General features: G+C 69.2%; 55 protein-coding genes and 1 other RNA gene (2 of these 56 cut by a window edge). 31 read left to right on the top strand and 25 right to left on the bottom strand.

Going from position 1 to position 55,515, the window contains the following annotated elements:
- Positions 1–804: the start of an AI-2E family transporter gene (locus J2126_RS16900; RefSeq protein WP_209488047.1), read on the bottom strand. Its footprint begins 1,050 nt before the window's first position; only the first 804 of its 1,854 coding nucleotides appear in the window; its start codon is at positions 802–804; its stop codon lies beyond the left edge, outside the window.
- Positions 805–989: 185 nt separating this feature from the next.
- Here J2126_RS16900 and J2126_RS16895 point away from each other — a divergent pair, with 185 nt between their 5' ends.
- The 7 genes from J2126_RS16895 (at position 990) to J2126_RS16865 (ending at position 8,362) form a co-directional block, all read left to right on the top strand.
- Positions 990–1,292 (top strand): hypothetical protein, encoded by a 303-nt coding sequence (locus J2126_RS16895; RefSeq protein WP_209488046.1) that lies wholly within the window; start codon positions 990–992, stop codon positions 1,290–1,292.
- A 99-nt stretch (positions 1,293–1,391) separates the two neighbouring features.
- A complete protein-coding gene (locus J2126_RS16890) occupies positions 1,392–2,822 on the top strand; it encodes an MFS transporter (protein ID WP_209488045.1) in 1,431 nt (476 codons plus the stop codon).
- On the top strand, positions 2,819–3,205 hold the full coding sequence (locus tag J2126_RS16885) for a cupin domain-containing protein (RefSeq protein WP_209488044.1): 387 nt from the start codon (positions 2,819–2,821) through the stop codon (positions 3,203–3,205). The genes J2126_RS16890 and J2126_RS16885 overlap by 4 nt, the downstream gene beginning before the upstream one ends.
- Before the next feature lie 71 nt (positions 3,206–3,276).
- Positions 3,277–3,510 (top strand): hypothetical protein, encoded by a 234-nt coding sequence (locus tag J2126_RS16880; RefSeq protein ID WP_209488043.1) that lies wholly within the window; start codon positions 3,277–3,279, stop codon positions 3,508–3,510.
- A gap of 66 nt (positions 3,511–3,576) precedes the next feature.
- Positions 3,577–6,060, top strand: coding sequence for an ATP-dependent helicase (locus J2126_RS16875; RefSeq protein ID WP_432445343.1), 2,484 nt, complete (start codon positions 3,577–3,579; stop codon positions 6,058–6,060).
- A 105-nt stretch (positions 6,061–6,165) separates the two neighbouring features.
- Positions 6,166–7,440, top strand: coding sequence for a GGDEF domain-containing protein (locus J2126_RS16870; protein WP_209488042.1), 1,275 nt, complete (start codon positions 6,166–6,168; stop codon positions 7,438–7,440).
- A 10-nt stretch (positions 7,441–7,450) separates the two neighbouring features.
- The gene (locus J2126_RS16865; protein ID WP_209488041.1) at positions 7,451–8,362 is read left to right on the top strand and encodes a 50S ribosomal protein L11 methyltransferase; all 912 of its coding nucleotides are present in this window, start codon (positions 7,451–7,453) and stop codon (positions 8,360–8,362) included.
- Positions 8,363–8,383: 21 nt separating this feature from the next.
- Here the strand turns inward: J2126_RS16865 and J2126_RS16860 are convergent, their stop codons facing one another.
- Both J2126_RS16860 and J2126_RS16855 read right to left on the bottom strand, forming a co-directional pair.
- Entirely contained in the window at positions 8,384–8,578 is a 195-nt protein-coding gene (locus J2126_RS16860; RefSeq protein WP_209488040.1) for a hypothetical protein, read from the bottom strand.
- Positions 8,579–8,775: 197 nt separating this feature from the next.
- Positions 8,776–9,285: a thioesterase family protein gene (locus J2126_RS16855; protein WP_209488039.1), complete on the bottom strand. Its 510-nt coding sequence runs from the start codon at positions 9,283–9,285 to the stop codon at positions 8,776–8,778.
- A gap of 206 nt (positions 9,286–9,491) precedes the next feature.
- Here J2126_RS16855 and J2126_RS16850 point away from each other — a divergent pair, with 206 nt between their 5' ends.
- Together J2126_RS16850 and J2126_RS25825 are read left to right on the top strand one after the other, a co-directional pair.
- Positions 9,492–10,904, top strand: a complete 1,413-nt coding sequence (locus tag J2126_RS16850) for an FAD-binding oxidoreductase (RefSeq protein ID WP_209488038.1) — start codon at positions 9,492–9,494, stop codon at positions 10,902–10,904.
- Between the two features lie 63 nt (positions 10,905–10,967).
- Positions 10,968–14,957 carry an AsmA family protein gene (locus tag J2126_RS25825; protein WP_209488037.1) on the top strand — a complete coding sequence of 1,330 codons (3,990 nt, stop codon included), beginning with the start codon at positions 10,968–10,970 and terminating at the stop codon, positions 14,955–14,957.
- 12 nt (positions 14,958–14,969) lie between these two features.
- On the opposite strand, the gene J2126_RS16840 is transcribed toward J2126_RS25825, so the two are convergent.
- The 6 genes from J2126_RS16840 to J2126_RS16815 form a co-directional block, all read right to left on the bottom strand.
- A complete protein-coding gene (locus J2126_RS16840; protein WP_209488036.1) occupies positions 14,970–15,491 on the bottom strand; it encodes a dihydrofolate reductase in 522 nt (173 codons plus the stop codon).
- Entirely contained in the window at positions 15,488–16,753 is a 1,266-nt protein-coding gene (locus J2126_RS25820; RefSeq protein ID WP_209488035.1) for a flavin monoamine oxidase family protein, read from the bottom strand. The genes J2126_RS16840 and J2126_RS25820 overlap by 4 nt, the downstream gene beginning before the upstream one ends.
- A 17-nt stretch (positions 16,754–16,770) precedes the next feature.
- Positions 16,771–17,343 carry an SspB family protein gene (locus J2126_RS16830; protein ID WP_209488034.1) on the bottom strand — a complete coding sequence of 191 codons (573 nt, stop codon included), beginning with the start codon at positions 17,341–17,343 and terminating at the stop codon, positions 16,771–16,773.
- Positions 17,344–17,482: 139 nt separating this feature from the next.
- Positions 17,483–17,847: a transfer-messenger RNA gene (ssrA, locus tag J2126_RS16825) on the bottom strand.
- Between the two features lie 55 nt (positions 17,848–17,902).
- Positions 17,903–18,514, bottom strand: coding sequence for a DNA-3-methyladenine glycosylase I (locus J2126_RS16820; RefSeq protein ID WP_209488033.1), 612 nt, complete (start codon positions 18,512–18,514; stop codon positions 17,903–17,905).
- A gap of 13 nt (positions 18,515–18,527) precedes the next feature.
- A complete protein-coding gene (locus J2126_RS16815; RefSeq protein WP_209488032.1) occupies positions 18,528–19,403 on the bottom strand; it encodes a YgfZ/GcvT domain-containing protein in 876 nt (291 codons plus the stop codon).
- Between the two features lie 77 nt (positions 19,404–19,480).
- Between J2126_RS16815 and J2126_RS16810 the strand changes: the two genes are divergently transcribed.
- Positions 19,481–20,821 carry a dihydroorotase gene (locus tag J2126_RS16810; RefSeq protein WP_209488031.1) on the top strand — a complete coding sequence of 447 codons (1,341 nt, stop codon included), beginning with the start codon at positions 19,481–19,483 and terminating at the stop codon, positions 20,819–20,821.
- A 167-nt stretch (positions 20,822–20,988) separates the two neighbouring features.
- Here the strand turns inward: J2126_RS16810 and J2126_RS16805 are convergent, their stop codons facing one another.
- Both J2126_RS16805 and xseA read right to left on the bottom strand, forming a co-directional pair.
- On the bottom strand, positions 20,989–21,213 hold the full coding sequence (locus tag J2126_RS16805) for a DUF2093 domain-containing protein (RefSeq protein ID WP_209488030.1): 225 nt from the start codon (positions 21,211–21,213) through the stop codon (positions 20,989–20,991).
- A 75-nt stretch (positions 21,214–21,288) separates the two neighbouring features.
- Positions 21,289–22,734, bottom strand: a complete 1,446-nt coding sequence (gene xseA, locus J2126_RS16800) for an exodeoxyribonuclease VII large subunit (protein WP_209488029.1) — start codon at positions 22,732–22,734, stop codon at positions 21,289–21,291.
- A 167-nt stretch (positions 22,735–22,901) separates the two neighbouring features.
- Between xseA and purD the strand changes: the two genes are divergently transcribed.
- Complete coding sequence (gene purD, locus J2126_RS16795) at positions 22,902–24,167, top strand: phosphoribosylamine--glycine ligase (RefSeq protein ID WP_209488028.1); 1,266 nt, start codon at positions 22,902–22,904, stop codon at positions 24,165–24,167.
- On the top strand, positions 24,167–24,595 hold the full coding sequence (locus J2126_RS16790) for an acyl-CoA thioesterase (protein WP_209488027.1): 429 nt from the start codon (positions 24,167–24,169) through the stop codon (positions 24,593–24,595). Before purD ends, J2126_RS16790 begins: the two co-directional genes overlap by 1 nt.
- A 252-nt stretch (positions 24,596–24,847) precedes the next feature.
- Here J2126_RS16790 and J2126_RS16785 read toward each other — a convergent pair whose 3' ends face one another.
- Positions 24,848–25,945, bottom strand: a complete 1,098-nt coding sequence (locus tag J2126_RS16785; RefSeq protein ID WP_209488026.1) for an Ldh family oxidoreductase — start codon at positions 25,943–25,945, stop codon at positions 24,848–24,850.
- Between the two features lie 306 nt (positions 25,946–26,251).
- Between J2126_RS16785 and J2126_RS16780 the strand changes: the two genes are divergently transcribed.
- The 3 genes from J2126_RS16780 (at position 26,252) to J2126_RS16770 (ending at position 28,617) form a co-directional block, all read left to right on the top strand.
- Complete coding sequence (locus J2126_RS16780; RefSeq protein ID WP_348634325.1) at positions 26,252–27,223, top strand: GntR family transcriptional regulator; 972 nt, start codon at positions 26,252–26,254, stop codon at positions 27,221–27,223.
- Positions 27,224–27,550: 327 nt separating this feature from the next.
- A complete protein-coding gene (locus tag J2126_RS16775) occupies positions 27,551–28,105 on the top strand; it encodes a hypothetical protein (protein WP_209488024.1) in 555 nt (184 codons plus the stop codon).
- Between the two features lie 71 nt (positions 28,106–28,176).
- Positions 28,177–28,617, top strand: a complete 441-nt coding sequence (locus J2126_RS16770; protein WP_209488023.1) for a DUF3775 domain-containing protein — start codon at positions 28,177–28,179, stop codon at positions 28,615–28,617.
- A gap of 26 nt (positions 28,618–28,643) precedes the next feature.
- Here the strand turns inward: J2126_RS16770 and J2126_RS16765 are convergent, their stop codons facing one another.
- The gene (locus tag J2126_RS16765; protein WP_209488022.1) at positions 28,644–29,066 is read right to left on the bottom strand and encodes a SufE family protein; all 423 of its coding nucleotides are present in this window, start codon (positions 29,064–29,066) and stop codon (positions 28,644–28,646) included.
- A gap of 167 nt (positions 29,067–29,233) precedes the next feature.
- Positions 29,234–29,722 (bottom strand): DUF5330 domain-containing protein, encoded by a 489-nt coding sequence (locus J2126_RS16760; RefSeq protein WP_209488021.1) that lies wholly within the window; start codon positions 29,720–29,722, stop codon positions 29,234–29,236.
- A 260-nt stretch (positions 29,723–29,982) separates the two neighbouring features.
- Between J2126_RS16760 and J2126_RS25815 the strand changes: the two genes are divergently transcribed.
- The 4 genes from J2126_RS25815 (at position 29,983) to J2126_RS16740 (ending at position 32,814) form a co-directional block, all read left to right on the top strand.
- The gene (locus tag J2126_RS25815) at positions 29,983–31,461 is read left to right on the top strand and encodes a sensor histidine kinase (protein WP_209488020.1); all 1,479 of its coding nucleotides are present in this window, start codon (positions 29,983–29,985) and stop codon (positions 31,459–31,461) included.
- A complete protein-coding gene (locus J2126_RS16750; protein ID WP_209488019.1) occupies positions 31,458–32,147 on the top strand; it encodes a peptidoglycan-binding domain-containing protein in 690 nt (229 codons plus the stop codon). Before J2126_RS25815 ends, J2126_RS16750 begins: the two co-directional genes overlap by 4 nt.
- Positions 32,148–32,161: 14 nt before the next feature.
- Positions 32,162–32,503, top strand: a complete 342-nt coding sequence (locus J2126_RS16745) for a DUF1491 family protein (RefSeq protein WP_209488018.1) — start codon at positions 32,162–32,164, stop codon at positions 32,501–32,503.
- Between the two features lie 113 nt (positions 32,504–32,616).
- Positions 32,617–32,814 (top strand): hypothetical protein, encoded by a 198-nt coding sequence (locus J2126_RS16740; RefSeq protein ID WP_209488017.1) that lies wholly within the window; start codon positions 32,617–32,619, stop codon positions 32,812–32,814.
- A gap of 17 nt (positions 32,815–32,831) precedes the next feature.
- Here the strand turns inward: J2126_RS16740 and J2126_RS25810 are convergent, their stop codons facing one another.
- The 3 genes from J2126_RS25810 to J2126_RS16725 form a co-directional block, all read right to left on the bottom strand.
- On the bottom strand, positions 32,832–33,524 hold the full coding sequence (locus tag J2126_RS25810) for a DUF1254 domain-containing protein (protein WP_348634324.1): 693 nt from the start codon (positions 33,522–33,524) through the stop codon (positions 32,832–32,834).
- Positions 33,521–34,093, bottom strand: coding sequence for a DUF1214 domain-containing protein (locus J2126_RS16730; protein ID WP_209488016.1), 573 nt, complete (start codon positions 34,091–34,093; stop codon positions 33,521–33,523). Before J2126_RS16730 ends, J2126_RS25810 begins: the two co-directional genes overlap by 4 nt.
- 82 nt (positions 34,094–34,175) lie before the next feature.
- Positions 34,176–34,970, bottom strand: coding sequence for an enoyl-CoA hydratase/isomerase family protein (locus J2126_RS16725; protein ID WP_209488015.1), 795 nt, complete (start codon positions 34,968–34,970; stop codon positions 34,176–34,178).
- Between the two features lie 259 nt (positions 34,971–35,229).
- Here J2126_RS16725 and J2126_RS16720 point away from each other — a divergent pair, with 259 nt between their 5' ends.
- The 9 genes from J2126_RS16720 to J2126_RS16680 all read left to right on the top strand — a co-directional run bounded on the left by J2126_RS16720 (position 35,230) and on the right by J2126_RS16680 (position 42,842).
- Entirely contained in the window at positions 35,230–35,556 is a 327-nt protein-coding gene (locus tag J2126_RS16720) for a DUF2849 domain-containing protein (protein WP_209488014.1), read from the top strand.
- A 53-nt stretch (positions 35,557–35,609) separates the two neighbouring features.
- Positions 35,610–37,262, top strand: coding sequence for a nitrite/sulfite reductase (locus J2126_RS16715; protein WP_209488013.1), 1,653 nt, complete (start codon positions 35,610–35,612; stop codon positions 37,260–37,262).
- Entirely contained in the window at positions 37,249–37,761 is a 513-nt protein-coding gene (locus J2126_RS16710) for a DUF934 domain-containing protein (protein WP_209488012.1), read from the top strand. The genes J2126_RS16715 and J2126_RS16710 overlap by 14 nt, the downstream gene beginning before the upstream one ends.
- Before the next feature lie 6 nt (positions 37,762–37,767).
- Positions 37,768–38,478: a phosphoadenylyl-sulfate reductase gene (locus J2126_RS16705; RefSeq protein WP_209488011.1), complete on the top strand. Its 711-nt coding sequence runs from the start codon at positions 37,768–37,770 to the stop codon at positions 38,476–38,478.
- A 114-nt stretch (positions 38,479–38,592) separates the two neighbouring features.
- A complete protein-coding gene (locus J2126_RS16700) occupies positions 38,593–39,609 on the top strand; it encodes a sulfate ABC transporter substrate-binding protein (RefSeq protein WP_209488010.1) in 1,017 nt (338 codons plus the stop codon).
- Between the two features lie 111 nt (positions 39,610–39,720).
- Positions 39,721–40,575, top strand: coding sequence for a sulfate ABC transporter permease subunit CysT (gene cysT / locus J2126_RS16695; RefSeq protein WP_209488009.1), 855 nt, complete (start codon positions 39,721–39,723; stop codon positions 40,573–40,575).
- Positions 40,572–41,492, top strand: coding sequence for a sulfate ABC transporter permease subunit CysW (gene cysW, locus J2126_RS16690; protein WP_209488008.1), 921 nt, complete (start codon positions 40,572–40,574; stop codon positions 41,490–41,492). The genes cysT and cysW overlap by 4 nt, the downstream gene beginning before the upstream one ends.
- A complete protein-coding gene (locus J2126_RS16685; protein WP_209488007.1) occupies positions 41,489–42,532 on the top strand; it encodes a sulfate/molybdate ABC transporter ATP-binding protein in 1,044 nt (347 codons plus the stop codon). The genes cysW and J2126_RS16685 overlap by 4 nt, the downstream gene beginning before the upstream one ends.
- 124 nt (positions 42,533–42,656) lie before the next feature.
- Positions 42,657–42,842: a hypothetical protein gene (locus J2126_RS16680; protein ID WP_209488006.1), complete on the top strand. Its 186-nt coding sequence runs from the start codon at positions 42,657–42,659 to the stop codon at positions 42,840–42,842.
- 25 nt (positions 42,843–42,867) lie between these two features.
- Here the strand turns inward: J2126_RS16680 and J2126_RS16675 are convergent, their stop codons facing one another.
- Positions 42,868–43,899, bottom strand: coding sequence for a DMT family transporter (locus J2126_RS16675; protein WP_209488005.1), 1,032 nt, complete (start codon positions 43,897–43,899; stop codon positions 42,868–42,870).
- Positions 43,900–44,182: 283 nt separating this feature from the next.
- The gene (gene moaA, locus J2126_RS16670; RefSeq protein ID WP_209490245.1) at positions 44,183–45,229 is read right to left on the bottom strand and encodes a GTP 3',8-cyclase MoaA; all 1,047 of its coding nucleotides are present in this window, start codon (positions 45,227–45,229) and stop codon (positions 44,183–44,185) included.
- A 261-nt stretch (positions 45,230–45,490) separates the two neighbouring features.
- Here moaA and J2126_RS16665 point away from each other — a divergent pair, with 261 nt between their 5' ends.
- Entirely contained in the window at positions 45,491–45,868 is a 378-nt protein-coding gene (locus J2126_RS16665; protein WP_209488004.1) for a gamma-butyrobetaine hydroxylase-like domain-containing protein, read from the top strand.
- Between the two features lie 80 nt (positions 45,869–45,948).
- On the opposite strand, the gene J2126_RS16660 is transcribed toward J2126_RS16665, so the two are convergent.
- From J2126_RS16660 to J2126_RS16650, 3 genes are all read right to left on the bottom strand, one after another.
- The gene (locus tag J2126_RS16660; protein WP_209488003.1) at positions 45,949–47,121 is read right to left on the bottom strand and encodes an acetyl-CoA acetyltransferase; all 1,173 of its coding nucleotides are present in this window, start codon (positions 47,119–47,121) and stop codon (positions 45,949–45,951) included.
- An 87-nt stretch (positions 47,122–47,208) separates the two neighbouring features.
- On the bottom strand, positions 47,209–48,906 hold the full coding sequence (locus tag J2126_RS16655; RefSeq protein WP_209488002.1) for a formate--tetrahydrofolate ligase: 1,698 nt from the start codon (positions 48,904–48,906) through the stop codon (positions 47,209–47,211).
- Between the two features lie 132 nt (positions 48,907–49,038).
- Positions 49,039–50,778 carry a tetratricopeptide repeat protein gene (locus J2126_RS16650; RefSeq protein WP_209488001.1) on the bottom strand — a complete coding sequence of 580 codons (1,740 nt, stop codon included), beginning with the start codon at positions 50,776–50,778 and terminating at the stop codon, positions 49,039–49,041.
- A 176-nt stretch (positions 50,779–50,954) separates the two neighbouring features.
- Here J2126_RS16650 and J2126_RS16645 point away from each other — a divergent pair, with 176 nt between their 5' ends.
- Both J2126_RS16645 and J2126_RS16640 read left to right on the top strand, forming a co-directional pair.
- The gene (locus tag J2126_RS16645; RefSeq protein WP_209488000.1) at positions 50,955–51,824 is read left to right on the top strand and encodes a 4-(cytidine 5'-diphospho)-2-C-methyl-D-erythritol kinase; all 870 of its coding nucleotides are present in this window, start codon (positions 50,955–50,957) and stop codon (positions 51,822–51,824) included.
- A 22-nt stretch (positions 51,825–51,846) separates the two neighbouring features.
- Positions 51,847–52,182, top strand: coding sequence for a YnfA family protein (locus J2126_RS16640; RefSeq protein WP_209487999.1), 336 nt, complete (start codon positions 51,847–51,849; stop codon positions 52,180–52,182).
- A 3-nt stretch (positions 52,183–52,185) separates the two neighbouring features.
- Here J2126_RS16640 and J2126_RS16635 read toward each other — a convergent pair whose 3' ends face one another.
- The 3 genes from J2126_RS16635 to J2126_RS16625 all read right to left on the bottom strand — a co-directional run.
- Positions 52,186–54,948 carry a DUF2339 domain-containing protein gene (locus J2126_RS16635; RefSeq protein ID WP_209487998.1) on the bottom strand — a complete coding sequence of 921 codons (2,763 nt, stop codon included), beginning with the start codon at positions 54,946–54,948 and terminating at the stop codon, positions 52,186–52,188.
- Between the two features lie 138 nt (positions 54,949–55,086).
- Positions 55,087–55,374 (bottom strand): YciI family protein, encoded by a 288-nt coding sequence (locus J2126_RS16630; protein WP_209487997.1) that lies wholly within the window; start codon positions 55,372–55,374, stop codon positions 55,087–55,089.
- A gap of 17 nt (positions 55,375–55,391) precedes the next feature.
- On the bottom strand, positions 55,392–55,515 hold the final stretch of the coding sequence (locus tag J2126_RS16625) for a TetR/AcrR family transcriptional regulator (protein WP_209487996.1). It continues 461 nt past the right edge of the window; the window shows 124 of its 585 coding nt (coding positions 462–585); its start codon lies off the right edge, out of view; its stop codon occupies positions 55,392–55,394.

Below are 55,515 nucleotides of genomic sequence, written 5' to 3'. Positions count from 1 at the left end.
CAGCAGCGCGCTCGGCACCCCGATGAGCCACAATCCGACGCCGATGACGGCGCCGAAGGAGGCATTCAGAGCCACCTGCGCGAGAAAGAAGCGCGACAGCCGGCTCGCGGCGTCGTCGAGGGCGGCCGTGGTGCGCTGCATGTCGTGCGCGCCGGCCAGCCGCACCACGCGGTTTCTCAGGTCTTCCCGCTGGAACAGGATGAACAGCACGAAGATGAAGATGATGCCCAGCGTGGCCAAAGGATGCAGCAGCGGCGCCATGACCGTTGAGAGGGTCCCGAGCGTGCCCGGTGGCGGCTGCTTGATCTCGACCGGAATCGGGCGACCGTCGGTCGCGGCAAGGAGCCCCTCCTCGCCCTGCCCGGGCCGCGGCGCCTCCAGCTCACGCGCGAGATCCTGCAGCATGTCCATGGTGCGCTCGAAGGTGCCGGAGCCTCCCGTCGCATCCTTGATGGATCGGATCTTCTCGCTGAGATTGATGCGGTACTTCGGCAGTTCGGCGACAAGGTCAGTCACCTGAAGCGCCAGCACGCCGCCGAGCGCGATCAGACCCACGAAGGTGACGACGACGACGCTGGTGACCGCGGCGGAGCGCGGCACCTTGATCCCGCGCAGCACGCGGATCACCGGCGCCATCACGAACGACAGCAGGATCGCCACCGCGATGGGCACGAAAACCTCGCGCCCGACATAAAGCACGGTCACGATGGCGATGGCGGCAAAGAAAGCCAGCACCCGGTCCCGACCGGGAAGATCAGTGCCGCCGACCGGATCGGAGAACGACGGGTCACGGGACTGCAGCATCGCCGGCTCTCCACGGGCGCCTCGGCGCCGATATCAGGTGCTCGCGGCCGCAGGTGCCACCCATGCACAACGCTGCAACGTGGCAGTTGATCCATGGGAAAGCGGCCGGAGGAACAAAAGGTGCGGGGAACGCCGGGCTCGACCTTGGCGTTGGTTCGGCGCATTGCCGCAAGGAGCGAAGCGCCATGTACATCTACCGGGTGGTCTGGCGGGCGGGAGGCGAGGACGATCTGCTGCACGTGCGCGACAAGCGGCCGCCGAAGGCCATCGCCCGCGATCTCGTCAAGGACGGGTATCTCGTCACCGAGGTGGTGACGGTGCGCGCGGCCTCATCGGCCTTCAAGGACGACGAGGGCAACGCGGTGCAGGAGGATTTCTTCTCCGCCGCGCCCGTGGGCTCTGCCGTGCTGGTCGCCTCCGCCGTCGCCGCACTGGTGGAGCATGTGGTGCCGGCCGGTGCCGAGCCCATGCCGGAATTTACCGCCTGAGGCGACCTCAGACCGGAAGTTCAGCCCGGGACGGTTTCCATCGTGGGCGGCGGCTGCCATGGTGCGCCGTCGTTTGCCAGCCATTGCGGATCGCGCCCCTTGTCCTCCTCCCGGCCCGCCTCCCGCCTCCCACGCCGGGCCGTGGCGGGGTGGATCCTGTTTGATCCGGCCTGCCAGCCCTATTTCACCCTCATCACCACCTTCATCTTCGCGCCCTACTTCGCCTCCGCCGTGGCGCCGACACCGGCCGAGGGGCAGAGCCTGTGGGGCTTCGCCACCGGGGCGGCGGGGCTTGTCATCGCCATCTGCTCGCCCATCCTCGGCGCGGTGGCCGATGCCTCCGGACGGCGCAAGCCATGGATCGCGGCGTTCGGGCTGATGCTGATGACCGGCGCGGCGCTGTTGTGGTTCGCGGTGCCGGGGGATACCGCGCGCATCCCGCTGGTGCTGGCCGCCTTCGCCATCGGCACCATCGGGGTGGAGTTCGCCACCGTCTTCAACAACGCCATCATGCCGGACCTCGTGCCGCCGGAGCGGCTGGGCCGTCTCTCCGGCATCGGCTGGGCGGCGGGCTATTTCGGCGGGCTGGTGTCGCTGGCGCTGATGCTCTGCTTCTTCTCCACCGCGCCGGAGACGGGCCTCACCCTCATCGGCCTGCCGCCGGCGCTCGGGCTCGACGCGGCGACCCGCGAGGGGGACCGCTTCTCCGGCCCCCTGACCGCCCTGTGGTTCGCGGTGCTGGTGCTGCCCATGTTCCTGTTCGTGCCCGACCGCGCGAAAGGTCTGGCGTTCCGCGCGGCGGTCGCCAAGGGCTTCGGGGAAATCCGCGGGCTGGTGCCGAAGCTCAAGGCGCGCCCGCCCCTCGCCCGCTTCCTCCTCGCCAACATGATCTACGCGGACGGGCTCGTCGCCCTGTTCGCCTTCGGCGGCATCTATGCCGCCGGCACCTTCGGCTGGGGCTCCATCGAGATCGGCATCTTCGGCATTCTGCTGACCATCACCGGAACGGCCGGAGCGCTGGCGGGCGGCTGGCTGGACGATGCTTTCGGCCCGCGCGTGGTCATCCTCGGCGCGCTCCTCGCGCTGCTTTTCGCGTGCGTCGGCCTGCTCTCGGTGGACCGGGGATCGATCCTGTTCGGCCTCGTGCCCACTGCGCCGGGGACGGGGCTCTACGGCACGCTGCCGGAGAAGGTCTATGTGGGCTTCGGCCTCCTCATCGGCGCGGTGGCCGGCCCGCTGCAGGCCGCCTCGCGCACGCTGCTGGTGCGCCTCGCGCCGCCGGAGAATATCGGCGAATGCTTCGGCCTGTTCGCCCTCTCCGGCAAGATCACCTCGTTCGCGGCGCCGACCACGGTCGCCATCGTCACCGCCCTCACCCAGAGCCAGCGCGCGGGCGTGGCGGTGCTGGTCGTCTTCTTCGGAATGGGCGCCGTTCTTGTCGCAGGCGTGCGCGCGCCCTTGCGGGCGGACGGCGGACAGGCGAAGGATGGCGCCGAAGCGTCAGCCGGGCGCGCAGGGAGGGACCCATGACCATCCGCTCCATCCGCTTCGATGCCAATCCGCCGCTCGATCTCAATGCGGCGACGACCGTGCATGAATGGTATCAGGACCGCACCGGCGCTTTTTCCGCCGGCTTCTGGGCCTCCGCGCCGTCGGAGCTTCAGGTGAGCTATGACGAGGACGAGTTCTGCGTCCTCATCGAAGGCACGGTCGAACTCACCGACGCTTCCGGGCACACGGAGACATTCGTCGCCGGCGAGTCCTTCGTCATCCCGTCCGGCTTCAAGGGGATCTGGAAGAGCGTGACGGCAGTGCGGAAGTTCTATGTCGTGCATCTGCCTCCGGCGCACGACGAGGCCGCGAAGGCCTCGCCCGCCCTTCCCGATGCAGCGGCCGACCTCGCCGGAACCTGACATGCACCGGGAACCGCCGGCCCGCACGCAGGTTGCCCTCTTCGAGACCATGTTTCGGAAGGAGGTTCGCCATGTCGATCCGACTGCAACTCGCCGCCATGTGCTTCATGATGATCCAGGCGGTCACGTTCTTCGCCGGCCTGCTGGCGCTGCTGCTGTCGCCGCTGGCGCGCGAGGCCATGAGCCTCATGCCCTTCGTGGTGATCGGATCGGCGGTGGTATCTGCGCCCCTGTCCTGGTGGCTGGCGCCCCGGCTGAGGGCGCGGACCTGGCGGCGGGAGGGCACCGTCGAACTGCTCAGGTGACGGACGGGCCTTGGCCGCAGCACGGCCAAGCTCGCAATCCGGCGCGTGCGATGCCATTTTGTTCCCTTGAGCGAATCACGCGCACCGAGACCTTTTGCATTGAGACCGCCTGAATCCCCGCGTCGGCCCGGGCCAGATCCCGCCGGAGCGCCAGAGCTTCCCGGCCTGAAACCCGGCGGCATCGCCGCGCGGGCGCGCGCCGCCATCGCGCCCGCCGGGCCGCAGGCGTCCTACCTCGCCGGCCTTAATCCCGAGCAACGCGAGGCGGTGGAAACGCTCGATGGTCCGCTTCTGGTGCTGGCGGGGGCCGGCACCGGCAAGACCCGCGTGCTCACCGCCCGCGTCGCCCATATCCTCGCCTCCGGCCGCGCCTTCCCCTCGCAGATCCTCGTGGTGACCTTCACCAACAAGGCCGCGCGGGAGATGAAGGACCGCATCCACGGCATGGTCGGCGACCAGATCGAGGGGATGCCCTGGCTCGGCACCTTCCATTCCATCGGCGTGCGCATTCTTCGCCGCCACCACGAGCTGGTGGGACTGAAGTCGGGCTTCACCATCCTCGACACGGACGACCAGATCCGCCTGCTGAAGCAGCTCCTCGCCGCCGAGAACATTGACGAGAAGCGCTGGCCGGCGCGGCTGCTCGCGGCCACCATCGACGGCTGGAAGAACCGTGGCCTGTCGCCGAAGGATGTGCCGCCGGGCGAGGGCGCCGTCTTCGCCAATGGCAAGGGCGGCATGCTCTATGCCGCCTATCAGGCACGGCTCAAGGCGCTGAACGCGGTAGACTTCGGCGACCTGCTGCTGGAAGGCATCCGGCTGTTCCGCGAGAACTCGGACGTGCTCGCCGAATACCACCGCCGGTTCAAGTATCTGCTGGTGGATGAGTATCAGGACACCAACGTCGCGCAATATCTCTGGCTGCGCCTCCTCGCGCAGGGCTCGAAGAATGTCTGCTGCGTCGGCGACGACGACCAGTCCATCTATGGCTGGCGCGGCGCCGAGGTGGACAACATCCTCAGGTTCGAGAGCGATTTTCCCGGCGCCAAGGTCATCAGGCTGGAGCGCAACTACCGCTCCACCGGCCACATCCTCGCCTCCGCCGCCCATCTCATCGCGCATAACGAAGGGCGGCTCGGCAAGACGCTGTTCTCCGAAGGCGACGAGGGCGAGCGCGTCAGCGTGACGGGCGCGTGGGATTCCGGCGAGGAGGCCCGCGCCGTCGGCGAGGAGATCGAGACGCTGCAGCGCGCCGGGCATCGCCTGTCCGAGATCGCCATCCTGGTCCGCGCCTCCTTCCAGATGCGCGAGTTCGAAGACCGTTTCGTCACGCTGGGCATGCCGTATCGCGTCATCGGCGGCCCGCGATTCTACGAGCGGGCGGAAATCCGCGATGCGCTGGCCTATCTGCGCTGTGTGAACTCCACCGCCGACGATCTCGCCTTCGAGCGCATCGTCAACGTGCCCAAGCGCGGCATCGGCGATGCCACGGTGAAGCAGATCCACGATGTCGCCCGCGCCGCCGGCGTCCCGCTTCAGGAGGCGGCGCGCGTGCTGACCGAGAGCGAGGAGCTGAAGCCAAAGGTGCGCGGCACCCTGCGCGGGCTCATCCAGGCGTTCGAGCGCTGGCGCGAGCAGGCCCGCACCCTGTCCCACACCGAGATCGCCGAGATCGTGCTGGACGAGAGCGGCTATACGGAGATGTGGCAGAAGGACCGCTCCGCCGAGGCGGCCGGCCGGCTGGAAAACCTCAAGGAGCTGGTACGCTCCATGGAGCCGTTCGAGAACCTGCCCGGCTTCCTCGAGCACATCTCCCTCGTGATGGACGTGGACAACGGCGCCGGCGAGGATGCGGTGCAGGTGATGACGCTGCATTCCGCCAAGGGGCTGGAATTCGACACCGTCTTCCTGCCCGGCTGGGAGGAAGGCCTGTTCCCCCACCAGCGCGCGCTGGACGACCAAGGCAAGGCGGGGCTGGAGGAAGAGCGACGGCTCGCCTATGTGGGCATCACGCGCGCCCGCGCCTCCGCCCGCATCTGGTTTGCCTCCAACCGGCGCATCCATGGCATGTGGAACTCCACCGTCCCCTCCCGCTTTCTCGACGAGCTGCCCGACGCCCATGTGCGGGTCGAGGAAAGCCGGGGTGGCATGGGCTGGGGCGGCTCCTCCTATGGCGGCGGCGGCAGCTACGGCCAGAGCCGGTTTGACCGGGCGGAGCCCTTCGCCGCCTCCTCCTACTCCACCCCCGGCTGGCAGCGGGCGCAGACCCAGCGCGGGCGGTCCGACACAGGCGGCGGGCGTGGCGGCTTCTCCGAGCGCGGCGGACGCTATGATGCCGGCGCGTCGGCGCGGCGCGGGCCGATGGTGATCGAGGGCACGCTGGTGGCGTCCTCGTCCGCCCCCTCGTCCGCCTTCAAGCGCGGCGAGCGGGTGTTCCACATCAAGTTCGGCTATGGCGAGGTCACGGGCATCGACGGCAACAAGCTGACCGTGCAGTTCGACAAGGCCGGCGAGAAGAGGGTGGTGGACACCTTCGTCGAGAAGGCCTGACGCAAAATTCGCGGGCGACGATGAAGGGCGCCTCATGCCGGCCGGGCATCCTTCATCTCCGCCCCGATCTTTTCCTAGCGTCGCCCGCGCTGCAGACCCAGAGCGATGATCGCACTCAACATCCTCCTCCTCGGCGCCGAAATGCTGGTGTATTTCGGCGCCATGCTCGCGCTGTTCCGCCTGCGCGGGACGCTGGGCATCGGCGTGTTCTTCTGCGCGTTGGGATCTCTCCATTTCATGGAGACGTATCTCGCTGCCGCTTACTACGTGCAGCTGCCCTTCTCGGTCTCCCTGTCCCCCGGTTCTGTGGTATTATTCTCGGGAAAGCTGGCGCTTCTGCTGCTCGTGTACATTCGCGAGGATGCGCTGGTGGCGCGCCAGCCCATCTATGGGCTGTTCCTCGGCAATCTGGTGCTGCTGGCGCTCGTCTTCCTGCTGCGCCAGCACCACGTCGTACCGGCCCCCGGCGCGCCGGCGGACATCGCCTTCATGGACCAGCTCGGCGCGCTGGCGGTTTTGAGCACACTGCTGCTCTTCATCGACTCCATCGCCATGATCCTCCTCTATGAGCGCCTCTCGTCGCGGGTGAAGCGCTATCCGGTAGCGGTCATCTGGGCGACGCTGGCGCTGGTGCTCACCTTCGATCAGGTGGGCTTCTTCGGCGTGCTGCATTTCGCGCTCGACGTGCCGCTGTCGGCGGGCATTGGCGGCTGGGTGGGCAAGATGGTGGCGGCGGGCCTCTATGCCCTCATGCTCGCGCTCTATCTCGACCGCTTCGAGATGGCGGGTGATCCGCAGCGCCCGCGCATCGCCGACGTTTTCGATACCCTCACCTACCGCCAGCGCTACGAGCAATTGGAGGTGACTTCCCGGCTCGATCCGCTCACCGGCGTTCTCCACCGCGGCCAGCTGGAGCCGCTGGGCCACGACCTCGTCGCCATTGCCCGTAAGACCGGCCGCCCCATGAGCGTGCTTCTGGTCGACGTGGACGACTACAAGGAGGTCAACGACCTCCACGGCCACGCCACCGGCGACGCGGTGTTGCGTCAGCTGGCGGGCGCCATCTCCGAGAGCCTTCGGCAGTCGGACCATGTGGTGCGCTATGGCGGCGACGAATTCGCGGTGCTGGCGCCGGGCGTGTCCCATGTCTCGGCGGTTACGCTCGCCCACATGCTCAACGAAAGCGTGACGGCGCTGGCGTTGCCGGACGGCGTCCGGCAACAGACCCTGTCCATCGGCGTCGCCACGCTGCCCGAGGACGGCCAGACCTTGACGGCACTGCTCGAAGCGGCCGACAAGCGCCTCTACGCGGCCAAGGCCGCCGGGCGCAACCGCGTGACGGGAGCGACGGGCGACGGCGGCCGCAGCGACAACGGATGACGTTTTCCCCATGCTCGAAGGCCTCCCCCCCAACGACGCCACCCATGTGATGCGGGTCGAGGCGCCACGCCGGCAGGCGCAGCGCATCGCCGACCTGATCTCGGAGACGTTCGACCCCGCCGAGGTGGCCGTGGCCAATTTCGAGCGGACGGACGACGACTGGGTGGTGGAGGTCTATGCCGGCGCCGCCTTCGACGCGGACATGCTGCGCGAGCTGGTGGAGATCGCGGCCGGGCCGGAGATGGCCGCCGCCGTCAGGTTCGGCGAGATCGAGCAGAAGGACTGGGTGGCTGCGAGCCTGGAAGGCCTCGCGCCGGTCGCGGTCGGCCCGGTGGTGGTGCATGGCGCCCATGATCGCGGACGGGTCGGCCCGCATCGCATTGGCATTGAGATCGAGGCCGCGCTGGCCTTCGGCACCGGCCACCACGGGACCACGCAGGGCTGCCTGCACGCGATCGTCCAGGCCGCGCGACAGGGACGGCCGCGGCGCGTGCTGGACGTGGGCACGGGAACGGGCGTGCTCGCCATCGCGGCCGAACGCCTGTTTCACACAGAAATTGTAGGAAGCGACATCGATATCGTGGCGGTGCGCACGGCCAAGGCCAATGCGACGGCCAACAAGGCGCCGGGCGTGCGCATGGTGCATGCGGCCGGCGCGGGGGCGCGGGCAATCCGCATCCACGGGCCCTACGACCTGATCCTCGCCAATATCCTGCTGCCGCCCCTGAAGCGGCTGGCGCGTCCGCTGGCCTCGCTCTTGGCACCGGGGGGACGCATTGTCCTGTCGGGTCTGCTCACCGCGCAAGTGCCTGCCGCTCTGGCGGCGTACCGGGCGCAGGGGCTGCACCTCGTGAGCCAGCGGCATATCGAGGGCTGGGCCACCCTGACCCTCGCCGCGCGGTCGGGCCGGCCGCGCGGATGAGGGGACGTCTTTGGGAAAGGCTCAGTTCAGCGGGTCGCGGCCGTTGAGCTGAACATAGCGGGACAGCTCGCGCTCGGCCTGCTCCATGCGGGCGGCGATGATCGCGTCCATCAGGCGGGCGAAGAAGCCCTTGCCGCCAGCGGTCTTGCTGGCCTTGGGGGCGGCGGCGCGGGTGTTGCGCGAAAGGGTGTCGGGAGAAAAAGTAACGGCGCTCATGGAGGCCTCCTGCACTGGCCCAACGGGGCTCTATCGCAGTGCAATATAGTCCTCTGTGCAGCGCACCAGAACTTCGTGTCCGGCATGCCAGCCCTGCGCGGAGCGCACGGTAAAGGCATGGTTGATATTTAGGCAGCAAACGAGCGACGCCGGGACGGGGCGGCGGGGCGCTATCGCCTCGGCCGCCGATCTCCCGCTCAGGACCGGGAAGGCATGGACACCTTGCGGCCCACCCCGTCCAGCGGCGGCAGCCCCGCATGGGCGGCGCGCATGGTGGCGATCCGCTCCAGCACGTCGTCCGGGAAGGGCGCGACGCGCCGCGTATCGAGATCCACATGGAGCGTGATCTGCTCCGACGTGGCGGACACCCAGCCCTCGGTGGCATGATGCAGCGACTGGAAGAGGTGGAGGCGCTTCTCGTCATAGTCGAGCAGCCGCATGGTGACGCGGACGGGAGACTGGGGTGCGAGTTCCCGCGCGTATCGGATGTGGGATTCTCCGGTAAAGAAGGATGCGCGCCGCCCTCGGGCATAGGCCGGACCAAGCCCCAGCAGGCACAGCGCCTCGTCCAGGGCCCGGTCGAAGATGAGCGTGTAGTAGGCCACGTTGAGATGGCCGTTATAGTCGATCCAGTCGCTCTCCACCTTCATGGAGGAGGAGACGAACGGGGCAAAAAACACGGGTTCAAAGTCGATTCGGTCTAGCATGGCCGCCTCGCTTCGGTGGTTTCAGAATTTGCCGCTTGTGGAAGCACTGTGCCGTGCTAGGAGGCATCCGTCACCCCGAAAAAGGGGCGAGCGACCGAATCAAAAAAGTCACTGTCAAGTCGAAATTGCTCCTAAAACGGTTCAAACCAACTTTGCACGCCCGGCGACCGGCCCGGGCAGCGCAGACAAAGGTTAAGGATTTGTAAATGCTTGCCGCAGCCGCGAAATCCGACAGTGCAACGCCCGCTCGCATCGCTCAGGCCGTGGAACGGCTCCAGGCGCAACTGGATCACAAGGTCGTTACGGGCCGGGCCGTGCGGGAACAGCACGCCAACGTGACGACCTATCTGCCCAACGAGCCCGCAGACGCCGTTATTTTCGCTGAATGCACCGAAGATGTGCAGGCTGTGGTCCGCATCTGCGACGAGCTTTCGGTCCCTGTGATCCCGTGGGGCGCCGGCACCTCGCTGGAAGGCCATGTGAACGCCCCCTTCGGCGGCATCTGCATCGACCTTTCGCGCATGAACCGCATCCTCTCGGTAAATACCGCGGACCTCGACTGCGTGATCGAGCCCGGCGTCACCCGCAAGCGGCTGAACGAGGAGTTGCGGGACCAGGGCCTGTTCTTCCCCATCGATCCCGGTGCCGACGCCTCGCTGGGCGGCATGGTCTCCACCCGCTGCTCGGGCACCAATGCGGTGCGCTACGGCACCATGAAGGACAATGTTCTGTCTCTGAAGGTGGTGACCCCCACCGGCGAGATCCTCACCACCGCCACCCGCGCGCGCAAATCCTCCGCTGGCTATGACCTTACCCGCCTCTATGTGGGTGCGGAGGGCACGCTCGGCATCATCACCGAGATCACCCTCAAGCTCTACGGCATCCCGGAAGCCGTCTCCGCCGCCGTCTGCCCCTTCCCCAGCATCGAGGCCGCCTGCAACACGGTGATCGCCACCATCCAGAGCGGCATACCGGTGGCGCGCATCGAGCTTCTGGACGAGGAGCAGGTGAAGGCCTCCAACGCTTACGCCAAGCTGGCGCTGGCCGAGACTCCCACCCTGTTCCTGGAATTCCACGGCACGGAAGCGAGCGTCCACGAGCAGGCCGATCGCTTCGGCGAGCTGGCGGCCGAATATGGCGGCGGCCCCTCGGTGTTCGCGGTGAAGCCGGAAGAGCGCACCAAGCTGTGGCAGGCGCGGCACGACGCCTATTGGTCCGTCCTGCCCATGCGGCCGGGCGCCAAGGCGGTGGCCACCGACGTGTGCGTGCCCATCTCCAGCCTCGCCGAGTGCGTGATGGAGACCAAGCGCGACATCGTGGAGATGGGCCTCATCGCCCCCATCGTCGGCCATGTGGGCGACGGCAATTTCCACACCACGCTGATGGTCAACGTGGACGACCCCGAAGACCTCGCCAAGGCCAAGCATTACATGAAGCGGCTTGTCGAGCGCGCCCTCGCCATGGGCGGTACCTCCACCGGCGAGCATGGCGTCGGCCAGGGCAAGATGAAATACATGGAAGGCGAGCACGGCGCGGCGGCCCTCGAGGCCATGCGGGCCATCAAGCGGGCGCTCGACCCCAAAAACATCATGAATCCGGGAAAAATCGTCGCGATCTGATCGCAATCCCTGCGCATAGGGTTAAGCGGCCCTTTATGATGGGGGCCTCATCGGGAGACGCGTGTGCAGGGCATTCTCATCAGCCTCGCCTCGGCGATAGTCCTCGCGATCAGCGCGGCCTTCGCCGCGCCGTTCGTGGTGGACTGGAACCAGTGGCGCGGCACGTTCGAGACCGAGATGGGCCGCACACTGGGCCTGCCCGTGGTCATCCGCGGACCCATCGAGGCAGAGATCCTGCCCGCGCCCCGTATCGTGCTGCGCGATGTGACCCTCGGCGACGTGGTGTCCACCGGCGGCACGGTAAAGGAGCTCACGGCAGAGCTTTCCCTCGGCGCCCTGATGCGCGGCGACATCCAGGCCACCGGCGTCACCCTGCGCAAGCCGCAGATCCGCGTGGTGCTGGACAGCGCCGGCCGTGTCGCCATGCCCACCGGAGCCGGACGGGCGGCGGAACTCTCCATCGCCCGGCTGGAGGTGGAGGACGGCAGCCTCGACCTGCTGGACCGCGCCTCCGATCACCGAGTCAGCATCGACGACCTCGACCTCAAGGGCGAGGCGCGCTCCCTCGTCGGCCCCTTCCGCCTGGATGGCGAGGTGCAGGCCGGGGAGGCTCGGTTCGCAGTGCGCTCCACCCTCGGCAAGATCGGCGAGGACGGCACCGGCAAGCTGCGCATAGTGCTGGACGGGCGCACCCGTCCCTATGCCCTCGACCTTGACGGCAGCCTGAACGTCGCGGGCGCCAAGCCGCGCTTCGATGGCCGCGCCACCCTCTCCCGCCACGCCAGCGACGGCGCGGAGGCCTGGCAGCTCTCCGGCACGCTCAAGGCCAGCCCCGAGGCGGTGCTGGCGGAAAGCCTCGACCTCGCGCTGGGCGGTTCGGCCACCCCGGCGCAGATCACCGGCTCCGCGCGCCTCGCCCTCGGCCGCGCCATCGGCCTCGACGCGGTGCTGAATGCCCGCAGCCTCGACATCGACGCGGTGCGCGCCGCCACCGGCACGAAGGATGCGGATGCCGGCGGCGGTAGCCCGGCCGCCTCGCTCGCGCGCTTCCTTGGCGGCGTCGCTGCGCTGCCGGCGCCAGACATCGCCTCGCGCATCGGCCTCTCGGTGGAGCAGCTCGTGCTCGGCGGCACCATGGTGCGTGATGTGCGCGCCGATATCTCCGGCTCGGCCGCCGGCTGGCGCGTGGACAGCGCCGAAGCGCAATTGCCCGGCAAGGCCGCACTCCGCCTCTCCGGCATGCCGACCCGCGCCAATGGGGGCGGCGGCTTCGACGGCAATGTCTCCTTCTCCGCCGACGACCCGGCCGTCTTCCTGCGCTGGGCCGCGCCCACTGCGCCGCGCGACTATGTGGCCGCAGCGAAGGGGCCGGTGCGGATTTCCGGCCGCGTCACCGCCGGGCCGTCGCGCATCGCGGTGGACATGCTGGACGCGACCTTCGCCGCCAGCCGCGTGCGCGGCTCGGCTTCGGCCGCGCTGCCGGACAACGCGCCGCCCAAGCTCGACCTGCGCCTCTCGCTGGACGGCTTCGACCTCGACCCGCTGATCGCCGCCGTGCAAACCGCCTCGGCGGCCGTGGGCGGGGGCGCCGATGGGCAGGTGGTGCTCGACGGGCGCAACCTGACCCTCTCCGGCCTGCCGCTGCGCGGGCTGAACATGGAAGGCTCCGCCACCGGCGGCAACTGGCGCCTCGCCCGCATCGTGATGGACGATTTCGCCGGCCTGCGCATCGAGGGGGCGGGGCGCATGGAGAATTTCTCCACCACGCCCCGCGGCGAGTTCAACATCGCCGCTTCCGGCGCCAAGGCTGACGGGCTGGTGCCCGTGGCGCGGCTTCTGGCCGGCGAGGAGACGGCGCAGGTCATCGGCAACCTCCTGCCCATCGCCTCGCCGGTGAAGCTCACCAGCACCGTTGTCTGGGCCGAGGCCGGGGGGCGCAACGTCACCATCGCCGGCACGCTCGGACAGATCTCGGGCGACGCGTCCTTCGCCCGCACCACGGCCGGCGTGCCCTTGCGCATCGCCCTGAAGGCGGACGCGACGGACGGCGGTCGCGCGCTCGCGGTTCTCGGCGTGGACGGGCTCGGCCAAAGGCTCGGCCCGGCCCATGTGGAACTCTCCGTCGAGCCGCTGACGCAGGACGAGGCGCAGGTGCGTGGCCGCATCACCCTCGCCGACCTCACGGCGCAGGCGCAGGGCACCGCCCGCCTCGCCGGCGGCAGCATCGTGCCGAACCTCTCCATGCGCGTGGACGGCGCCGACCTCGGTCGTCTGCTGCCGCAGGCCTCCGCCGCCGTGGAAGGGCCGGTGCCCACCGCCCTCGCCTTCACCCTCTCCCGCCGCGCTGGCGCATGGCGCCTCGGCGAATTGACCGGCTCGCTGGCGGCTGCGCCGGTCTCCGGCAGCGTCGAGTTCGAGCCCGGCGCGGTGCCGCGCCTCTCGGGCAAGCTCGCGTTCGACTCTCTCTCTGTGCCGCGCATCCTCGGCATGTTCGCCGCCCGCGCCGGGGCGGAGAACGGCCCGGCCGGCCTGTGGAGCAACGCCCGTCTCGCCGCCCCGGCGGCGGGCGGCATCGGCCTCAATCTCGAACTTTCCGCCGGCCGCATCGCCGCCCTCGGCCCCTATGCGCTGGACAAGGGCCGGCTCGTGCTGGTCAGCGACGGTACGGATTTCGACCTGCGGGACCTCTCCGGCAGCCTCGGCGGCGGGCGCGTGGCCGCCTCGCTCCGCCTGAAGCGGCAGAACGATCTCATCCAGGCGGACGGCCGCCTCGTGCTGGAACAGGTTGATGCCGGCGCCCTGATCGGCCCCTCCGGCGCCCGCACCCCGCCGAAGGGCCGCGTGAACCTGCTGCTGGATCTCGGCGGCTCGGGCCGCAGCGTGCAGGCCATCGTGCAGAGCCTCTCCGGGCAGGGCACGCTGGGCGTGCGCGATCTCGTGATCGAGACCGCTAGCCCCGCCGCCCTCGATGCGGTGCTGGCCGAGGCCGCGCCCCTCTCACCGCCGCCCGACGAGCGCCGCACCGCGCAGATGCTGGACCGGGCGCTCGCCAAGGGGCCGCTCAAGCTCGCCTTCGTGGAATCGACGCTGGGTGTGGTGAATGGCGTCGCCCGCCTCTCCCCCGCCCGTACCACGGCGGACAATGTGCGCGTGGGCCTCTCCGGAAGCCTCGATCTGTCCCGCCTCGTCCTTGACGCGGGCATCGACCTTGAAGGCGCCGAAGGCGCCGGCGGTGTGCCCGGCGGCGCCATTTCCTGGCGCGGGCCCGTGGCCGGCCCGGAGCGGCGGGTGAGCGCGGCGGCCGCCACCAGCGTCATCGCCATGCGCGCCATCGAGCGCGAAACCCGTCGCCTGGAAGAGCGCCAGCGCGGCGGCGCGCCTGCCCCCGAGCCGGCGACGGCGCCTGCGTCCCCCGCGCCCGTCGCGCCGGTGTCGGTCTCGCCTGCGCCGGTCGTTCCGGCTCCGGCACCCGCTGCGGTACAGCCGGCGAACCCGCCCGCCGCTCCCGCTGCCGTGCCCGCCCCCCGTCCGGCCGTGACCGCGCCTGCACCGGCACCCGCGCCGGCCCCGGCGCCTGCGCCCGTTCCCGCACCCGTGGCGGCTGCGCCCACAGCTCCGGTGGCGACGCCCGCACCAGCCCCGCAGCCCGCACCCGTGCCGGTGCCGCGCGCGGTGGATCGCAATCAGGAGATCGAGCGGCGCGACGTGCCGGCCGGCTTCGGCGTGCCCACCGCCTCCGGTACCGCCGGCACCGCCACCCCGGGCGACGCGCAATCCCGCCAGACCCATCAGGCGGCGCCGGCCCGCACCGAGCCTGAGCGCCAGCAGGAAAGCCGTGCGACGCCCGAGCCCTCGTCCGAGCCCCGGCGCCAGCCCGTGGTGCGCCAGACGCCTCAATCCGCCGCGCAGCCCCCGGCGCCGCGCCGCACCGACCGGGCGGAGCCGCCGCCCCCGCCGCGCTTCAGCGTGCCGGCACCCACCGATGGCCAGTTGCCGCCCACCTCGGGCTTCGGCGACCTGCCGCGTCCGCCGGGTCTCGTGGGCGCGCGGTGACGAGCGGGCCGCTCAGGCCCGTTCGAGCGTCACATAGGTAAAGGCGGCTTCGTCCTTCTCGCCCCGAATCGGCCCCTCGCGTCCGGTCTCGCGCCATTGGCTGCGGTCGAAGGCGGGAAAAAGCACGTCGCCTTCCGGTGCGGCATCCACCTCCGTGAGGTGCAGCCAGCGGGCGATGGGGAGCGTCTCGCGAAACAGCCGTTCACCGCCGATCACCATGATGGCGTCCGCGCCCATGGCGTCCGCAGCATCGTCCGCCAGCGCGAGCCCTTCCCCGAGCGAAGCACCTTTCAGCACGCCCTCCGGCGGCGTGAAGGTCGGATCAGCGCTGACCACAACCGAGGTGCGCCCCGGCAGCGGCTTGCCGATGGACTCGAAGGTGCGCCGCCCCATCAGCAGCGGCTTGCCCCAGGTAATGGCGCGGAAGCGCTTCAGGTCCGACGGCAGACGCCACGGCAGCCCGCCGCCGACGCCGATGACGCCGTTCCGCGACACCGCAACCACGAGCGCGAGGGGATGGCGGGTCGCGCTCATGCGGCATGCTCCAATTGTGCGAGGGCGGTCTCGGCCGCCGCGATCCCGGAGATGTGCGCGCCGTGGCAGGTGGAGAAAGCCGGGCCGCCGAGCGCCTCCCCCGCGAAGACGATGCGGGGGTCAAACGTCTCGTGAAGCTTCGCGCGCAGATGGGCCCGGCCCGGCAGCGCGCAGGAATAGGCGCCGCCGATGAAGGGCATTCCTGACCAATCGGTGGTCAGGTGCCGCACCACATGGCGCCGCACGTCCGCGCCGAAGGTGGCGGCCAGGATGCCGAGGGCGAAGTCGGCCAGCGCATCCGGCCCCTCGCCTGCCATCGCCTGCGCCTCCGGCCCCGCCACATGCACGAGCGCCGCGGACGCGCCGCCTGGCCGCAGCATGACCGAGGCGCCTGCCCGCTCGGGTCGGGCGAGGTCCACCGCATCAAAACCGCTACGCTCCGGCACGCCGAAAATATCCCGCTCGAACAGCAGCGCCACTTTTTCGGCAAAGCCCAGCGGCAAAGCGGCGAACGCCTCCGCGAGATCAGGCGGCAAGGCGGGATCGAAAGCGAGCCGGCCGGCGGCGATAACCGCCGTGGACACCGTGACCACCACCGCCCGGCAGGCGATGGTGCCCCGATCCGTCTCGATGGCGAGGCGCCGGCCCCTGCGATCGATGCGGCGGACGGGACAGCCAAGCGTCACCTTCAGGTCGCCGGCCACCGCCAGCACCAGCGCGCCATAGCCGTCGAGCACCGGCCAATTGTCGTCGGTGTCGCGATAGAGCGCGAAGTCCACGGCCGAGATGTCCGCAGGCCCGGCGGCCGACATCAGTTCCAGCCAGTGCCGCGCGAGGACGCCGTAGCGGCCCGATCCCTGCGCGCGCATGACTTCGGCGGCGGAAATGTCCCGGCCTGCCTGGCCGGCGGCATAGATGGCGTCGAAAACGGCATCCACCTCCGCATCGGCAGCATCCTTCTCGGCGTCCGTGGAAAAGCGATCACCGAGGAAAAGCCGCCGCCGCACCGGGGCACCGCGTCCGACGCGGAAGCCATGCGTCTCCGCGAGGGCGGTGAAGGGATTGTCCCGCGCGTCGTGCAGCCAGTGGCAGCCGAGATCGAAGGGCACGCCGAGGGTGGTTGTGTCGGTGGCAGCCCGGCCACCCGCGACCGGCGCGGCCTCGATGATCTCGAAGGGAATGCCCGCCGCCCTCAGCCGCGCCCCGGCGGCAAGGCCGGCGGCACCGGCCCCGATCACCACCACGTCGGTCTGTGAGGACACTGGCGGGGTCCGGCCGGCTACTTCTTGTTGCGGAAAACGTCGAGCTGCACCACCTGCGCGCCGGCGGCGGGCTTGTCCTCACCCTCGGCGGCGGCGGTCGCGCTGGACAGGGCCGGCTCGGAGGCGGCGCCGGGCGCAGGCTTGAGCGGGGACGGCGCGTTGGAGGCAGGGCCGTTTGCCGAGACGGGCGTCTCCATCGGGGCGTCGTCCGTCTCCTCCCCATCCGCATCGGCGGTGAGTGTCTCGAACTGGAGGCCGAACTTCACCGCGGGGTCGAAGAAGCCCTTGAGGGCGGTGAAGGGCACCAGCAACCGCTCGGGAATGCCGCCGAAGGAGAGGCCGACCTCGAACGAGGTCTCGGTGACGATCAGATCCCAGAACTGGTGCTGGAGAACGATGGTCATCTCCTCAGGATACTTCTCGAGCATCCGCTGGGACAACCGCACGCCGGGGGCACGGGTGTCGAAGGAGATGAAGAAATGGTGGTCTCCCGGCAGGCCGGTCTTGGCCACGTCGGTGAGCACGCGGCGCACCACGGAGCGCAGGGCCTCCTGCGCGAGAAGATCGTAGCGGATGTGATCGACCGTCATGTGCCCGCTCAAGTCCCCTCCGGCCTGATGACGAACCAGGCTCCGGAGACCTTCCGGGCGGCACCGCAAAACCGGTGGCGCCACGGCCGAAAGGACGAGCGAGGGAGCACGCTTCCCTCCTTCGGCCGGTCGGGAGGGAAGTGGAGGCTTCTGTTGCCAGGTGCCTCCGAACCCCGCCTATCCAGTGCTACCCGGTAGGACTTTGATTTCGATCGTCAAACCGCTCACGCGGCCTGAGCAACCGGAGCATAGTTGTCATTCGCAACTATAGGTTTAGCCCGATAACGGCGGTACAATGCCGAGCGAAAGAATGCTCTTTACACCCTCGTCGATCCTATTTCGCCCCCGCCGGAGCCCGCCTCCCACGCAGGGAAAACGGGCTTTGGTGGAGGCGCCGGGTACCGCCCCCGGGTCCGAAAGGCTTATTCCAACACCGATTTATCGCCATAGCCGACTTGCGCCGGCCCGATGAATATAGGCGGCGCCGCCGGCCGATGAAAGGGGCGTGGGGCAGAATGTGCGCGCCTGTCCCCGGTTCCGGCGCAGCACGCCCTTCGCCTCACCCCTTCGCGCAGTGGCAGCCTTCCAGATGATCGTCCACGAGGCCGCACGCCTGCATGGCGGCATAGACGATGGTCGGGCCGACGAACTTGAAGCCCGCCGCCTTGAGCCGCTTGGAGAGCGCTTTTGATTCGGCGGTCTCGGCCGGAATGTCGGCGATGCGGCGGGGGCGGTTCACCTTCGTCTCGCCGTCCACCGCGTCCCACATGAAATCGGTGAAGGCGATGCCTTTGTCCCGAAGCTCCAGATAGGCGCGGGCGGAGAGGACCGCGCCCTCCACCTTGGCCCGGTTGCGCACGATGCCGGCATCCTGCATCAGCGCCTCCACCTTGGCGGCGTCGTAGCGCGCCATCACCTCAGGCTCGAAGCCGTCGAAGGCGCGGCGGAAATTCTCGCGCTTCCTGAGGATGGTGATCCACGAGAGGCCGGCCTGAAAGCCGTCCAGCAGCAGTTTCTCGAACAGGGCGCGGCTGTCGCGCTCGGGCACGCCCCATTCGGTGTCGTGATAGGCCATGTAGAAGGGATCGGTGCCGCACCAGAAGCAGCGGGCGTGGCCGTCCCCGTGCGCGATCAGGGGCTCGCGCACGGGCTTCGGTGCGACCTCGTCCATTCTTTCGGGCTCCTTATGATTTGAACTTGGCGTCCAGCGCGCTGACCTTCTTTTCCCAGTCCAGCGGGAAGGTCGCCCATTCGGGCTTGCGCAGTTCCACCTCCACCGCGCCCGCCTTCAGCGGCACGCCCTCGGCGCGGGCATCGGTGGCGCGGTCGAGGCGAACGGTGGCGATGCCCCGCCCCTCGGTAACGGAGGTGAGCTGGCCCACGCTCTTGTCGCCGGCCACGATCTCCTGCCCCACCGCCAGCGGGGTCGGGAAGATCACCTCCACCAGCCGGTTGCGCGGGGTGGAGCGGTGCTCCATGCGGCTCACCACCTCCTGCCCCACATAGCAGCCCTTCCTGAAATCCACGCCGCCGAGCTGGTCCATGTCGGCCTCGTGGGGGAAGGTGTCGCCATAGGTGAAATCGGCGCCGCCCTTGGGGATGCCGAGGGCGATGCGGTGCGCCTCATAGGCGGCAAGGTCGCTCGAAAGCCCGTCCGCCGCAGCCTTGTCCAGCACCAGCCGCTGGCCGAGGCCAGGATAGCGCGGATCGGTGAAGAGCCGGCCGTCCGGCAGGGCGCCGTGATCGCCGAACACGGCGGCAACCGCGAGGTCGGCCGCCACCGCGAACGTCACCTTGGCACGAAGACGATGGAAGATCAGCCGCTTGAGGAGATCCTCCGCCCGGTCAACGGGAGCGTCGAACAGGAAGCTCTCCTCCGCGAGGCCATAGAACAGGAAGTCGGAGATGATCTTGCCCTGCGGAGTCAGCAGGCCGCCATAGCGGGCGTCTCCCGGCGCCATGGTCTTCACGTTGCAGGTGATGACGGAGTGCAGCAGCTTCACCGCATCGGGGCCATCGGCACGAATGAGGGTACGATCGGTCAAATGAATGAGCGGCATGGGGGCCGTCCTTGTCAGCAAAATAAAAAACAGATTTAAGGCCGCGAGCCTGTCCCCTTCAAGAGCGAGCCTGTCCCATGCCCGTGACTTTCGATCTGCTGCTCAAGGGCGGCGCGGTCGCGACCCCCGCCGGCATTGCCGTTGCGGACATCGGCGTCACGGGCGGGCGCATCCGCGCCATCGGCGACCTCTCCGCCGCGAGCGCGGGCGAGGTGGTGGACGCCACCGGCCTCCACATCCTGCCCGGCGTCATCGACACGCAGGTGCATTTCCGCGAGCCGGGGCTGGAGCAGAAGGAAGACCTGGAGACCGGCTCCCGCGCTGCCGTCATGGGCGGCGTGACCGGCGTGTTCGAGATGCCGAACACCATTCCGCAGACCACCAATCCCGCCGCGCTGGAAGACAAGATCGCGCGCGGGACCAACCGCATGCATTGCGACTTCGCCTTCTACGTGGGCGGCACCCATGACAATGTGAAGGACCTGCCGGAGCTGGAGCGCCTGCCCGGCGCCGCCGGTGTCAAAGTGTTCATCGGCTCGTCCACCGGCTCGCTGCTGGTGCCGGACGACGATGGCGTGCGCAACATCCTGAAGGTCATCCGCCGCCGCGCCGCCTTCCATTGCGAGGATGAGCCGCGCCTGCAGGAGCGCAAGGGCCTGCGTGTGCCCGGCGATGCCTCTTCCCATCCTGTGTGGCGCGACGAGATCGCGGCCCTCACTGCCACCCGGCGGCTGGTGAACCTTGCCCGCGAGACCGGCGCGCGGGTGCATGTGCTGCACGTGACCTCGGCCGAGGAGATGGATTTCCTCGCCGATGCGCGCGACGTGGCCTCAGTGGAGGTGACGCCCCATCACCTCACCATGGCCGCGCCTGAGTGCTACGAGCGGCTCGGCACGCTGGCCCAGATGAACCCGCCGGTGCGCGGCGAGCGCCACCGCGACGGGCTGTGGGCGGCGATCAGCAACGGCGTCGTCGACGTGCTCGGCTCCGACCATGCGCCGCATACGCTGGAGGAAAAGAACAAGCCCTATCCCGAAAGCCCCTCCGGCATGACCGGCGTGCAGACGCTGGTGCCGCTAATGCTCGATCACGTGGCTGCCGGCCGCCTGACGCTGGAGCGCTTCATCGACCTCACCAGCGCCGGCCCGGCGCGCCTCTTCGGCATCGCCCGCAAGGGGCGGATCGTGGTGGGCTACGACGCCGACTTCACGGTGGTGGACCTGAAGCGCCGCGCCACCATCACCAATGGCTGGATCGCGTCGCGCGCGCAGTGGACGCCTTATGACGGCAAGGAGGTCACCGGCTGGCCCGTCGGCACCTTCGTGCGCGGCCGCAAGGTGATGTGGGAAGGCGAGCTGACGGGACCGTCCAGCGGCCAGCCCATCGGCTTCCTGGAGACGCTTCAGCCGCAAGAATGAGGCGGGACGGCTCCGGCCTAAGCCCGCTCATCATGGTGTGTCATCGCCCGGCTTGTCCGGGCGATCCACCCATCCATCGGCGCGATGTCCGTAACGCCCACCCGACCCACCCGTGGATCGCCCGGACAAGCCGGGCGATGACGGTCGTTGGCAACTGACGCCGCCCCTTACCCCTGCGGCGGCAACTCCCGCACGCGGGTGAGCACGGCCTCGGGGCTGGCATAGGCTTCCTGCAGATCGACGCTCCAGTAGCGCAGTTCGTCGAGCGGGATGGTCTGCCCGGTCACGGCGCAGCGCACGAAGCTGCCGGGCCGCAGGATGCGGAATTCACCATCGAGGTAGCGCACTTCCGCCTCGCCATGGGGCTCGGGGAAGCGTTCGAATCTGTTCATCACCTGGGGAGCGTCCCGAAAACTGGTTTACGGTGAGGATAGCCCTTTGCGCCGCAACGCGAAAGGGGCGCGCCATCAGGGGTCGAACAGCGTCGGCCCCTCAACCTTCTTTGGCTTGCGGGCCGGGGTGCGCGGCGCCGCAGGAGGCAACGGTGCCGGAGGCCCCTCCCCGGCCCGCACTGCGACGCGGCCATCGGCGAATTCGAGGCTCAGCGTCGAACCCTCCGCGATATCCGCCGCCCGCCGCACGGCATGGCCGCCGCCATCGCGCACCAGCGCGAAGCCGCGACCCAGCACCTCCTTGTAAGAAAGCACCTTTAGAAGCTGAGAGAGCGAGGCGAGGCGCGCCGTGCGGCGCTCCTTCTGCACATCGAGCGCCCGGCGCATGCGCCCGTCCAGCACGTCGAGACGCTCTCCTGCCCGCGCCACTCGCGTGCGCAGCGCCTCCGGCGAGAGGCGCGCCTTGGCCGCCGCCAGTTGCAGGCGATGGGCGGAGGCGTTGGCCTTGAGCGCGCGCGGCAGCCGCTCGGCGGCGAGGTCGAGCCTCTGGCGCGGCTGGGCCAGCAGGGTTTCGGCGGCGGGCAGAAGACGCGAGAGGCTGCGCAAATCAGCACGGCGGCGGTCCAGAAGGCGCAGCGGCGCGGCGAATAGGCGCGCGCCGAGGTCTTCCACCGTCAATATGAGATCGGTGCGCACCGGCACCACCATCTCCGCCGCAGCGGTCGGCGTGGGCGCGCGCACGTCGGCGGCGAAATCGATGAGGGTCACGTCGGTCTCGTGGCCCACGGCCGAGACGAGGGGGATCATGCTCTCCGCCGCCGCGCGCACCACCGCCTCGTCGGAAAAGCCGAGCAGATCCTCCAGCGCGCCGCCGCCGCGCGCCACCACGATCACGTCCGGCCGGGGGATGGGGCCGCCCTCGGGCAGGTCATTGAAGCCGCGGATGGCGGCAGCCACCTCGGCCGCCGAGGTCTCGCCCTGCACCCGCACCGGCCACACCAGCACCCGGCGGGGGAATCGGTCGTTTAGGCGGTGGAGGATGTCGCGGATCACCGCCCCCGTGGGCGAGGTGACGACGCCGATCACCTTCGGCAGGAACGGCAGTTCCTGCTTGCGGGCGGGATCGAACAGGCCCTCGGCGGCGAGGCGGCGCTTGCGCTCGTCCAGCATGGCCATGATGGCGCCGGCGCCAGCGAACTCGAGCGACTCGATGACGATCTGGTAGCCGGACTTTCCCGGATAGGTGGTGAGCTTGCCGGTCGCCACCACCTCCAGCCCCTCCTCGGGCTTGAGGCGCAGGCGCTGGAAGGTGCCCTTCCAGATCACCGCGTCCAGCCGCGCGCCGGCATCCTTCAGCGAAAAATAGGCGTGGCCGGAGGAATGAGGGCCGCGATAGCCGGAAATTTCGCCCCGCACCCGAACGTGGCCGTAGGCGTCCTCCACCGTCCGGCGCAGGGCAGCGGACAGCTCGGAAACGCTCCATTCGGGCGCGTTGGCCCTGACTTCGGCATCATCGGTCATGCGAATCGGAACCCGGATGGGTGGTCAGCCAGCATAACGGGAAGGTGCCCCATGCGGCGAGCGCAGAGCCCGGCCCCTTGTTTGCGCGGCCTTGAGCCGATAGGCGAGGAGAGCAGAAAACCAAGATCGCCGGAAACCAAGACCGCTGGAAATTCGGGGGAGGCCGCATGAACATCCTGCTGCTCGGATCGGGAGGGCGTGAGCACGCCCTCGCCTGGAAGCTGGCGCAGAGCCCCACCATTGGCCAGTTTTACGCATTGCCCGGCAATCCGGGCATCGCCGAGTACGCGGACGTGGTGGAAGGCATCCCGCTCTCCGCCCACGACACCATCGTGAAATGGTGCCAGGAGCACACCATCGACCTGGTGGTGGTCGGCCCCGAGGCGCCGCTGGTGGCCGGCCTGGTGGATCGCCTCGCCGCTGCCGGCATCCTCGCGTTCGGTCCCACGGCGGCGGCCGCGCGGCTGGAGGGCTCGAAGCTCTTCACCAAGGAATTGTGCAAGGCCAACGGCATTCCCACCGCCGGCTTCGGCCGCTTCACCTCCACCGCCGAGGCCGCCGCCTACATCCGCTCGCAGGGCGCGCCCATCGTGGTGAAGGCGGACGGGCTGATGGCCGGCAAGGGCGTCGTCGTCGCCCTCACGGTCGAGGAAGCGGTGGATGCGGTGGAGCAGGTTTTCGCCGGCGGCGGCACCGAAGTGCTCATCGAGGAATTCATGGAGGGCGAGGAGGCGAGCCTGTTCGCCCTCGTTGACGGCGAGACCGTCGTCGCCTTCGGCAGCGCCCAGGACCACAAGCGCGCCTATGACGGCGACCTCGGCCCCAACACCGGCGGCATGGGTGCCTATTCTCCGGCCCCGGTGCTGACGGAAGAGCTTGAGCGCCGCGCGCTGGAGGAGATCCTCGTCCCCACCGCCCGCGCCATGGCGAAGGCGGGCACACCCTATCGCGGCGTGCTCTATGCCGGGCTCATGCTCACCGCCGCCGGCCCCAAGCTGGTCGAATACAATTGCCGCTTCGGCGATCCCGAATGCCAGGTGCTGATGCCGCGCTTCGCCGGCGATCTGGCCGAGGTGCTGCACGCCACCGCCGCCGGCCGCCTCGCCGAGGTGACGCCGGCCTGGGCGCCGGTCTCGGCCATGACGGTGGTTTATGCCTCGCGCGGCTATCCAGGGCCGCACCAGATCGGCTCGCCCATCGGCGGCATCGGGGAGGCGTCTGCGCTGGAGGGCGTCACCGTGTTCCAGGCCGGCACGCGGATGAAGGGCGGACATCTCGTCTCCAACGGCGGGCGGGTGCTGAACGTGACCGCCACGGGTGCCACGCTGGCCGAGGCCCGCGAACGCGCCTATGCCGCCATCGCCCGCATCGACTGGCCGGACGGCTTTTTCCGGTCCGACATCGGCTGGCGCGCGCTCGGAAAGGCCGGCTGATGGCCGAGAAGGCGCCACTCCCTGTCCTCGCCGACTTCCCGGTGAAGGCGCGCGATACCATCCGCTATGGCGACACCGACATGCTCGGCCACGTCAATAATGCGGTGTTCTCCACCTTTCTGGAGACAGGGCGCACCCACCTTCTGCTGACGCCGCGCCGGCTCGCCCCTCAGGGCATGGGCTTCGCGCTGGTCCGCCTCGTGCTGGACTACCGGGCGGAGATGCACTGGCCGGGAGAGGCGGAGATCGGCACGGGCGTCACATCCCTCGGCCGCTCCTCCGTCGGCATGCGGCAGGCCATCTTTCAGGATGGCCAATGCATGGCGACGGCCGAGACCGTGGTCGTGCTCTTCGATCTCACCGAACGCCGCGCTGCGCCCCTGCCCGACGATATGCGTGCCGCCCTGGAAGCGGTCCGGATGGCCTGACAGGGCCGCGCCGGTTCCCTGACACACCGACCCCTCGTCGAGAACCGACTTTGCACGCCCATAAATCACATAGAAATTATGTTTTTGACGTGTATTTACATTAGATATTAAATTCGGAGAAATAGTTGAAAGTGAAATTCACGAGGTCATCATGACAGCGGTTCGCGGACAGGTCCTGCGGGACAGCCTGCTCTTCCTCACCGCCTACAGCATCATCGTCGCGGCGGTCGTCTTCGGCTGAAAGGCCTGAGGCTAAACGGCTTTGGGCCGGACGAGACCGAAACGCGCGGCGATGCGGTCGAAGGCCTCGGCGGTGGCAGGATCGATGGGAATGCCGTCGCGGCGGCGCTCGTCCGCCACCTTCCATTCCCGGTCCCCCGGGGCCATCACCATATCCCCCGGCGCGGGGCGTGAATTGCGCAATGTCTGACGATAGCGCCGCATGGCGGCGTCGAATTCCTCCTCGGGCAGGAAGGCGTCCGGCTTTATCGCCATCACGAAGGCGCCGACATTGCGCGGGGTGGCGACATCCGATCCGCCCATGGGCGCGAGATCGAACGACAGCCGCGCGCCCGCCAGGACGGCGCTGAATATCTCCACCATGCCGGCGAGCGCCGCCCCCTTGAAGCCGAAGGCCGCGCCCAGCGGGGCCAGCATCTCCGCCCTGTGGGGATCCGTGGTGTCGAAGCCATCGCCATCGGAGGCGACCTCCGGCGGCAGGGACTGCTCGAGGCTGCGGTAGAGCAGCACGCGGTTGTAAGGCACCGCGCTGGTCGCCATGTCGAGGAACCACGGCGCCTCGCCTTTCACCGGCACGCCCATGGCGATGGGGTTGGTCCCGTGGAAGCGCTCCGCCCCGCCATGCAGGCGCACGAGGCTGTCCGAATTGCAGAAGGCAAGGCCGATGAAGCCCTTCTCCGCCGCCGCCAGCGCATAGGCGCCCGCCGCGCCGAAGTGTGAGGAGTTGCGGATGGCCACCGCGCCGATGCCGTAGAGCGCGGCATTCTCCATGGCCCGGTCCATGGCCGCGTAGGCCGCTCGCGCCCCATGACCGTGGCCGGCATCGAGCGTCGCCACCGCCGCCGCGCCTGCACGGAAGTCGAGCGCGGGCCGGCCGTTCACCCGCCCGCCCGCGATCACCGTCACATAATGATCCAGCAACCGCACGCCGTGGCTATCCACACCGAAGCGCGAGCCGTGCAGCATGGCCCGGGCCGCCGCCTCCGCGCTCGCCGCATCCGCCCCCGCTGCCCCGAGGGCTGCGGTGCAGAAGGCGAAAAGCGCGTCCTCGCGATGGCGCTCAAGGGAGGAGGCGCGGCAGGAAGCAGAGGCGGAAACCGGGGCGGACATGGGTGGATCCTCGGGACGACGTTCAGGCGGGACAATCGGTCGTTTCGCTACGTCCTTTGTATGCACCGGACGATATCGGTGCAAACATCCTGTCGTACCCCGTTCGATCAGGCATCTGTGCCGCTGGCAGGCCAGATGTAACCCACTGGTTAACTTGGCATTTGTCCGCACATGGGGCACGTTGCCGGAAGGGCTGGCCGTGTGGCTGACAGACGGACGAGGCGCGTGAGCGGACGGGACGGGACAATCAAAGCCGCCAGCGCGGCCGGGGAACAGCTATCCCCAGCCGGTCGGCGGCCGCGCCCGGTGGCCGGCATCGCCCCGCGCCTGCACGAACGCGCCTTCGACATTCTCGCCTCGCAGATCGCCTCGGGGGCGCTCGCGCCCGGGGAGCGGCTGCTGGAATCCCGCGTCGCCGAGCGCTTCGGCATCTCCCGCGCACCGGCCCGGCAGGCGTTGGCGCGGCTCGAGCGGGTGGGGCTCGTCAGCCGCAGTGACGGCCACGGCTTTGAGGTGCTGCCCCTGGCGGGTCCCCCGCCCGTCGTGTCGGCGAAGACCATAAGCGACGGAGCGACGATCCAGCTCGCGCCCGAATCAACCTGGCAGCGCATCTATGCGGACGTGGAGCAGGAGGTGGTCTCGCGCACCGCGCTCGGTGCCTTCCGCGTGGTGGAGAACCACCTCGCCGCCTATTACGGCGTCAGCCGCACGGTCGCCCGCGAGGTGCTCTCGCGTCTCAACGAACGCGGTGTCGTGCGCAAGGACACCCGGCTTCACTGGTATGCGCCGGCACTGACGCCCGCCTATGTGGCGGAGCTGTTCGAGATGCGCGCCATCCTGGAGCCTGGGGCATTGCGCCTCGCCTTTCCGCACCTCGCCCCCGGGCAGGTGGCGACGCTGAGGGCCAATCTGCGCGATGCCGCCGCCCACCCCGATACGGTGGACGGCGCCCGCCTTGGCATATTGGAAAACGAGCTGCACGTCGGCCTGCTCGGCCGCTGCGGCAATGCCACGCTGATGGAGGCGCTGGCCACCTGCCAGACGCTGCTGGTGGCTCTCACCTTCCTTTATGCGCGCGCGCCGGAGCCGCACGGCCGCGAGCCCTTCATCGCCGAGCATCTCGACGTGGCCGAGCGCCTCGCGGCGGCGGATATAGAGGGCGCCGCGGATGCGCTACGCAATCACCTGCGCGGGTCTTTCGGCCGGGCGGTGGAGCGGCTCGACCGGGTGCGGCGGGAATTCTGTCCCGGCCCGCTGCCTTATCTTTCGCCGCTCTGAGGCTCGCAATTCGGCGTGATAGGTCTTCCGATCGCGCCAAAACGGAACATTTCTTGATCAGGACGGGTGGCGAACCGCGCGAACCCGGTTAAGATTGCATTATTCGCCGGCGCATCGGTTGCTCCCTTCCTCTCGGAAATTTGTGGCAATCGGGATGTTCGGCGTGGTGGTGGAGGATCAGATGTTGTCCCTCGTTGCCGGTTCCGCAGTTGTTCTCGCTGGCCTTGCAGCGGTTGCGCTCGCGCAGCTCGCCGCCAAGCAGAGGCAGCTGGTTCCGGTACGCGTGCGCGCTCGCCGCACCCATCGCTGAGGCGCGACCTCTTTACCGTGACCCCAGTCACCGGGCTTGATCCCGCAGACTCCACAATCGAGATTCGCGTCGAGCGGGTCCCGCAGCTCTTCAATATGCTGGACCCGTTCCCCTTCCGGGAACGTGACCTCGACGCGGAGGCGGAAGCCTTCATCGTGGAGTGGGCGCGCGAGTTGCCACGCGGCGCGCCGATCTCCATCGTGGTCCATCTGACGCCCGATGAGGCGCTGACCAGCGAGGCGGCGGGCCTTCCCGATGCCATCCGCGGCTATTTCACACTGAGGGCGCGGGCGCTCTCGGCGGAGTTGTCGGAGCTGTTCCGGGTTGGCCGCGTCTCGCTCGCCATCGGCATCCTGGTATTGGCGCTGTGCCTTGGCATCGCCGGCCTCATCGCCGAGCCGCGGCTGGAAAACCTCGCCAGCCTCGCCGCCGAGGGCCTGCTGATCCTCGGCTGGGTGGCGCTGTGGCGACCCATGGAAATCTTCCTCTACGACTGGTGGCCCCTCGCCGGGCAGCGCCGGCTCTACCAACGCCTCGCGGCCGCAACCATCAGCGTGCGCGCGGACGCCTGAGGGCGCGAAACGGAACCGGTTGGGCGGCCGGCGATTTCCTCTGGGATACCCACGCCCGAGGAGGACCGCCCATGGCGCCCGACCCGATCCCCGACGACAATCTCGTCACACTCAGCATCTCGCCCGAGACCGTCTGCTACATCATCGTCAAAGCTCGCGCCCGCGATGCGAAGGATGCGGTGACGGATCCAGATCCCGGCTCGGATGGGCCGGACGACGGCATGCTGGAGGTGCTTGAGGACCACCCGGACGATCCGGTGGACCAGGAACTCGCTGGCGCCATCGCCGCGCTCAACGAGGACCAGCAGATCGATCTCGTCACCCTCGCCTGGCTGGGGCGCGGCGACGAGGACATTTCCACCTGGAATGCCCTGCGCGCCGAAGCGGCCGCCAGCCGCGACGTCTCCGCCGCGCGCTACCTGATGGGCATGCCGCTGGTGGGCGACTATCTGGAAGAGGGCCTCACCCGCCTCGGCTATTCCTGCGCCGACGTGGAGTTCGGCCGGCTCTGACGCCGGCCGGCGGGAGAGGCACGCGATCAGGCGGCGGCGAGCGCGTTTCGGGCGTGTCCCCGGATGCGCTCCACCATGGACCGCAGCCCATTGGAGCGCTGCGGCGTGAGATGCCCCTCGAGACCGATCTGGCGGAACACGCCCAGAATATCGGTCTCCATGATCTCCTTGGGCGTGCGCCCGGAGACCAGGGTGAGCAGCACCGCCACGAGGCCGCGCACGATATGCGCGTCGGAATCGCCCTCGAACTCCAGCAGAGGGCCGGCGGGGGTCTGCTTCACATGGGAGATGAGCCACACCTGGCTGGCGCAGCCCTGCACCTTGTTGGTGTCGTTGCGCTCGGCCTCGGGGAACGGCGGCAGCTTCTTGCCAAGCTCGATCACATGCCGGTAGCGGTCTTCCCAATTGTCGAGAAATTCAAAATCCGCGATCAGATCATCAGCAATCATGAGGCCAATTCCTCGTCACCCGTGACGGCCGGCAAAAATCGGGGCCGCCTGTCCTTGCGCTGCAGCATAGCACAGCCGGCAAGCAATGCCCGCCAAATCCACAGCCTGAAGATGGCACCGGATCCGCGGAGCGCAAGCGCGCGGGGGAAATGGGCTGGGGCGAGACGTCAGGCCGGGCGACGGGGCGGCAGCGGCGGGGGCTGCGTGGGGGTCATGGTCTGGGGCGGCTGGCCGGAAACGGGCTGGAAGCCATGCGGCACCACGAGCTTGGCGGCATCGCCCCCACCCCACAGCGGCAGAAGATCCTGCGGCGTGAGATCGAGCGCGCTGCCCTTCTCCGCCGGGTCCTTGCCCGGCAGGGCCGGCGCGGTTCCGGAAACGGGCTGGGGCGGCACGCCGTCCTGGCGGCCGAGGGATTCGTACACCCAGCGTGCTCCCACCTGCGCCTTCTCCACGAGATGGCCGGCCATCTGGCCGCCCACCGCGCAGGCCTGCGGCTGGCGATCACAGAAGCCCCGCATGTCCGCCACGAGCGCCTGGGCGGCGCCGAAGGCGTCGAACACGCTCACGTCCCGCCCGTCGGAGCCCTTGAGGCCGAACGGAAGGAGCAGCAGCACGAGGCCGATCCAGAAGGCGAGGCGGAACAGGAAGAACATCGCTCCCTCTTGCAGAATGGGCGAACCCCAAACAGCGGCGAAGCTGAATTCGCGCCCTTGGACATTACCACTCCCGCACCCCTCCGTGCGCCGCCGGCGGGGCGACATGCCCCGACTTTTCAAGACATCGTTAACGCTGATGGCGGTGGATCGGCGCCGGCTTAGCGTTCGCTTAAAGCCCGCCGTGGCAAGGTTTTGCGAAACGCGATGGCGGGGCGTCGATCCGCGACCGCGAACAACGGCACTTGACAGGGGGCGACGTGGCTCACGTCTTCGGCGATGCAGCGGCCGGTGCGCGGCCCATCCCGGCCCGCGACGGCGGCGACCGGGAGGCGTTGCCGCGCCTTGCCGGGCTGGGCCGCCTCACCGGCGCCGTGCTGAGCGGCCTCGGTATCCTCGGCCTCGGCTCGGGCGGACTGGTGCTGCTCGCGGAAGCCTCCGGCCTCGCCACCGGCGGCCTCCTCAACGCCACCCCTCTCCTCGCCAGCGGCTTCGTCTGCGCCGCCCTCGCGGCGGTGGCCGGCGGCCTCGCCCGCGCCGCCACCAAGGCCAGCGCCGCGCCGCCCTCGGACATGCTGCTCGTCACCTGCCACGGCCCGCGCGGCGAGGTGGTGCGGGTCGAGCGGCAGGGCGGCCCCTTCACCGCCACGGCGGCCGCCGCGCTGGAGGGCATGGCCCTGTTCGAGCGGGTTCTTGTGGCCGACCGTCCCGCGTTCCTCTCCGCCGTCGAAGCCGCCTCGCGCGGGCGGCCGGCGACGCTGGAGCTGCGCCTGCGCTGCGACGCGGCCGGCGACGGCGCGCCCGCCTTCCTCACCGCCGAGGCGCGCTGCCGCGCCATGCGGGGCGGTGTCGTGCGCGTCTCCTGGCGGGCGCCCTGGCAGCAGGCCCAGACCGAGCAGATGAAGGCGGAGCGCCAGAAGGCCGACGCCGCTGCCCGCGCCCGCGCCGAGGCGGAGGCCGCCAACGCCGCCAAGAGCCGCTTCCTCGCCGCCATGAGCCACGAGCTGCGCACGCCGCTCAATGCCATCCTCGGCTTTTCCGAACTGCTGGCGACACAGACCGGCGCCCCCCTCGACGATGCGCGCAAGGCCGACTACGCCCGCATCATCCATGAGAGCGGCCAGCACCTGCTCGGTCTCGTCAACGACATCCTCGACCTGTCGCGGGTGGAGGCGGGCGCCTATGTGCTGGAGCGCGAAGCGGTGGACGTGGGCGCCCTCGTCGCCGGCTGCGCCGAGATGGTGGCGCTCGATGCCGAGCGCACCGGGGTGAGCGTGAAGAGCAAGCTGCCCGCGCGCCTGCCCCTGCTCGATGCCGACAAGCGCGCGCTGCGCCAGATCTTGCTCAACCTGCTCTCCAACGCGGTGAAATTCACCCCGGCCGGTGGGCGGGTGCAGGTGGGCGTGCGCGTGCAGGGCGACGAACTCATCATCCGCGTGCGCGACACCGGTCCCGGCATGCGCCCGGAGGACGTGGCGCGGCTCGGCGAGCCCTTCTTCCAGGCGGGCGACTGCATCCAGCGCGCGCGCGGCTCGGGACTGGGCATTGCCGTGGTGAAGGGCCTCGTGAAGCTGCACGACGGGGACGTGCGGGTGGAAAGCGCGCTCGGCCGGGGCACCAGCGTGTCGGTGAGCCTGCCGATCTCCGGCGCCGTCGAGACCCGCGAGCCGGGACAGGGAATCAACATCGCGCCGTTTCCGGCGCGCATGGACGACACACGTTCAAAGAGGTCGGCATGAAGCTGGAAACCGCCACCGCAAGCGCAGCGCCGCCGGAACTCGCCGAGGCGGCGGAGGCAGACGAGGCCGCGCGGCAGGCGCGCCGGCTGCGCCGGCTCGACGTGGTGGCCGCGCTGGTGGCGCTGGCGGGAAGCGGTGCGTTCCTCGCCAACGCGCTCATCCTGCAGACGCCCCGCCCCGGCGCGCCGCTGCCCATGGCGCGCCCGGCCGGGGCCGGCAAGATCAACCACACCACCGTTCCCTTGACCTCCACCGGCACCGGGACGGCCACGACCTCCGCGCCGGCGACCGGCGGCGCTACCACCGGCTCGCTGGGCTACCTCTCCATCCGCACGTCGGTGACGGGCACGGCCGCCCCGCTGGTGCCGGCGACGGGCGCGCGCACTGCCAATGCGCGCAGCGAGGCGCCGCCGAACCGCCCGCCGGCCGGCCTCGTCTCGGCCGGCGACATCACCGGCGCGGTGCGCCCGCCGGCGGACGTGGTCGCCTCCCCGCGCATCCTCTCCGTGCAGAAGGCGCTGGCGAAGCTCGGCTACGGTCCCCTCAAGGTGGACGGGCGGCCGGGCGGTGAGACGCGCGCCGCCATCGTGCGTTTCCAGCGCGATCGCGGCATTGCCGCGGACGGCGAGATCACCGACAAGCTGGTGCGCGAGCTGGGCGCGGTCTCCGGCATGGCCTTGAACTGATGGCGCGTGGCTGAATGCGTCTCAAGAGCGCGATCTTCGTCTCCGCCCTCATCCGCCGCTGCCAGGTGGAGGGCGCCTTCGCGGCCCTGGTGCGCAAGGGGGCCGAGGAGGCCGGCGCCGTCTTCGTGAAGGTGGCCCGCCTCGACGGCACCGCCGCCCTCTATGGCCCGGCGCCACAGACCGCCTTCGACGAGTCTTTTCCGGCCGACCGCAAATTCTCCACGCTGGTCGCACCCGGCAGCCCCGAGGCGGACGCCGACGCGCGCATCGCCCGGGAGGCGAAGTTCGACCCGGACATCTTCGTTCTGGAGATCGAGGACCGCCAGGGGCGGCACTTCCTCGACATCGCCGAGTAGCGGTCCCTCGCGCGGCCGCTTCTTAACGTCCGGTTCACCAAACATTAAGCTTCACGCAACCATAACGACCACAGTGACGTTGTGATCACGGCTCTCGACGGAGGTTCAGGGGCATGAACACGGTCATTGCGTTTCCCGATGCAGCGCGCCAGCCGGCGCGGCGCACATCCCGACCGGATCGCGGCGGCAGCCGGCCGGAAGGGGCGGAGATCGTCATTCTTCCCGTCGTGCGCATTGAGCGCCATGCCTCGGCGCTGCCGGGGCCGACGCCCGAAGGCGAGGCCCTGTTCCGGCCGCGCCGCAGCTACTAGGCGCCTGAATCAGCGCCTCAGTTCGAGGGTGTGCAGGTCGCCGCCTCAAGCTGGCGCCGCACGATTTCCCGCATGCCGCGCTCGCGCACGAAGGCGCGCACCGCGACCACCCCCTCCCGCGTTGGAGATTCGATCACCAGCCGGTCGGCGGCGGTGATTTCTTCGTCCTCCGGCAGGGCCGCCTTCTGCTTGGTGGTCATGAGATCGAGCTCGATCACCTTGCCGGCCGCCTGATCGCTCAGCGCGTAGAAGGCGAGCGCCTCGGAGGTGTAGAAGGACACCGAGGTGTAATCCGCCGTCGCCGGCACGCGCACCTTCAGCGGCGATTGCGACAGATCATACAGGCAGATGGCGGAGATGAAGGCGGGGTCCGTCATGGGCAAGGTCTGCTCCTGCGGCGTCGGGTCCGGCAGCAGCGTCAGGACATTCGAATCCATCAGCTCGGAGAGCCGCGCATAGGCGTTGCGCTCGGCCAGTGCCGGCATGGCGAGGATGGAAACGATGTGCGCGATGGCGCCCAGCACCACCGAAAAGGCGATGAACAGCAGCAGTTGCCCCGGCGTGCCGAGGCGCGGCCGCACGAAGCGGGGCCGCGCGATATGCGGTTTCGGCAGGCGCGAGAAGAGCTTGCGCCAGAGCCGGCCCAGCAGCCGCCCGCCGCGCGCCGCGACCTCGGAGGCTTCCCCGCGCAGGTCGTCGATGGTTGTCACAGGCAGGCCTCCCGCGTGATGCGGGGCAGCACGGCGGCATCGGCGCCCGAGGTGAAGGAGAAGGGCGCGTCATAAAGCCGGAGCGCCACCTTCAGCCGGGGCCGCGCGCCTGTGGGCAGCCAGTTGCCGGTCCGCGCCCGGGGCGACAGGCGCACATCGATGGCGCCATTGTCGCGATAGACCACCTCGGCGCTGGTGAAGCCGAAGCGCCCCGCGTCGTTGGCAATGAGATTGCCGTCCTGGTCGGTGACGGTGAGCGTCCACAGCCGGGCCTGCGGCAGCACGCCAACGATCCGCGTCTCGCACCGCCCGTCCAGCGGGTTTCCCGCATCATCCGTCGAGGCGAGAAAGAGAAGCCCGTCCGCCAGCTCCAGCGGAAGCTCGCCTGAGCGGGCGACGGAGGCGCGGGCATAGGGATCGGCCTTGGAGGTGCCGGATCTCGGCCAGCCTTCCCAGGCGCCCACGCGCACATTGTCCAGCCCCCGCGAGTGGGTCACGGAAAACCAGGTGACGCCCAGCCCGAGGATGGTGGCGATCAGGAGGGTGAAGGCAAGCGGCAGGAGGCGCACGGGAGGTCCGAAGCTGTCGGCTCCTATCTAGCCCACAAAGCCGGCGCGGGCAAAAGCCGGTGCCGGGATGGCCCTGCCGGGCTCACTTGCCCTCGAAGCGCGGCGGCGTCTTCTGCACGAAGGCCTTCACGCCGGCGGCAAAATCCTCGGTGCGGGCGCTGGCGATGAAGGCGTCGCGCTCGGCATTGAGCTGCTCGGAGAGGCTGTGGCCGAAGGACGAGCGCAAGAGATGCTTGATGCGGCCATAGGCCAGCGTCGGCCCCTCGGCGAGGCGCTTCGCCAGCCTGTCCGTCTCGGCTGCGAGTTCGGCGACAGGCACCACCCTGTTCACGAGGCCGAGCCGCAGCGCCTCGTCCGCCTCCACGGTATCGGAGAGGAGCGCGATCTCCATGGCCTTGCGCAGTCCCACCACGCGCGGCAGGGAAAAGGTGGAGGAGCCGTCCGGCGAGGTGCCGATGCGGGTGTAGGCCAGCGTCATCTTCATATCGTCGGCAGCGATGGCGAGGTCTGCCGCCAGCGCCACCGAGACCCCCGCCCCTGCCACCGCGCCGTGCAAGCTCGCGATCACCGGCGCCGGCATGGCGGCCAAAGCCAGGATGGCATGGTGAAAGGGTTCGATGATGGCGCTCACCACCTTGGGCGCATCCGGCCCCGCCGCGTGGAACCGCGCCACATCGCCGCCGGCGAGGAAGGCCCGCCCCTCCCCCGAGAGCACCACGACGCGCACGGTCTCGTCCCGACTCACCTTGTCCACCGCCGCTGCGAGCGCCAGCACGGATGCCTCGTCCAGGGCATTCAGCACGTGCGGACGGTTGAACCGGATGCGGGCGATCCCGTCCGCGATGTCGAGGCGGACGGGGCTGTTCTCGGGGCTCATGGACGTTCCTCGCGCGATTCTTGACCGGCCGCCGGGACCGCAGCCATGCCGCCAAGCTGCCAAAGGGATCCTCACGCGGCAAGCGGGGCGGACGACGCTACCTTTTAAGTCTACTAATTCAGTCGATTTTACAATGTCGTGTGTGGGTTATTTCCCTATTGCGCATCAAAACGCGGTAATTTAGATTAAGACATAAGTTTTCTGGATAATTAGCGCTCTCCCGCTGTGAGTTGGGAATAGGGGCGCACGGAGCTCCGCCATGACCTCGCCTTTGCAGCGCAAGCTGAAGATCGCCGGCCCCACCGTCGTCACCGCCAACCGTCTCGCCGACGGAGCTGTGGTGTGGCTGAGCGCTACGGGCGGATGGACGGACCACATCGGCGCGGCAGCCGTCGGCGCCACCAGCGAGGAGGTGCTGCGCCTGCTCGACATCGCCCATGGCGACGAGAACACAGCCGTCGGCGCCTATCCCGCCCCGGTCCGGCTGGGTGCGGATGGTGCCATCGAGCCCGCAAACCTGCGCGAGCGCATCCGCGCGGGCGGCCCCACCGTCGCGCTGCCGGCCGGCGCCTCCGTCGCCGCCTGAGGCCAGCCACCGGCCGCCTCCGCCTCTGCCGATATCGAGCCCCGAGCCCCATCATGTATGTCTATGACGAGTTCGATCGCGCCTTTCTTCAGGAACGCGTCACTGAGTTCCGCGATCAGGTGGAACGCCGCCTCGCGGGCGAGTTGAACGAGGAGGAGTTCAAGCCGCTCCGCCTCATGAACGGCGTCTATCTCCAGCTCCACGCCTACATGCTGCGGGTGTGCATTCCCTACGGCACCCTCTCCGCCCGCCAGTTGCGGGCGCTGGCGGCGGTCGCGCGCAAGTATGACCGGGGCTACGGGCACTTCACGACGCGGCAGAACATTCAGTTCAACTGGATCAAGCTCGCCGAGCTGCCGGACGCCATGGCCGACCTCGCCGAGGTGGGCATTCACGGCATCCAGACCTCCGGAAACTGCATCCGCAACACCACCACCGACCCGTGGGCCGGTGCCGCCGCCGACGAGGTGGAGGACCCGCGCCTCTATGCCGAGGTGATCCGCCAGTGGTCCACGCTGCACCCGGAATTCACCTATCTTCCGCGCAAGTTCAAGATCGCCATCACCGCCGCCAAGCACGACCGCGCCGCCATCCGCGTCCATGACGTGGGCCTGCGCCTGCACAAGCGCGACGGCAAGACCGGCTTCGAGGTGATGGTGGGCGGCGGGCTCGGCCGCTCGCCCTATATCGGCAAGACCATCCGCGACTTCCTGCCCGAGGAGGATTTGCTCTCCTATCTGGAAGCGATCCTGCGCACCTACAATCTCGGCGGCCGGCGCGACAACATCTACAAGGCGCGCATCAAGATCCAGGTGCACGAGATGGGCGCCGAGGCCTTCGCGCAGAAGGTCGAGGCCGAATGGGCCGAGATCCGCGACGGCGCGCTGAAGCTGGACAAGTCCGCGCTCGACGCCATCCGCGACCGCTTCCTCAACCCCGCGCTGGAAGAGCTGGACGACGCGCCCGCCACGCTCGCCACGGCGCTCGCTGATCCCGAATTCGCCCGCTGGCACGCCAATTCCGTCGCCCCGCACAAGGCGAAAGGCCATGCCATCGTCACTTTGTCGCTGAAGCCCGTGGGCGGGCCGCCCGGCGACGCGACGGCGGACCAGATGGACGCCATCGCCGACCTCGCGGACGAGTACGCCTATGGCGAGATCCGCGTCGCCCACGAGCAGAACCTCACCTTGCCCTATGTGCGCCAGAAGGACCTTCCGGCGCTGTGGGCGAAGCTGAAGGCCATCGGCGTCGCCACCCCCAATGTGGGGCTCATCTCCGACATCATCGCCTGCCCAGGCCTCGACTACTGCTCGCTGGCCAATGCGCGCTCCATTCCGGTCGCGCAGAAGCTGACCGAGCGGTTCGCGGACGATGCCCGCATCGCCGACATCGGCCGGCTGCACCTCAACATTTCCGGCTGCATCAATGCCTGCGGCCACCACCATGTGGGCCACATCGGCATCCTCGGGGTGGAGAAGAAAGACGAGGAATTCTTCCAGATCACCCTCGGCGGCAAGGGCAATTCCAAGGCCCGCATCGGCGAGTTGATCGGCCCGGCCGTGTCCGAGGGCGAGGTGGTGGATGTGGTGGAGCGGCTGGTGGAGACCTATCTCGACCTGCGCGCCTCGCCCGCCGAAACTTTCATCGCCGCGGTCCAGCGGCTCGGCACAGACCCCTTCAAGGAGCGCGCCTATGCCCCTCGTTAAGAACGGCGCGCCCGCCGAGGACCTCTTCACCACCGTCGCCGATGACGCGGCCCTGCCCGACGGGCCGGTGCTGGTCTCCGCCGAGCGCTTCCTGAAGGAGGCCGACGCCCTCGTCGCGCGCAACGACGAGATCGGCGTCCTTTGGCCCAACAGCAAGGACGTGGCGGAGCTGAAGCCCTATCTCTCCCGCCTCTCCGTGGTGGCGCTGACCTTTCCGAAGTTCCGCGACGGCCGCGCCTACAGCCAGGCCCGCCTGCTGCGCGAGCGCTACGGCTTCAAGGGCGAACTGCGGGCGGTGGGCAACGTGCTGCGCGACCAGGCGCTGATGATGACGCGCGCCGGCTTCGACGCCTTCGCCTTCGAGAAGGCGGCCGATGCCGAGGCTTTCGGCAAGGCGCTCGCCACCTATTCCCACTTCTACCAGCCGACCGGCGACGGGCGAGCCACCGCCCGCGACGTCCGCACCGGCCATGCGGGCCTCGCGCCCGTGGAGGGATGACCTGAGATGAACGCCCTTGAGCGGGCCGCTCCCCGCCTCGATCTCGACGCGCTGAACGCGCGGCTGGAGAACGCCTCGCCGCTGGACGTGATCGCCGCCGGCCTTGCCGCCTTTCCCGGGCGCATCGCTGCCGTGTCGTCCTTCGGCACCGAATCGGCCGTGCTGCTGCACATGATCGCGCAGGTGGACCCGGCGACGCCGATCCTCTTCCTCGACACCGGCCACCTGTTCGAGGAGACGCTGGCCTATCGCGACACGCTGGCCGGCCACCTCGGCCTCACCAATGTGCAGACCTTCTCGCCCGATCCCGCCGCCCTCGCCGCGCGCGACCCGGAGCGGGGGCTGTGGTCAGACAATGCGGATGCCTGCTGCGCCCTCCGCAAGGTGGAGCCGCTGGCGCGTGCCCTCGCCCCCTTTGGGGCGTGGTTCAACGGCCGCAAGCGCTACCAGGCATCAACCCGCACCGCCATCTCACTGGTGGAGCAGGACGGGGAACGGGTGAAGTTCAATCCCCTCGCCGCCATGGGCCGGGACGAACTCGTCGGCTACATGGATGCCCACGGCCTGCCGCGCCACCCGCTGGAAAAGCATGGCTTCGCCTCCATCGGCTGCATGCCCTGCACCTCCCGGGTCCAGCCGGGCGAGGACCCGCGCGCCGGCCGCTGGCGGGGCAAGGCCAAGACCGAATGCGGCATCCATTTCGGCGACGGCATTTGACTTAATTCCATAGAATTTATTATATAAGGGTTGACCGGTCGTCAGGCGGGTGCAATCGTTCGTCATATCGAACGATTGTTCTAGTTGACGAACGCGCTCGCCGGAGGTCTTCCCATGTCGTCTCGCCGCACGTTCCTGCGCACGGGCCTTGCTGCCGCCACGGCACTCGCACTTTCGGCCGGTGCCGTCGCCGCAGCCGACATCACGCTACTGAACGTCTCCTACGACCCCACCCGCGAGCTCTATGCGAACGTGAACAAGGCGTTCGCCGCCGAGTGGACGAAGGCGCATCCCGGCGACACGGTGAAGATCAACCAGTCCCACGGCGGCTCCGGCAAGCAGGCACGCTCGGTCATCGACGGCCTTGAGGCCGACGTGGTGACGCTCGCCCTCGCCTATGACATCGACGCCATCGCCGAGAAGGGCTACCTCGCCAAGGACTGGCAGAAGCGGCTACCGGACAATTCCGCGCCCTACACGTCCACCATCGTGTTCCTCGTGCGCAAGGGCAATCCCAAGGGCATCAAGGACTGGGACGATCTGGTGAAGCCCGGCATCAAGATCGTCACGCCCAATCCCAAGACCTCCGGCGGCGCCCGCTGGAACTATCTGGCGGCCTGGGGCTACGCGCTGAAGAAGAGCGGCGGCGATGAGGCCAAGGCCAAGGACTTCGTGAAGGCGCTCTACAAGAACGCGCCCGTGCTCGACACGGGCGCCCGCGGCTCCACCGTCACCTTCGTCGAGCGCAAGATCGGCGACGTCCTCATCGCCTGGGAGAACGAGGCCTATCTCTCGGTGAACGAGCTTGGCCCCGACAAGTTCGACATCATCACCCCCTCCGTCTCCATCCTCGCCGAACCGCCGGTGACGGTCGTCGACAAGGTGGTGGACAAGAAGGGCACGCGCGCCATCTCGGACGCCTATCTGAAGTTCCTCTACACCCCGATCGGCCAGGAGATCGCGGCGAAGAACTATTATCGCCCGCGCGACGAGCAGGTGGCCGCCAAGTACAAGGACAAGTTCGCGAAGGTGGACCTGTTCACCATCGATCAGGTCTTCGGCGGCTGGCAGAAGGCGCAGAAGACGCACTTCTCCGATGGCGGCATCTTCGACCAGATCACCGGCAACTGATCCTGCCGCCCATCCACCCTGCGGCCGCCGCCTTCGGGAGTGCTCCTGACGGCGGTGGCCGCGGCCATTCGAGCGAGCGACGCAGAAGCGTTGCCGGATTATAAGCCTTCCATGAGCGCCTCATCGTCCCGCCTCCGTTTCCGGCAGCCGAGCGTGATCCCCGGCTTCGGCCTCACGCTGGGCCTCACGCTGACGTGGCTGGGGCTCATCGTCCTGCTGCCGTTGTCGGCGCTGTTCATCAAGACGAGCGAGCTGTCGCTGGAGCGCTTCATCGCCATCGTCACGGCGACGCGCACGCTCCATGCGCTGCAGGTGTCGTTCGGGCTCGCCTTCGGTGCCGCGCTCATCAACATGGTGTTCGGCGCCATCGTGGTGTGGGTGCTGGTGCGCTACGACTTTCCCGGCAAGAAGGTGGTGGACGCGCTCATCGACATTCCCTTCGCCTTGCCCACGGCGGTGGCCGGCATCGCGCTGACCTCGCTCTATGCGGAGAACGGCTGGATCGGCTCGCTGCTGGCGCCGCTGGGCATCCAGGTGTCGTTCACGCCGCTGGGCATCCTCGTCGCCCTCGTCTTCATCGGGCTGCCCTTCGTGGTGCGCACCGTGCAGCCGGTGCTGGCCGACCTTGACCAGGAACTGGAGGACGCCGCCGCGAGCCTCGGCGCCACGCGCGCGCAGGCCCTCATCCGCGTGGTGCTGCCCTCGGTCTGGCCGGCGCTGCTCACCGGCTTCGCCCTCGCCTTCGCGCGGGCGGTGGGCGAATACGGCTCCGTCATCTTCATCGCCGGCAACTTGCCGGGCGTGTCGGAGATCGCGCCGCTGCTGATCGTCATCCGCCTGGAGGAGTTCCGTTATGCGGACGCCACCGCCATCGCGACCGTGATGCTGGTCGCCTCCTTCATCCTGCTGCTCATCATCAACCGCCTCCAGCGCTGGGCGGAGCTGCGCGGGAGCAAGCACGGATGAACGCCCTCGACCAGACGCCCGGCGCCCCCCGCGGCGCGAGCGAAGGGCTGCCCTCGGCGCTGGCGCAGTCCCATGCCTATGGGGCGCAGCGCGGCCGCCCGGTGAGCACCGAGCCGCGGGCCGTGCGCATCATCCTCACGCTGATCGCCCTCACCTTCCTCACCCTGTTCATCGGCCTGCCGCTGGTGAGCGTGTTCTACGAGGCGCTGAAGCGCGGCTGGCAAGCCTATGTGGCGGCGCTGGTGGAGCCCGACGCCCTCGCCGCCATCCGGCTCACGCTCATCGTCGCGGCCATCTCGGTGGTGGCGAACCTGCTGTTTGGCCTCGTCGCGGCCTGGTCCATCGCCAAGTTCGAGTTCCCCGGCAAAAGCCTGCTCATCACCCTGATCGACCTGCCCTTCTCCGTTTCCCCGGTGGTGGCGGGCCTCATCTATGTGCTGCTGTTCGGCTCGCAGGGCCTGTTCGCCGCGTACCTCGCGGCGTGGGACATCAAGATCATCTTTGCGCTGCCGGGCATCGTGCTCGCCACCATCTTCGTCACCTTCCCCTTCGTCGCGCGCGAGCTGATCCCGCTGATGCAGGAGCAGGGCACGGCGGAGGAGGAGGCGGCCATCTCGCTCGGCGCCTCGGGCCTGTCCACCTTCTTCCGGGTGACGCTGCCCAACGTGAAATGGGCGCTGCTTTACGGCGTGCTGCTGTGCAACGCCCGCGCCATGGGCGAGTTCGGCGCCGTTTCGGTGGTGTCGGGCCATATACGCGGCCTCACCAACACCATGCCGCTGCACATCGAGATCCTCTATAACGAATACCAGTTCGTCGCCTCCTTCGCGGTGGCGTCCCTGCTGGCGCTGCTGGCGCTCGTCACGCTGATCGCCAAGACCATTCTCGAACACCGCCTCGCCGAGGAAGACAGATGACCATCGACGTCGTCGGCGTCACCAAGCGCTTCAAGACCTTTGCCGCGCTCGACAATGTGAGCCTCACCATCCGCACCGGCGAGCTCGTCGCTTTGCTCGGCCCTTCGGGCTCGGGCAAGACCACGCTGCTGCGCATCATCGCCGGCCTCGAATGGCCGGATTCCGGCGAGGTGCGCTTCGACGGGGAGGATGCGCTCGCCCGCTCCGTGCGCGAGCGCAACGTGGGCTTCGTGTTCCAGCATTACGCTCTGTTCCGGCACATGAACGTGTTCGAGAACGTGGCCTTCGGCCTGCGCGTGCGCCGTGGCGCGGGCAAGCTGCCGGAAGCCGCCATCCGCGAGAAGGTCAACGAGCTGCTCTCTTTGGTGCAGATCGACTGGCTGGCCGAGCGCTATCCCGCCCAGCTCTCCGGTGGCCAGCGCCAGCGCGTGGCCCTCGCCCGTGCCCTCGCCATCTCCCCCAAGGTGCTGCTGCTGGACGAGCCCTTCGGCGCCCTCGACGCCAAGGTGCGCAAGGAGCTGCGCCGCTGGCTCCGCCACCTGCACGAGGAGCTGCCCGTCACTTCCGTTCTCGTCACTCACGACCAGGAAGAGGCGCTGGAGCTGGCCGACCGGGTGGTGGTCATGGGCCACGGCAAGATCGAGCAGGTGGGCTCTCCCGGCGAGGTCTATGACAATCCCGCCACCGCCTTCGTCCACGACTTCATCGGCGAGACCATCGCGCTCCCCGGCGAGGTGAAGGGCGGCGCGCTCTATCTCGGCGGCCGGCCGCTGGGGCTCGATCCGCAGGGCGTGGCCGACGGCCCGGCCCGCATCCTCGCCCGGCCACACGATGTGGATCTGGCTGATCCGTCATCGACCGCCATCTCCGGCAAGGTGCTGTCGGTGCGCACCTTCGGCCCCACCCGCCGCGCCGACGTGGAGCTGAGCGGCAGCACCGGCCCGGTGATCGTGGAAGCGGCGGTGCCCCACGGCCAGGACCTCGCGCCGGGCACGCAGGTGGGCCTCAAGCCCCGCCGCTACAAGGTGTTCGCCGCCTGAGGGAGCGCTGCAAGGAAAGCTGCAAGGAACGCCCGGGCGCTATGGCACGTTTTCGCCATCGCGGCGTGCTGACCTGCGCCTGACCGGGCGCGCTGTCGCGCCCCGCTGACCGGAGTTTCCCGCCGTGCCGCCGTTCGTCATCGTTGCCCTGGGTGCCATCGGCGCCGCGGCGCTTGCCAAGCTGATCTCGTCCGAGACGAAACGGGTCAACGAGGCTCTGGATCGCCGCCGCAAGGCGGAGGCCGGCGACCTCAAGACGGTACCGCTGGAGCGCGATCCCGCCACGGGCGAATACCGCCCGCGCGGCTGACACGCGCCGTCTTCCTGATCCGTTTTCAGTCCCGCGCGGGGGCGCAGGCGGCGGCCGGCTGGCAGGTCCCCTTGGCAAGAGAGCCGGGAGAAAGGGAGCCTGCCGCAAGGGTGACGGCACCGGCCTTGGGCGCCTCACGCGCCGCCCGACGCGCCGCGCGGCTCTTCGCATGCTCGCGCTGGATGGCGTAGAGGCCGGCGCCGACAACGAGCGCCATGCCGATGCTGGTCCAGGCGTCCGGCAGGTCGCCGAACACGAAGTAGCCGGAGATGAGCGCCCCGAACACCAGCAAATAGCGCATGGGCGAAAGCGAGGCGATGGGTGCGCTGCGGAAGGCGAATACCAGCAAAAGCGTGCCACCGCCGAACGCAACGGCGGACGCGACGAGATAGGCGACAACCGTGGTCGACGGCATCGTCCAGCGCTCGAACGGCGCGAGCAGCGCGGCAGCGAGGCAGAAGACCACTGAGCCGGTGAGGCCGACCACCGACCCGGGAATTTCCGGCCCGATGCTGCGGGTGGAGATGTCGCGCGCGGCGCCGGTGAAGGCGGCCATGAGTGGCAGCAGGGCGATGAGACTGAAAGTGGCGGGGTCCGGCCGGGTCACGATGACCGCCCCGCAGAAGCCGACGATGATGGCCGACCAGCTGCGCCAGCCCACCTTCTCGCCGAGGAGCGGCACGGCGAGCGCCGTCGTGATGAGCGGCGTCGCCATATAGATGGTGGTGGTGGACGCAATGGGCATCGCGGCCAGCGCGGCGACGTAGAGGAAGGTGGTGACGGTATCGAGCGAGGAGCGCACGAGTACGCTGCGCCGGAACGCGTAGCGCAGCGCGAGGATATCACCCGAGGCCACGATCAGCCCCAAGAACAGGAAGCTCACCATGACGGTGCGCAGGCCAAGACCCTCGCTGAGGGGCACCTCGCGCAGCGCCAGCTTCATGAATGTGTCGTTGGTGATGAACAGCGCCATGGAGCCCACCATGGCGATGAGGCCCTTCACCGCCGACAGCGGCCGGTGGGCGACGGGGCGCTGGGCGGCAGCCTGGATGCTCATGCCGCTGCTCCCGCGCCGCACAGGCGAAGGAAACGGGCAGTGGCGCCGGCGCGATCCCGGGGCAGTGTCACGTCAAACCTCGTAGATATCGGGCGGCTGGCGTGCCGCCAAAACCGGCTTCAGGCCGTTGATTGATCTTGTCGGCCAGATGTACCTGATTTCCGGTAAAGACGCCCTGCGCTTTGCGCCGAGGCTGGCGGGCGAGCCCCCCGCATGCGGCATGGCGCCGCCACCTCTTCGCCGCAATCTCTTCGACTTGACTTGAGCCGCCTGCCGCCCCGCGTCAGCCGCCGGTGGTGCTCATGTGCCGCCCGACCGCCGGCTGGCGGGTCTTGCGGTCAATGACGAAGTCATGGCCCTTGGGCTTGCGGAAAATGGCTTCGTCGATGGCCCGGTGGAGCAGCGCGTCGTCCGCGGAGGCGCGGAGCGGCGCGCGCAGGTCGGCGGCGTCCTCCTGGCCGAGGCACATGTAGAGGGTGCCGGTGCAGGTGACGCGCACCCGGTTGCAACCCTCGCAGAAATTGTGCGTCAGCGGCGTAATGAAGCCGAGCCGCCCGCCGGTCTCCTTCACCTCCACATACCGCGCCGGTCCGCCGGTGCGATAGGCGATATCGGTGAGGGTGAAGCGTTCGGAAAGCTGCTCGCGCACGGCGGAGAGCGGCAGATACTGATCCACCCGCTCCTCGCCCACCTCGCCGAGGGGCATCACCTCGATCAGGGAGAGGTCGTGGCCCTCGCCATGCGCCCATTCCATCATGGAGGCGATCTCGTGCTCGTTCACGTCCTTGAGCGCGACGGCATTGATCTTCACCTTGATGCCGGCCGCCTGCGCTGCCTTCACGCCTTCCAGCACGCGGGCGAGCTCGCCCCAGCGGGTGATGGCGCGGAACTTCACCGGGTCCAGCGTATCGATGGAGACGTTGATGCGCTTCACCCCGCATGCGGCGAGTTCCGAAGCGTAACGGGCGAGCTGGGAACCGTTGGTGGTGACGGTGAGCTCGTCCAGCTTGCCGCTCTCGATGTGGCGGGAGAGGCTGCGGAACAGGGTCATCACGTCCCGCCGCACCAGAGGCTCGCCGCCCGTGAGGCGCAGCTTGCGCACGCCGCGCAGCACGAAGGCGCTGCACAGGCGGTCCAGCTCTTCGAGCGACAGGAGATCCTGCTTGGGCAGGAAGGTCATGTGCTCGGACATGCAATAGACGCAGCGGAAGTCGCAGCGATCCGTGACGGAGACGCGGAGATAGGTGACGGCGCGGCCGAAAGTGTCCACGAGCGGGCCGGCCTGCTGCGCGGCGGCGGCACCCGGACGGTCGATCAGATCCCTCGGCACATCTCTGGGCAGATCAGTCACCACACCACTCCCGAACCGGCCGCTTCCGCAGCATCCTCGCGTCTCCCGCGCCTTATGCTGCCGCCGACTTGTGCCGGTCTTGAACAAATCCCGCGCTGCAGATGCGGCAGACGGCGGGCTACGACGCTCGTCTTATATATCGTATGCAGGAGTGAGATGGATAGGGCCGCCGGCTGAACACGATGCCGTGTGAAATCAAGCGGCTCGGCCTCTCGCCCGATCGAAAAAGGACATCGCCCGATGGCTCCCGCGTCTGCCCCCGCCGCCGCCCCCTGGCCCACTGAGCTGCGCGTGATCGACGATCGCCACACGCTCTCGATCACCTTCGAGGACGGGGCGAAATTCACGCTTCCCGCCGAATATCTGCGCGTCGAGAGCCCCTCCGCCGAGGTGCAGGGCCACCAGCCGGAGGAGAAGATCACCGTGCCCGGCAAGCGTCAGGTGCGCATCGTGCAGGTGGAGCCGGTGGGCAATTACGCCGTCCGCCTGATCTTCGACGACGGCCACGGCACCGGCCTCTACACCTGGGACCTGCTCTACAGCTACGGCGTAAACCAGGAGGAGAAGTTCGGCGCCTATCTCAAGGCGCTGGAAACGCAGGGGCTTTCGCGCGGCTGAGCGGCCATTCGAGTCGCCACTGAATGACAACGGGCGGCCGATGGGCCGCCCGCTCGATCTTCCGATCTAAAGGCTGCGCCTCACTTCACCCGTTCAAGGATGGACACGTAGTTCGCCACGGCCGCGCCGCCCATGTTGAAGACGCCGGCCACCTTCGCGCCCTCGATCTGCATGTCGCCGGCCTCGCCCATGAGCTGCATGGCGGAGAGGACGTGCATGGAGACGCCGGTGGCACCGATGGGGTGGCCCTTGGACTTCAGGCCGCCCGAGGCATTCACCGGCAGCTTGCCGGTCTTTTCGGTGATGCCCTCGCGCACCACCTTGTAGCCTTCGCCGGGCTTGGCGAGGCCCATGGCCTCGTACTCGATCAGCTCGGCCACGGTGAAGCAGTCGTGGGTCTCCACGAGGCTGAGGTCGTCCAGCGTCAGGCCGGCCTTCTCCAGCGCCTTGACCCAGGCGCGGCGGGCGCCCTCGAAGGCGATGGGATCGCGGCGCGACATGGGCATGATGTCGTTCACATGGGCGCGGGCGCGGAAGGCGACGGCGCGGCCGAGCGTCTCCGCCACATCCGCCGAGGCGATCACCAGCGCGGCCGCGCCGTCGGAGACCAGCGAGCAGTCGGTGCGGCGCAGCGGGCCGGCGACGTAGGGGTTCTTCTCCGAGATGGTGTTGCAGAACTCGAAGCCGAAATCCTTGCGCATCTGCGCATAGGGATTGGAAACGCCGTTCTTGTGGTTCTTGGCGGCGATGCGGGCGAGTTCCTCGGAGCGGTCGCCGTAGCGCTGGAAATAGGTCTGCGCGATGCGGCCGAACACGCCGGCAAAGCCACCCTCGATATCCGCCTCTTCCTTGCGGTAGGAGGCATTGAGCAGGATGTCGCCGACCTCGGCGGTGGGCTTCGCCGTCATCTTCTCGGCGCCGACCACGAGGGCGATGCGGCCCTGCCCGCTCTCGATATAATTGAGCGCGGAATGGATGGCGGCCGAGCCGGTCGCGCAGGCGTTCTCGACGCGGACGGCCGGCACATGGGTCAGTTCCGGCACCGAGAGCGCGGGCATGGCGCCCTGGAAATCCTGCTTCTGGAAGCCGGCGTTGAACACGCCCACATGGATCGAATCCACATCCTGCGGGGAGAGGCCCGCATGCTCGATGGCGGCGCCGGCCACCCGGCCCATCAGGGCCTCGGTGTCCGCGTCCTCGAGCTTGCCGAAGGGCGAATGCGCCCAGCCCACGATGGCGGCCTTGCTGTCCATGTTCGTCTCCCGCGGCGTGACACCGCTCTGGTTTTTCTGGTCCTCAGATAGGTATTCGCGGCCCTTGGCGCTACCGCCGAGGCCGGATCACGACAGGCCGGCGATGAAGCCGTCCGGCATGACGAAGATGTCCTGCGCGGCCGGCGCAGAGGGCAGGCCCGGCATGGTCATGATGTCGCCGGCGAGCGCCACCACGAAGCCCGCACCGGCCGACAGGCGCACCTCGCGGATGGGCAAAGTGTGACCGGTGGGCGCGTTGCGCGCGGTGGGATCGGCGGAGAAGGAATACTGCGTCTTCGCCATGCACACGGGCAGGTCGCCGAAGCCCGCCAGCTCGTATTCCTTGAGCTTCGCCGTCGCGGTGGAGGAGAAATCCACCCGCTCCGCGCGATAGATCTCGCGGGCGATGGTCTCGATCTTGTCCTTCAGCGGAAGCGCGGAGGGATAGAGAAACTCGAACTTCGGACGGCGCGCGAGCAGGTCGCGGACGGCGCGGGCGAGATCGAGCGCGCCCTCCCCGCCCCTGGCCCAGTGGCCGCAGGGGATGACATCGACGCCCTCGTGAGCGAGGGCCGCGCGCACTGCCTCCAGTTCCTCGATCGTGTCGCCGGTGAAATGGTTCAGCGCGACCACCACAGGCAGGCCGAACTTCCGGAGGTTTTCCACATGGCGCCGGAGATTGCCGCAGCCGAGCGTCACCGCTGCCGGGTCCGGCGAGCCGAGTTCCTTGAGCGCCACGCCGCCGTGCATCTTGAGCGCACGCACGGTCGCGACCACCACCGCGGCCGAGGGCACGAGGCCGGCCTGGCGGCACTTGATGTCGAGGAACTTCTCCGCGCCGAGGTCGGCGCCGAAGCCGGCTTCGGTCACCACCACGTCGGCAAGGCCGAGCGCGGTGCGCGTCGCCATCACCGAATTGCAGCCGTGGGCGATGTTCGCGAAGGGGCCGCCATGGACGAAGGCGGGCGTGCCTTCCAGTGTCTGCACGAGATTCGGCTGGAAGGCGTCCTTCAGCAGCGCCACCATGGAGCCGACGCCGCCCAGTTCCTCCGCCCGCACCATGCGGCGGCCGCGGGTCTGGCCGATGATCATGCGCGAGAGCCGGGCTTCGAGATCGGAGAGGCTGTCGGCGAGGCACAGGATGGCCATCACCTCGCTCGCCACCGTGATGTCGAAGCCGTCCTCTCGGGGATAGCCGTTGGCCGGGCCGCCGAGACCGATGGTGATCTGGCGCAGCGCCCGGTCGTTGAGGTCCATCACCCGCCGCCAGCTGATGCGCCGGGCGTCGAGATCGAGGGCATTGCCCCAGTGGATGTGGTTGTCGATCAGCGCCGAAAGCAAATTGTGCGCGGCGGTGATGGCGTGAAGATCGCCGGTGAAATGCAGGTTGATGTCCTGCATGGGGATGATCTGCGCCCGCCCACCGCCGGTGGCACCGCCCTTGGCGCCGAACACCGGGCCGAGAGAGGGCTCGCGCAGGCAAACGGCGGTGCTGACGCCGAGCTGCGAGAGCGCATCGCCGAGGCCGATGGTGGTGGTGGTCTTGCCCTCGCCCGCCGGCGTCGGGTTGATGGCGGTGACGAGCACCAATTGCCCGCGCGTCCGCGATTCGGCCTCGGCCACGAAATCGAGGCTGATCTTCCCCTTGTGCGGGCCGTAGCGATAGAGCGCGTCCGCCGGAATGCCGAGACGGGCCGCCACCTCTTCTATGGGTAGCGGCGTGACGCTCGCGGCGATGGCCGCATCGGATGTGGGATCGAGCGGTCGAGCGCTTCTGTCATGCATGGAAGGGTCCCCGGACGGGCGCCGACCCTAGCGGCTCGGCCCGCGGCTGAAAAGCGCGGACCGGGCAAAATTGCGCTGCCCCGGCTCTGGGCCGAGGCTTGGTTGTGCAGCTTTCGGGCGCTTGAGGCGGCCTCAGCCGCCCTTCTGCTGCTCTTCGGCCTTGCGGACCGGTGCCGGCTGGTCAACCGAATCGAGGCCCTTGTCGATCTTCTGCACGATCTTGGCGAGGTCGTCGGGATCGGGCTTCAGGTCGCGAGCGTGGTTCCACTGGAAGCCGGCCTCAAGCCTGCGGCCCACCTTCCAATAGGCGTCACCGAGATGGTCGTTGATGACCGGGTCCTGCGGCATCAGCTCGATGGCGCGCTCCAGCTGCACCACGGCGTCGTCGTAGCGGCCGAGCCGGTAATAGGCCCAGCCCAGGCTGTCCACGATGGGGCCGTCGTCGGGCCGCAGCTTCACCGCCTTGCGGATCATGTCCAGGCCCTGGTCCAGGTTGATGCCCTGGTCCACCCACGAATAGCCGAGATAGTTCAGCACGTGGGGCTGGTCGGGATTGAGCTCCAGCGCCTTCTTCAGGTCCGCCTCGGCGGCCGGCCAGTTCTTCGAGCGCTCGTTGCAGACGCCGCGGAAGTAGAACAGCGCCCAGTTTCCGCGCGTGGGCTGGGGGATAAGGGCGATCGCCTTGGAATAGGTGTCCGCGCACTCGGAGAACATCTTGCGCGTCTGCTGGATCTTGCCGAGCGCGATGATGGCCTCGATGTCCTTGGGATCGGCCGCGATCATCTTGTCCAGCTGGGCGCGGGCCTCCTTGTAATGGTCGGTCGCGTCGAGGTTGACCGCCAGCTGCACCTGCGCGTTGCGCTTCAGGGGCGAGGAATCCGGGACGGTCTCATAGACTTCGATGGCCTTCGCCGGCTGCTTCAGCTGCTCGTAGAGATCGGCGAGCGTCAGGCTGGCGAACGGATGCTCGGGATAGAGCCAGATGGCGAGCTGGAGATAGACGAGGGCGAGGTCCTCGCCCCCCTGCCGGCCGAGCGTCGCGCCGAGGCCGTAGAGCACCTCGGACGAGCCCTCCTGCGCCGTCTTCACCAGCGGCGGCAGCTGCTTGCCGGCCTTCAGTTCCTTGATGGCCGCGAGCACGATGGGGTGGTTCGGCAACTGCTTGTCGAACGCGGCATAGGCCGCGAGCGCCGCCTCGGTATTGTCGTTGCGCGAGGCCCAGCGGGCATAGGCATCAATGGCGCGCAAGGAGCCGGGATCGGCCTTCATGGCCGCTTCCAGCCGCCGCCCGGCCTCCTTCTTCTGCCCGGCGGCGTCGAGGATGAGGCCGGCGTGCAGTTCCTTCATGGGCGCGTACCAGTCCGGCCCCTCCAGCCGGTCGATCAGCTCCACCGCGCCTTTGGTGTTGCCGGAGCCGAAGAAGGTCCAGGCCGCCAGCAGCGTGGCGGTGAGATCGCCGATGGGGCCGCGCACCGACAGAGCGAGGTTGGTGCGGGCGGTCTGGTAATGGGCTTTCTTGATGGAGCGCACGGCGAGCGCGAGGCGGGCGACGCGGTGGGTGCGGTCGATCTTCACCAGCCGGTCGGCGAGCTTCATCGCGTCGTCGATCTGGCCGTCCATGAGCATCGCGAAGAAAGTCCGCTCCAGAATCTCCTCGTTGCGCGCGTCGAGCTTCATCAGGTTGCGGAGGTAGACGACCGCCGCGTCCTGGTCGCGCTCCGTGCTCGCCAGACGCGCGGCGAGGTAATTTCCCGCGAGCGAGGTGTCGAAATCAGGCACGGCCTCGGCCCGGGCGAGGCCCGGCGACAGAGTGAGCACCGCAGCAAGGCCGGCCGCCAGGGCCGCGGAGAAGGTGGGGCGTCTTGTCGTCACCGATGATCTGTCCTGAAAGCCGGGCCCTGCGGGCGATGAACGCGAAATCCAAGCGGGGCGAGATGGCGTGAGGATGGCGGCTTTCCTGTGGCACCGCAAGTTACGTGGGAGTCACGAACCGCCGGTGTTCGCGGGGGCAGGTTGCGGCGGCGTGTGCGGCGCGGCATAAGCCGGCCATGGAAACCTTGCGCACGCGCGCCCCGGCGAAGATCAACCTGACCTTGCGCATCGTCCGGCGGCGCACGGATGGGTTTCACGATCTCGCGAGTCTGGCGGCCTTTTCCGGCGCCGCCGACCTCCTCTCGCTCTCGCCTGACGCCACGCTTTCGCTCGCCGTCAAAGGGCGCACCGCAGCCGCGGCGGGGCCGGATGCCGACAATCTGGTGCTGCGCGCGGCCCGCGCCTTCGCCGCCGAGGTGCCTGGGGCCCGGCTCGGCGCCTTCCTGCTGGAAAAGCGGCTCCCGGTGGCAGCGGGGCTCGGCGGCGGCTCGTCCGATGCGGCCGCCGCGCTGCGGCTGCTGGCCCGGCTCAACGGCCTCGCCAACGACGATCCGCGCCTGTTCGCCGCAGCCCGGGCCACGGGCTCGGACGTTCCGGTGTGCCTCGATCCGCGCGCGCGGCTGATGGAAGGGGTCGGCGATGTGCTCTCCCCGCCCCTCGCCTTGCCGCCGCTCGCCGCGGTGCTGGTGAATTGCGGGGTGGCGGTGCCTACCGCCTCCGTCTTCCGCCAGCTCGGCCTTGCGCCGGGCGCGGCGTTCGAGGGGCCGGCGCTGCCCGCCGTTCTGCCGGGGGATCGCGGCCCGCTCATCGCCGCCATCGCCGCAGTGCCCAATGATCTGGAGCCTCCGGCCGTGGCGGTGGCGCCCCAGATCGCCCAGGTGATCGACACCCTCTCCGCCCAGCCGGAAGCGCGGCTGGTGCGCATGTCCGGTTCGGGCGCCACCGTGTTCGCGCTCACGGATGACTGCCGCGCTGCCGCTGCGCTGGCACGGCGGGTGCTTGCGCAAGAACCTGGCTGGTGGGTGAAGTCCACCATCCTGCGGTGATGAATCCGGAGAGGTGAATGCCATGGCCTTGCCGCTGCCGACCCTCGTCGCGTTTGTGGCGGCGGCCCTGTGCGAGATCGCCGGCTGCTTCGCCTTCTGGCAGGTGGTCCGCCACGGCGTGACGCCGCTCTGGCTGCTTGCGGGGCTCGCGAGCCTCGCGGCCTTCGCCTACGCCTTGACTTTCGTGGAGGCGGAGGCGGCGGGCCGCGCCTTCGCCGCCTATGGCGGCATCTACATCATCGCGTCTCTGGCGTGGCTGTGGAGCGTCGAGGGCGTCCGGCCGGACCGCTGGGACGCAGCCGGTGCCCTTCTCTGCCTCGCCGGGGCGGCGCTGATCGTGTTCGGTCCGCGCGGGTGATCCTCAGGCCGGATCGGGCGGCGGGGCTGTACCCGGCGCCGACGCGCTTTTCTCCCGTGCCAACAGGCGCTGGTAGACCCAGCCCATGGCCACCAGCACCAGCCCGAGCCCGATGAAGGAGACCGCGCGCAGGACGCCCTCCAGATCCGCCATGTCGGAGAGGAAGACCTTCAGCACGGTGGCCACCATCACCGCCGCCGAGGCGAGGCGCAGCGCGCGCGAGCCGCGCCACAGGCCGAGGGCCAGCAGCACCATGCCGAACACCAGCCACGCCGCCGACCACGCATACCATTCGGCGGAGGAGATGGCGTCGCCGGACAACACCGGCCCCTGGAACAGGCGGCTGACCTCCAGCGTGACATAAGCGAAGGCCAGCACCCCGGCGATCACCCGTGCCACGGTCCGCACCCGGGGCCGGGTCGCGGGCTGGGTCGCGGCGAAGGCGACCGCGAGGCCGGCCGGGAGCGCGTACGCGATGAGAAGGTCGTTGAATACCGGCCCGCCAACCGCTTCCTCCGTCGCGAACGGGTTGGTCTCGATGAGGCCGTTGAGGGCGCAGACGGTCGCCGCGGCCGCGACGATATCCGAGAACAGCCGGTAGAAGCCGCGTCCGGTGACATTGGCGAGGCGCGACAGGCCCACGGCGTAGGCGCCGTAGACGACTGCCAGCAGCCCGGTTTCGAACAGCCGCGTGCCGACCGCATAGATATCGCCGCCATGGGCGAGATGGCGCACCTCGGTGGCCGCCAGCAGCATGGCGAAGATGAGGGCAAGGCACTCATGCACCCGCCGCGCCCAGTCGTCCTTCCCCCTGGCGAGGAACCAGGCCGCCCCGGCGAAGGCGAGGGCCGGCACGCCATAGCCCCAGAGCAGCCAGTTGAAGATGGGTGTCTGGCCCGGCTCGACGGCGATGGTGGGCAGCCAGGCGATGCGCGAGAGCACCACGACGCCGAGCATCGCCGAGAACTGCCGCAAGCCCGGCAGCGGCCGGATGGTGGAGACCCAGGCGACGCCGCAGGCCGCGAGCGCGAGGCTCACCGTGAGCCAGCCCTTCTCCAGCGCGAAGGTGAGCGCCAGCGCCAGGCTCACCACGCCGGCCGCCGCGAACACGGTGGCGGCATGGGTGCGCGCGGCGTTCAGCAGCCGCTCGGCGCCAAGGGTGAAGAGCAAGGCCAGCGCCAGCGCGAGCGCCGCAAAGGGCAGGCTGCGCTCCAGCTCGGTGAGGCGCGCATAGGCGGCGATGAGCATCAGCACCGGGCCGACCGTTGCCGTCACCGCCCAGCCGAGCACGGTGCGGCTGCGCCCGCCCCGCAAGGCGCCGAGCGCGCCGGCCGACAGCATCAGCGCGCCCATGGCGAAGGCGAAGACCATGAAATGTCCGATGGAAAGACGATCTGGCTCTGCCACCGCGCCCGCCATGGGGCCGGCGGGAGCGAGAGTGGATCCCGCATCGGGCGGGAACACCCATTGGGTGAGGATGGCCGGCGCCAGCAGGGCCACGGCGAAGGTGGCGAAGGTCATCGGACGCACCCGCCATGCGAGCGCGAGCACGCCCACGGCGCCGACGACGAACACCGCCAGCGGCCCGGCGGCGACATGTCCGTCCACCGCCGCAGCCGCCATCACGGCGAGCGCGCCCACCGCGCCGAGGATGGAGATCGGCTCCGGCCGCTCCCCCGCCTCCGGACCCCACAGGAGGCCCGGCGCGAGCAGCACGGCGGTGAGCACCAGCAGCACGAGGCCGAGCGCGCCGGACGCCGTCACCGCCTGCGGCACCTCGAAGGCAATCAGCGTGAGACCCCAGGCCACCATGCCGGCGATGGCGAGGAGCGCGAGCCCCCGCCATCGGCGGATGCGCGCGACGCCCATCGCGCTCGCCCCCACCACCGCGATCAGCAGGGCCACGCCCCAGGCGTTCGGCGAGCTGGTGGTGACGAGAAATGGCGTCAGCGCCGCGCCGACGAAGCCCAGCGCGCCCAACGCCGGGCCGTGCAGGAGCGCGGCCAGCAAGGTGGCGACGCCGGTGGCGGCGAGCAGCAGGAAGGCGGCCTGCGGCGGAATGAGGTGGTAGAGCTCATAGGCCGCGAAGATGCTGCCGAAGGCAGTCATGGTCCCGGCAGCGGTGAGAATGCTCGGCACGTCCGGCACCAGCCCGCGCAGGCTGGTGATGGGCGCGGCCGGGTCCTTCCCCTCGCGCCGGCGCAACCATTCGCCGGCACCGAGCAGGAACAGCGCGAGCAGCAGACCGAGGCTGACGCGCAGCCCGGGACCGATCAGATCCTGCTCCACCGCGAAGCGCACGAGAAAGACGCCACCCAGCGCCAGAGCGAGGCCGCCGACCCACACCGCCCATCGCGCGCCGACCTTCTCCTCGAAACCGGCCAGCCGCTCCTTGAGCTTGGCAGGGTCGATGGTGGGGCGTGAGGGCGGGACGGGCGGCTCAACCGATTCTCGGGCGGGCTGCGGCAGCGCGGGCGGCGCCTCGCCGCCCTCCGCGACCGGCGCGGGGGGCTCTGGCGGCCGCGCGAGACGGGCCAGCGGACTTTCCTTCATCTGCGGCCCGGCGGCCGGAGGCATGGGGGTCCAGTTCGGCGAAGGGGCCGCAGAAAGGGCTGCGGGCGCAAGCCCCGCATGGGCCTCCAGCGCCGCCACCCGCGCTTCCAGCACCCGGATGCGCCCCCGGCTGCGCAACGCCACGATGAAGCCAACGAGGGCCATCACCGGAAAGGCGAGAACCACCAGAACGAGAAGCGCCCACTCATCCATCGCGACCAGCCCGGTTGCAACCCCGGAGCAAGCCTAGCGGCAGCGTCGCGCCGTGGCTAGACACCTCCGGCTAAGTGCAAATGGCAAAAAGAAAATCAGGCTGGACCATGGCGGTAGGATGGCGCCTCCATCCGCCGTTCAGGCGGCGAGGAAGGCGAGGCGCGGATCGGTGCGTCCCGGCGCGATCTCGATGATCTCGGCCGCCACCACGCCTTCGACGACGAACGGATCTTCCGCCACCCGCGCCTCCACCTCGGCACGGGACGAGGCGGTGGCGAGGATGGCGCCGCCAGCCTTCGGCTCGATACCGCCCGCAAGCAGGAAGCGCCCCTCCTCGAAGCCTTTCCGGAGCCATGCATTGTGCCCCTCCATCAGGCGCGGGGCGGCGGCACGGTTGGCGGCGAAGCGCAGCAGGACGATGAACATGGTTCCCCCTCGTGTGTTCAGGCGTGGGCGGCGGGACGCCGATGGGCGGCAACGAAGCCACGCATCTCGGCAACCTCGGCGTCGATGAAGGCTTCATCGCCGATGGAACTGGCGAGCGTCGCCACCCCCTGACTGCGGGCG

The organism is Xanthobacter flavus, assembly GCF_017875275.1.
GTDB classification, from domain to species: Bacteria; Pseudomonadota; Alphaproteobacteria; order Rhizobiales; family Xanthobacteraceae; genus Xanthobacter; species Xanthobacter flavus_A.
Note: the sequence above shows the minus strand (reverse complement) of the source record. Positions and strands in the feature narration are given on the sequence as shown.

What these genes read in the sequence shown, in the direction of transcription:
- J2126_RS16855 (WP_209488039.1), bottom strand. Translation starts at nt 9,285, where the DNA reads ATGCTAGACCGAATCGACTTTGAACCCGTGTTTTTTGCCCCGTTCGTC.
- J2126_RS16865 (WP_209488041.1), top strand. Translation starts at nt 7,451, where the DNA reads ATGCTCGAAGGCCTCCCCCCCAACGACGCCACCCATGTGATGCGGGTC.
- J2126_RS16815 (WP_209488032.1), bottom strand. Translation starts at nt 19,403, where the DNA reads ATGCCGCTCATTCATTTGACCGATCGTACCCTCATTCGTGCCGATGGC.
- purD (WP_209488028.1), top strand. Translation starts at nt 22,902, where the DNA reads ATGAACATCCTGCTGCTCGGATCGGGAGGGCGTGAGCACGCCCTCGCC.
- J2126_RS16810 (WP_209488031.1), top strand. Translation starts at nt 19,481, where the DNA reads ATGCCCGTGACTTTCGATCTGCTGCTCAAGGGCGGCGCGGTCGCGACC.
- J2126_RS16830 (WP_209488034.1), bottom strand. Translation starts at nt 17,343, where the DNA reads ATGACGGTCGATCACATCCGCTACGATCTTCTCGCGCAGGAGGCCCTG.
- J2126_RS16660 (WP_209488003.1), bottom strand. Translation starts at nt 47,121, where the DNA reads ATGGACAGCAAGGCCGCCATCGTGGGCTGGGCGCATTCGCCCTTCGGC.
- J2126_RS16765 (WP_209488022.1), bottom strand. Translation starts at nt 29,066, where the DNA reads ATGATTGCTGATGATCTGATCGCGGATTTTGAATTTCTCGACAATTGG.
- J2126_RS16820 (WP_209488033.1), bottom strand. Translation starts at nt 18,514, where the DNA reads ATGGACGAGGTCGCACCGAAGCCCGTGCGCGAGCCCCTGATCGCGCAC.
- J2126_RS16630 (WP_209487997.1), bottom strand. Translation starts at nt 55,374, where the DNA reads ATGTTCATCGTCCTGCTGCGCTTCGCCGCCAACCGTGCCGCCGCCCCG.
- cysW (WP_209488008.1), top strand. Translation starts at nt 40,572, where the DNA reads ATGAACGCCCTCGACCAGACGCCCGGCGCCCCCCGCGGCGCGAGCGAA.
- J2126_RS16740 (WP_209488017.1), top strand. Translation starts at nt 32,617, where the DNA reads ATGAACACGGTCATTGCGTTTCCCGATGCAGCGCGCCAGCCGGCGCGG.
- J2126_RS16720 (WP_209488014.1), top strand. Translation starts at nt 35,230, where the DNA reads ATGACCTCGCCTTTGCAGCGCAAGCTGAAGATCGCCGGCCCCACCGTC.
- J2126_RS16805 (WP_209488030.1), bottom strand. Translation starts at nt 21,213, where the DNA reads ATGAACAGATTCGAACGCTTCCCCGAGCCCCATGGCGAGGCGGAAGTG.
- J2126_RS16840 (WP_209488036.1), bottom strand. Translation starts at nt 15,491, where the DNA reads ATGAGCGCGACCCGCCATCCCCTCGCGCTCGTGGTTGCGGTGTCGCGG.
- J2126_RS16685 (WP_209488007.1), top strand. Translation starts at nt 41,489, where the DNA reads ATGACCATCGACGTCGTCGGCGTCACCAAGCGCTTCAAGACCTTTGCC.
- J2126_RS16645 (WP_209488000.1), top strand. Translation starts at nt 50,955, where the DNA reads ATGGAAACCTTGCGCACGCGCGCCCCGGCGAAGATCAACCTGACCTTG.
- J2126_RS16860 (WP_209488040.1), bottom strand. Translation starts at nt 8,578, where the DNA reads ATGAGCGCCGTTACTTTTTCTCCCGACACCCTTTCGCGCAACACCCGC.
- J2126_RS16750 (WP_209488019.1), top strand. Translation starts at nt 31,458, where the DNA reads ATGAAGCTGGAAACCGCCACCGCAAGCGCAGCGCCGCCGGAACTCGCC.
- J2126_RS16760 (WP_209488021.1), bottom strand. Translation starts at nt 29,722, where the DNA reads ATGTTCTTCCTGTTCCGCCTCGCCTTCTGGATCGGCCTCGTGCTGCTG.
- J2126_RS16885 (WP_209488044.1), top strand. Translation starts at nt 2,819, where the DNA reads ATGACCATCCGCTCCATCCGCTTCGATGCCAATCCGCCGCTCGATCTC.
- J2126_RS16705 (WP_209488011.1), top strand. Translation starts at nt 37,768, where the DNA reads ATGAACGCCCTTGAGCGGGCCGCTCCCCGCCTCGATCTCGACGCGCTG.
- J2126_RS16675 (WP_209488005.1), bottom strand. Translation starts at nt 43,899, where the DNA reads ATGAGCATCCAGGCTGCCGCCCAGCGCCCCGTCGCCCACCGGCCGCTG.
- J2126_RS16870 (WP_209488042.1), top strand. Translation starts at nt 6,166, where the DNA reads ATGATCGCACTCAACATCCTCCTCCTCGGCGCCGAAATGCTGGTGTAT.
- J2126_RS16745 (WP_209488018.1), top strand. Translation starts at nt 32,162, where the DNA reads ATGCGTCTCAAGAGCGCGATCTTCGTCTCCGCCCTCATCCGCCGCTGC.
- J2126_RS16725 (WP_209488015.1), bottom strand. Translation starts at nt 34,970, where the DNA reads ATGAGCCCCGAGAACAGCCCCGTCCGCCTCGACATCGCGGACGGGATC.
- J2126_RS16785 (WP_209488026.1), bottom strand. Translation starts at nt 25,945, where the DNA reads ATGTCCGCCCCGGTTTCCGCCTCTGCTTCCTGCCGCGCCTCCTCCCTT.
- J2126_RS16715 (WP_209488013.1), top strand. Translation starts at nt 35,610, where the DNA reads ATGTATGTCTATGACGAGTTCGATCGCGCCTTTCTTCAGGAACGCGTC.
- J2126_RS16700 (WP_209488010.1), top strand. Translation starts at nt 38,593, where the DNA reads ATGTCGTCTCGCCGCACGTTCCTGCGCACGGGCCTTGCTGCCGCCACG.
- J2126_RS16790 (WP_209488027.1), top strand. Translation starts at nt 24,167, where the DNA reads ATGGCCGAGAAGGCGCCACTCCCTGTCCTCGCCGACTTCCCGGTGAAG.
- J2126_RS16665 (WP_209488004.1), top strand. Translation starts at nt 45,491, where the DNA reads ATGGCTCCCGCGTCTGCCCCCGCCGCCGCCCCCTGGCCCACTGAGCTG.
- J2126_RS16895 (WP_209488046.1), top strand. Translation starts at nt 990, where the DNA reads ATGTACATCTACCGGGTGGTCTGGCGGGCGGGAGGCGAGGACGATCTG.
- cysT (WP_209488009.1), top strand. Translation starts at nt 39,721, where the DNA reads ATGAGCGCCTCATCGTCCCGCCTCCGTTTCCGGCAGCCGAGCGTGATC.
- J2126_RS16655 (WP_209488002.1), bottom strand. Translation starts at nt 48,906, where the DNA reads ATGCATGACAGAAGCGCTCGACCGCTCGATCCCACATCCGATGCGGCC.
- J2126_RS16710 (WP_209488012.1), top strand. Translation starts at nt 37,249, where the DNA reads ATGCCCCTCGTTAAGAACGGCGCGCCCGCCGAGGACCTCTTCACCACC.
- J2126_RS16635 (WP_209487998.1), bottom strand. Translation starts at nt 54,948, where the DNA reads ATGGATGAGTGGGCGCTTCTCGTTCTGGTGGTTCTCGCCTTTCCGGTG.
- xseA (WP_209488029.1), bottom strand. Translation starts at nt 22,734, where the DNA reads ATGACCGATGATGCCGAAGTCAGGGCCAACGCGCCCGAATGGAGCGTT.
- J2126_RS16850 (WP_209488038.1), top strand. Translation starts at nt 9,492, where the DNA reads ATGCTTGCCGCAGCCGCGAAATCCGACAGTGCAACGCCCGCTCGCATC.
- J2126_RS16770 (WP_209488023.1), top strand. Translation starts at nt 28,177, where the DNA reads ATGGCGCCCGACCCGATCCCCGACGACAATCTCGTCACACTCAGCATC.
- J2126_RS16640 (WP_209487999.1), top strand. Translation starts at nt 51,847, where the DNA reads ATGGCCTTGCCGCTGCCGACCCTCGTCGCGTTTGTGGCGGCGGCCCTG.
- J2126_RS16880 (WP_209488043.1), top strand. Translation starts at nt 3,277, where the DNA reads ATGTCGATCCGACTGCAACTCGCCGCCATGTGCTTCATGATGATCCAG.